General features: G+C 51.6%; 44 protein-coding genes and 2 pseudogenes (2 of these 46 cut by a window edge). 18 read left to right on the top strand and 28 right to left on the bottom strand.

What is annotated here, in order from left to right:
* The 7 genes in view from DAQ1742_RS08160 to DAQ1742_RS08130 are tightly spaced (at most 38 nt apart) and all read right to left on the bottom strand, a layout consistent with a single transcriptional unit that may run on beyond the window.
* A protein-coding gene (locus tag DAQ1742_RS08160) for an MATE family efflux transporter (protein WP_051124060.1) crosses the window boundary here: on the bottom strand, window positions 1–1,171 show its 5' portion. The gene continues 203 nt to the left of window position 1, outside the view; 1,171 of the gene's 1,374 nt are visible here — the first part of the coding sequence; its start codon is at window positions 1,169–1,171; its stop codon lies beyond the left edge, outside the window.
* A 38-nt stretch (window positions 1,172–1,209) separates the two neighbouring features.
* Complete coding sequence (locus DAQ1742_RS08155) at window positions 1,210–1,980, bottom strand: SDR family NAD(P)-dependent oxidoreductase (protein ID WP_035342588.1); 771 nt, start codon at window positions 1,978–1,980, stop codon at window positions 1,210–1,212.
* Window positions 1,981–1,985: 5 nt separating this feature from the next.
* On the bottom strand, window positions 1,986–2,666 hold the full coding sequence (locus DAQ1742_RS08150) for a cyclase family protein (RefSeq protein WP_035342589.1): 681 nt from the start codon (window positions 2,664–2,666) through the stop codon (window positions 1,986–1,988).
* Between the two features lie 11 nt (window positions 2,667–2,677).
* Complete coding sequence (locus DAQ1742_RS08145; RefSeq protein ID WP_067486490.1) at window positions 2,678–4,078, bottom strand: aldehyde dehydrogenase family protein; 1,401 nt, start codon at window positions 4,076–4,078, stop codon at window positions 2,678–2,680.
* Window positions 4,078–5,169, bottom strand: coding sequence for a hypothetical protein (locus DAQ1742_RS08140; RefSeq protein ID WP_035342593.1), 1,092 nt, complete (start codon window positions 5,167–5,169; stop codon window positions 4,078–4,080). Before DAQ1742_RS08140 ends, DAQ1742_RS08145 begins: the two co-directional genes overlap by 1 nt.
* Window positions 5,170–5,198: 29 nt before the next feature.
* Complete coding sequence (locus DAQ1742_RS08135) at window positions 5,199–6,443, bottom strand: ATP-grasp domain-containing protein (protein ID WP_035342595.1); 1,245 nt, start codon at window positions 6,441–6,443, stop codon at window positions 5,199–5,201.
* Window positions 6,444–6,479: 36 nt separating this feature from the next.
* On the bottom strand, window positions 6,480–7,898 hold the full coding sequence (locus DAQ1742_RS08130; RefSeq protein ID WP_035342597.1) for a chorismate-binding protein: 1,419 nt from the start codon (window positions 7,896–7,898) through the stop codon (window positions 6,480–6,482).
* 761 nt (window positions 7,899–8,659) lie between these two features.
* Here DAQ1742_RS08130 and DAQ1742_RS08125 point away from each other — a divergent pair.
* A pseudogene (locus tag DAQ1742_RS08125) lies at window positions 8,660–9,630 on the top strand (IS3 family transposase).
* Window positions 9,631–9,643: 13 nt separating this feature from the next.
* Here DAQ1742_RS08125 and DAQ1742_RS08120 read toward each other — a convergent pair.
* A protein-coding gene (locus DAQ1742_RS08120; protein WP_145916168.1) for an IS3 family transposase occupies window positions 9,644–10,794 on the bottom strand; the annotation gives its coding sequence in 2 pieces (ribosomal slippage) (window positions 9,644–10,536 and window positions 10,536–10,794; 1,152 coding nt in all).
* A 265-nt stretch (window positions 10,795–11,059) separates the two neighbouring features.
* Here DAQ1742_RS08120 and DAQ1742_RS08115 point away from each other — a divergent pair.
* Both DAQ1742_RS08115 and DAQ1742_RS08110 read left to right on the top strand, forming a co-directional pair.
* Window positions 11,060–12,088: pseudogene (locus DAQ1742_RS08115) on the top strand (IS630 family transposase); the annotation flags it as partial.
* 61 nt (window positions 12,089–12,149) lie between these two features.
* Window positions 12,150–12,994, top strand: a protein-coding gene (locus tag DAQ1742_RS08110) for an IS5 family transposase (protein WP_152482109.1) whose coding sequence is annotated in 2 segments (ribosomal slippage) — window positions 12,150–12,495 and window positions 12,495–12,994 — 846 coding nt in all. Because the reading frame shifts where the segments join, the coding sequence is not laid out codon by codon here.
* 36 nt (window positions 12,995–13,030) lie between these two features.
* On the opposite strand, the gene DAQ1742_RS20700 is transcribed toward DAQ1742_RS08110, so the two are convergent.
* Window positions 13,031–13,156: a hypothetical protein gene (locus tag DAQ1742_RS20700; RefSeq protein WP_255342514.1), complete on the bottom strand. Its 126-nt coding sequence runs from the start codon at window positions 13,154–13,156 to the stop codon at window positions 13,031–13,033.
* A 255-nt stretch (window positions 13,157–13,411) separates the two neighbouring features.
* On the opposite strand from DAQ1742_RS20700, the gene DAQ1742_RS08105 reads away from it, so the two are divergent.
* A protein-coding gene (locus DAQ1742_RS08105; RefSeq protein WP_145916167.1) for an IS3 family transposase occupies window positions 13,412–14,562 on the top strand; the annotation gives its coding sequence in 2 pieces (ribosomal slippage) (window positions 13,412–13,670 and window positions 13,670–14,562; 1,152 coding nt in all).
* Window positions 14,563–15,091: 529 nt separating this feature from the next.
* Window positions 15,092–15,694, top strand: a complete 603-nt coding sequence (locus DAQ1742_RS08100) for a helix-turn-helix transcriptional regulator (protein WP_158513808.1) — start codon at window positions 15,092–15,094, stop codon at window positions 15,692–15,694.
* Between the two features lie 27 nt (window positions 15,695–15,721).
* Here DAQ1742_RS08100 and DAQ1742_RS08095 read toward each other — a convergent pair whose 3' ends face one another.
* The 10 genes from DAQ1742_RS08095 to DAQ1742_RS08050 all read right to left on the bottom strand — a co-directional run bounded on the left by DAQ1742_RS08095 (window position 15,722) and on the right by DAQ1742_RS08050 (window position 25,406).
* The gene (locus DAQ1742_RS08095) at window positions 15,722–16,651 is read right to left on the bottom strand and encodes a transketolase family protein (protein ID WP_180706281.1); all 930 of its coding nucleotides are present in this window, start codon (window positions 16,649–16,651) and stop codon (window positions 15,722–15,724) included.
* A gap of 9 nt (window positions 16,652–16,660) precedes the next feature.
* Window positions 16,661–17,380, bottom strand: coding sequence for a thiamine pyrophosphate-dependent enzyme (locus tag DAQ1742_RS08090; RefSeq protein WP_051124027.1), 720 nt, complete (start codon window positions 17,378–17,380; stop codon window positions 16,661–16,663).
* Window positions 17,367–18,527 carry an MFS transporter gene (locus tag DAQ1742_RS08085; RefSeq protein ID WP_035341050.1) on the bottom strand — a complete coding sequence of 387 codons (1,161 nt, stop codon included), beginning with the start codon at window positions 18,525–18,527 and terminating at the stop codon, window positions 17,367–17,369. The genes DAQ1742_RS08090 and DAQ1742_RS08085 overlap by 14 nt, the downstream gene beginning before the upstream one ends.
* Window positions 18,528–18,540: 13 nt before the next feature.
* The gene (locus DAQ1742_RS08080) at window positions 18,541–19,236 is read right to left on the bottom strand and encodes an HAD family hydrolase (RefSeq protein ID WP_035341048.1); all 696 of its coding nucleotides are present in this window, start codon (window positions 19,234–19,236) and stop codon (window positions 18,541–18,543) included.
* A gap of 5 nt (window positions 19,237–19,241) precedes the next feature.
* Entirely contained in the window at window positions 19,242–20,471 is a 1,230-nt protein-coding gene (locus tag DAQ1742_RS08075; protein WP_035341046.1) for a beta-ketoacyl-[acyl-carrier-protein] synthase family protein, read from the bottom strand.
* Window positions 20,468–20,707, bottom strand: a complete 240-nt coding sequence (locus DAQ1742_RS08070; RefSeq protein WP_035341044.1) for a phosphopantetheine-binding protein — start codon at window positions 20,705–20,707, stop codon at window positions 20,468–20,470. The genes DAQ1742_RS08075 and DAQ1742_RS08070 overlap by 4 nt, the downstream gene beginning before the upstream one ends.
* 1 nt (window position 20,708) lies before the next feature.
* The gene (locus DAQ1742_RS08065) at window positions 20,709–21,593 is read right to left on the bottom strand and encodes an AfsA-related hotdog domain-containing protein (protein WP_035341042.1); all 885 of its coding nucleotides are present in this window, start codon (window positions 21,591–21,593) and stop codon (window positions 20,709–20,711) included.
* 650 nt (window positions 21,594–22,243) lie between these two features.
* Entirely contained in the window at window positions 22,244–23,266 is a 1,023-nt protein-coding gene (locus DAQ1742_RS08060; protein WP_035341040.1) for an NADP-dependent oxidoreductase, read from the bottom strand.
* Between the two features lie 174 nt (window positions 23,267–23,440).
* Window positions 23,441–24,223 carry an SDR family NAD(P)-dependent oxidoreductase gene (locus tag DAQ1742_RS08055; protein WP_035341038.1) on the bottom strand — a complete coding sequence of 261 codons (783 nt, stop codon included), beginning with the start codon at window positions 24,221–24,223 and terminating at the stop codon, window positions 23,441–23,443.
* 91 nt (window positions 24,224–24,314) lie between these two features.
* On the bottom strand, window positions 24,315–25,406 hold the full coding sequence (locus DAQ1742_RS08050) for an alkene reductase (protein ID WP_035341036.1): 1,092 nt from the start codon (window positions 25,404–25,406) through the stop codon (window positions 24,315–24,317).
* Window positions 25,407–25,544: 138 nt separating this feature from the next.
* Here DAQ1742_RS08050 and DAQ1742_RS08045 point away from each other — a divergent pair, with 138 nt between their 5' ends.
* The 3 genes from DAQ1742_RS08045 to DAQ1742_RS08040 all read left to right on the top strand — a co-directional run bounded on the left by DAQ1742_RS08045 (window position 25,545) and on the right by DAQ1742_RS08040 (window position 35,299).
* Window positions 25,545–26,105, top strand: coding sequence for a TetR/AcrR family transcriptional regulator (locus DAQ1742_RS08045; RefSeq protein ID WP_035341033.1), 561 nt, complete (start codon window positions 25,545–25,547; stop codon window positions 26,103–26,105).
* Between the two features lie 288 nt (window positions 26,106–26,393).
* Window positions 26,394–26,558 carry a YnfU family zinc-binding protein gene (locus tag DAQ1742_RS20530; protein WP_256388390.1) on the top strand — a complete coding sequence of 55 codons (165 nt, stop codon included), beginning with the start codon at window positions 26,394–26,396 and terminating at the stop codon, window positions 26,556–26,558.
* Between the two features lie 161 nt (window positions 26,559–26,719).
* The gene (locus tag DAQ1742_RS08040; RefSeq protein ID WP_051124025.1) at window positions 26,720–35,299 is read left to right on the top strand and encodes a glycoside hydrolase family 94 protein; all 8,580 of its coding nucleotides are present in this window, start codon (window positions 26,720–26,722) and stop codon (window positions 35,297–35,299) included.
* Window positions 35,300–35,394: 95 nt separating this feature from the next.
* On the opposite strand, the gene DAQ1742_RS08035 is transcribed toward DAQ1742_RS08040, so the two are convergent.
* On the bottom strand, window positions 35,395–35,889 hold the full coding sequence (locus DAQ1742_RS08035) for a DUF2501 domain-containing protein (RefSeq protein ID WP_035341031.1): 495 nt from the start codon (window positions 35,887–35,889) through the stop codon (window positions 35,395–35,397).
* 414 nt (window positions 35,890–36,303) lie between these two features.
* Between DAQ1742_RS08035 and katG the strand changes: the two genes are divergently transcribed.
* Complete coding sequence (gene katG, locus DAQ1742_RS08030; RefSeq protein WP_180706322.1) at window positions 36,304–38,493, top strand: catalase/peroxidase HPI; 2,190 nt, start codon at window positions 36,304–36,306, stop codon at window positions 38,491–38,493.
* An 83-nt stretch (window positions 38,494–38,576) separates the two neighbouring features.
* On the opposite strand, the gene DAQ1742_RS08025 is transcribed toward katG, so the two are convergent.
* Window positions 38,577–39,272, bottom strand: coding sequence for an MgtC family protein (locus DAQ1742_RS08025; RefSeq protein ID WP_035341027.1), 696 nt, complete (start codon window positions 39,270–39,272; stop codon window positions 38,577–38,579).
* A gap of 423 nt (window positions 39,273–39,695) precedes the next feature.
* Between DAQ1742_RS08025 and DAQ1742_RS08020 the strand changes: the two genes are divergently transcribed.
* The 6 genes from DAQ1742_RS08020 (at window position 39,696) to DAQ1742_RS07995 (ending at window position 45,791) form a co-directional block, all read left to right on the top strand.
* Window positions 39,696–41,450: an ABC transporter permease gene (locus DAQ1742_RS08020; RefSeq protein WP_083961006.1), complete on the top strand. Its 1,755-nt coding sequence runs from the start codon at window positions 39,696–39,698 to the stop codon at window positions 41,448–41,450.
* A 10-nt stretch (window positions 41,451–41,460) separates the two neighbouring features.
* On the top strand, window positions 41,461–42,789 hold the full coding sequence (locus tag DAQ1742_RS08015) for an ABC transporter ATP-binding protein (RefSeq protein WP_051124024.1): 1,329 nt from the start codon (window positions 41,461–41,463) through the stop codon (window positions 42,787–42,789).
* A gap of 52 nt (window positions 42,790–42,841) precedes the next feature.
* Window positions 42,842–43,924 (top strand): sensor histidine kinase, encoded by a 1,083-nt coding sequence (locus DAQ1742_RS08010; protein WP_035341019.1) that lies wholly within the window; start codon window positions 42,842–42,844, stop codon window positions 43,922–43,924.
* Window positions 43,925–43,948: 24 nt separating this feature from the next.
* Window positions 43,949–44,554 (top strand): response regulator transcription factor, encoded by a 606-nt coding sequence (locus DAQ1742_RS08005; protein ID WP_180706280.1) that lies wholly within the window; start codon window positions 43,949–43,951, stop codon window positions 44,552–44,554.
* Window positions 44,555–44,689: 135 nt separating this feature from the next.
* Window positions 44,690–45,106, top strand: a complete 417-nt coding sequence (locus tag DAQ1742_RS08000; protein ID WP_035341014.1) for a CidA/LrgA family protein — start codon at window positions 44,690–44,692, stop codon at window positions 45,104–45,106.
* Window positions 45,096–45,791, top strand: a complete 696-nt coding sequence (locus DAQ1742_RS07995; RefSeq protein ID WP_035341012.1) for a CidB/LrgB family autolysis modulator — start codon at window positions 45,096–45,098, stop codon at window positions 45,789–45,791. The genes DAQ1742_RS08000 and DAQ1742_RS07995 overlap by 11 nt, the downstream gene beginning before the upstream one ends.
* A 23-nt stretch (window positions 45,792–45,814) precedes the next feature.
* Here the strand turns inward: DAQ1742_RS07995 and DAQ1742_RS07990 are convergent, their stop codons facing one another.
* The 4 genes from DAQ1742_RS07990 to DAQ1742_RS07975 form a co-directional block, all read right to left on the bottom strand.
* Entirely contained in the window at window positions 45,815–46,612 is a 798-nt protein-coding gene (locus tag DAQ1742_RS07990; RefSeq protein WP_035341009.1) for a helix-turn-helix transcriptional regulator, read from the bottom strand.
* Window positions 46,613–46,766: 154 nt separating this feature from the next.
* Complete coding sequence (locus tag DAQ1742_RS07985) at window positions 46,767–48,503, bottom strand: ABC-F family ATP-binding cassette domain-containing protein (protein ID WP_035341007.1); 1,737 nt, start codon at window positions 48,501–48,503, stop codon at window positions 46,767–46,769.
* A gap of 283 nt (window positions 48,504–48,786) precedes the next feature.
* Window positions 48,787–49,524 carry a sulfite exporter TauE/SafE family protein gene (locus DAQ1742_RS07980; RefSeq protein ID WP_051124023.1) on the bottom strand — a complete coding sequence of 246 codons (738 nt, stop codon included), beginning with the start codon at window positions 49,522–49,524 and terminating at the stop codon, window positions 48,787–48,789.
* A gap of 85 nt (window positions 49,525–49,609) precedes the next feature.
* Window positions 49,610–50,002, bottom strand: a complete 393-nt coding sequence (locus tag DAQ1742_RS07975; protein WP_035341002.1) for a VOC family protein — start codon at window positions 50,000–50,002, stop codon at window positions 49,610–49,612.
* A 183-nt stretch (window positions 50,003–50,185) separates the two neighbouring features.
* On the opposite strand from DAQ1742_RS07975, the gene DAQ1742_RS07970 reads away from it, so the two are divergent.
* Window positions 50,186–51,091, top strand: a complete 906-nt coding sequence (locus DAQ1742_RS07970; protein WP_035341000.1) for a LysR substrate-binding domain-containing protein — start codon at window positions 50,186–50,188, stop codon at window positions 51,089–51,091.
* Between the two features lie 3 nt (window positions 51,092–51,094).
* Here DAQ1742_RS07970 and DAQ1742_RS07965 read toward each other — a convergent pair whose 3' ends face one another.
* The gene (locus DAQ1742_RS07965) at window positions 51,095–52,225 is read right to left on the bottom strand and encodes an ATP-binding protein (protein ID WP_051124022.1); all 1,131 of its coding nucleotides are present in this window, start codon (window positions 52,223–52,225) and stop codon (window positions 51,095–51,097) included.
* A complete protein-coding gene (locus DAQ1742_RS07960; RefSeq protein WP_035345857.1) occupies window positions 52,222–52,959 on the bottom strand; it encodes a response regulator in 738 nt (245 codons plus the stop codon). Before DAQ1742_RS07960 ends, DAQ1742_RS07965 begins: the two co-directional genes overlap by 4 nt.
* A gap of 136 nt (window positions 52,960–53,095) precedes the next feature.
* Here DAQ1742_RS07960 and DAQ1742_RS07955 point away from each other — a divergent pair, with 136 nt between their 5' ends.
* Both DAQ1742_RS07955 and DAQ1742_RS07950 read left to right on the top strand, forming a co-directional pair.
* Window positions 53,096–54,379: an efflux RND transporter periplasmic adaptor subunit gene (locus tag DAQ1742_RS07955; RefSeq protein ID WP_083961004.1), complete on the top strand. Its 1,284-nt coding sequence runs from the start codon at window positions 53,096–53,098 to the stop codon at window positions 54,377–54,379.
* An 18-nt stretch (window positions 54,380–54,397) separates the two neighbouring features.
* A complete protein-coding gene (locus tag DAQ1742_RS07950; protein WP_067486680.1) occupies window positions 54,398–57,532 on the top strand; it encodes a multidrug efflux RND transporter permease subunit in 3,135 nt (1,044 codons plus the stop codon).
* A gap of 74 nt (window positions 57,533–57,606) precedes the next feature.
* Here DAQ1742_RS07950 and DAQ1742_RS07945 read toward each other — a convergent pair whose 3' ends face one another.
* Window positions 57,607–57,671, bottom strand: partial view of an SRPBCC family protein gene (locus DAQ1742_RS07945; protein ID WP_035345855.1) — the end only. Its footprint extends 472 nt past the window's final position; the window shows 65 of its 537 coding nt (coding positions 473–537); its start codon lies off the right edge, out of view; its stop codon occupies window positions 57,607–57,609.

The following is a 57,671-nucleotide window of genomic DNA, read 5'->3' as shown; positions in this document are numbered from 1 at the left end:
CGTAACCAGAACCGACGAAAACACCACTACTGCCGACACAGAAAGATAACGGGAAAAGATAAACAGTCAAATAGAGTAGCAAGGTTGCCGCAGAACTGATAACCGCAGCATCATCAATGAACCAGCTGATAAGATGTGAAGGGTTTATAATGAGGATGATGGCAGCAATGAGAGTAATTAGTAGCCCAAGATAGCAAGCATCACGTGTAATTATTTTTGAATCTTCAGGAAAACCTTCGCCAATTCTTCTGGACAAAAGAATGCTACTAGCCTGACGGATGGCATAATATGCCATCGTGACAAAAATAATAATCTTGATTGCGATACCGAAAGCAGCGACGTATGACTCGCCAAAGTGAGACACCACATTTATCAATACCATCGTGCCTAACATTCTGGTTATAAAGTCCAGAGACAGGGGAAAACCCAGGAAAACAATATTTTTAATCCCGGTAATGGTAGGAATTGTTGGATTAACATGAGTAAGATTTCTTACATCCTGATAGTTAATTAATTTATAGCTCGACCATGATAAAGCAACCAGGCGCCCTAAAACCGTTGCCAACGCCGCGCCAAGTACACCAAGCGCAGGCGCGCCAAACCAGCCAAAAATGAGGATAGGATCTAATATTATAATAACGGCGTTTGCCAAAATAGCCGTTTTCATTGGCATCTTTGTGTTTTTATGCCCTTTAAATATAGCATCCACCATCATCTGCGCATAAAGTACAATCATACCAGGAAACATAATCATAAAGAACTGAGAAACAGATGCCTTTATCTCTTGCGATTTCTCCCCGATAAGTACATCCGTTATTTGATCACGAAAAACAAATGAGATAAGGGCTACAGACAAGCCAAAAACCAAAGCGCAAATAAAACCAGAACGGATATACGATTTCACTGCTTTTAAATCATCTGTGCCCAGACGATTAGAAATCAGTATCGTCGTGCCAACGCTAACAGCAAACATGATCCCCATGAGAACATTTTCAAAACTTGTTGCAACCGCAACGGCGGCAACGGCAATACCACCCAGTCTGGCGACCCAAATCATGTCAATAATGCCGCTGGCAACAGTTGAAATCAGCTCTAAATAAACAGCATAGGATAGCTTGAAAATAGCCCCTTTATAGGAGTTAATTTCTTGACTTTTTTCTTGTACATTCATTTCAATCCACCGATATTATCCATATAAATAATAATCTGTTAAGGACGATATATCCCGCCATTAACATCCATTATTGCTCCTGTCATGTACCTGTTGTTTTCCGACCCCAGGAAAAATATCGTTTCAGCAATATCTTCTGGCTCAGCAACACGATTCAGAGGTATGGTGTCAAGGATTGCGTTGTTCTCATCATCACTGCGATTATCCCAACGTGCTTTTATTCTTTCAGTCCCAACTATTCCTGGACAAACCGTGTTAACTAATACTGGATATCCAGCCAGTTCCATAGAAAGATGACGAGAAAATCCCAGTAGCGCCGACTTAGCACAACCATAATCAAGAGAAGTCAGCTTTAGAGGCATACGGCTGGTAATTGATCCAATATTGACAATGCGGCCTTCTCTACGCACTTTGAACAAAGGTAACAAAGCCTGTATTAAGGTAAAGGCTGGTTTTAAATTAAATGCGAAAGTGTCCACTACGTCCTGCCAGGTCAACTGGGATGTATCCTTATAACCATAACGAGAACCACCTATAAGATTCACGAGTGTTATAGATTGATATGCAGCAAGATTAGAAAATATACTTTCTAATTCATTATTATCATTGAGCAAATCCAGACAAAACCATTTAATTGCAGATCCGCTCAATTGGGTCGACGCCTCTTCGATTGCAGATTCATCGCGGTCAATGACAAAACAGTCATAGCCAGATTCTGTGAATTTTTTTACTGTTGAAAAACCAATACCTTTAGCCCCGCCAGCAATGATTGCCACGCGTTTTTTATCTAACTCATGTGTATGAGTCATTTTATTCACCCCTTAATTAATACTGCACGAACAGGACACGCTTCGGTATTAGTCACACTTATTGGCAATGCCATAAAAAGGGTGTTTTCATTCGCTTTATCAAGGTTGAATAAATACTCACAAAGCACTGCATGTCCTGACAGCAACGTTTTATGTACAACAAAGTTTTTCTCGCCCGGTTTTTCCGTCTGGAAATCAAGACCAAAAAAACCAGCACCTGTCGACACCAATAAATCGGCTGCCGCGGCATTCAGCCACGGGGAGTGATCCCAAAAGTTATCTGTGTCCCAATAATTATCATCATATCCAGTCCGAATTAAAATAATCGATTGCTTGGTAAATTTCACGTCCCTTACATAGGGCTCAATCATCTGTGGCGTAATCTCGGTGCCATTAGCGATGCCTGACAAGTCGATGATGACTGGATAACCGACAAAATGCTTCAACTCTATTTTATCGACTGTGTAACCATTTCTGAATGCGTGGTCACCAGATTCGATGTGAGTTCCATTATGAGCAAACAAATTTAAAGTAGTGAAACGCCTATGCCAGTTTGCCTCTGACATTTGCTCAGGTTTGATTTCATCATAACTAAATTTTGGAAACCAAGGCGCATCATACTTTGGCATATCTACGGAAAAAGGAATACTTAGATCGATGATCTCTTTTGGTAAAAACTTGCTCATAACCTTTCACCTTATAAATTGAACGAAAATGTAGATGTGGCTTTAAACCCTTTAACTGTCAATAATCTGTTTGACAGAAAACCATCGTGCGGAAGATCAAAATTCGAGGACACCTGGTGCCCTGCCATGACTATTTTTTTAATATTAACATTGGCTAATGCTTCAGTAAGTTTTACAGGACTATCGATGTAAAGACCCAAGGCTAATGTCGAGGTCAACGCTGAAAGTTTTCTCTCTTCTGGCCAGCCCGCTATCCAAACGCAGGGAAATGGTAGCTCAAGGTTAAAGCGGTCAAGCTCTTCAGGTAATTTGTCTGACAGGAGAATAATTGGCTCAATGCATGCAGTGCCATCGCCGAAATCTACCAGTGGGTCATGTTCAGAGACGGGAATGAATGCTATTGACTCCTCAGCACATATTTTTTTTATGTGATTATAATAGCTACTGGCTGTATTGAAGGTCATTACAGGTAGCACAGCATCTTTGCTGTACAATGGCGCAGCTTTAATGCCGGAAAGGCGCTGTTTGATTATTGATAAAACAGGCGTAATCGATCCCTGAACCAGTAAGCCACTGACATTTGTACACTTAACACCGCCGTCATCTAAGATGCTTTCGGTTACTTGTTTTTGCATTGAATCAGACAGACAAAACGTTTCACTCTCAAACAATATTTTGCTGTAACCAGGCCCGCGCAGAATAACGTTAGCATTGCTCTGATAACGTTCAACCATCGATTCCCCGCCATAAACCAATGACAGATCGCCTGCACTTATGATGTTATCAACCTGACGATGGTCGCAAGGAACATAAGCAGCCATACCTTCTGATAAACCGGCTTTTTTTAAAGCCAATATCAAGCGATATGCAGTCAAGGGATCCCTCTGACTAGGGCGTAACATAATCCTGTAGCCATAAGACAGCGCTTCGAGCCATCCCTGATTTGACAGCGGGTGATTACCGGGGGCTATCACAGATAGCAATTCACCATAAGGTGCCCAGATCCCTCCCTTATATTCTGGCGAAATCTGTTCGTAGTTAACTGCGCCCTGAGGCATTCCTTGATCAATACGTTTATTTGCAGTAGCTAGGAATGTGTATAACCCTTGCATAGCATTGTATATGCTATTTACCGGTAGCCCTGAAAGACGGTGCAAGGTATTAACATATTCACCTGGCGTTTGCCCATCCAGTTCACTGTAAAAAAAGTATTCGGCAGCCGCCTCCATAATATTCCTGACATCAGACGATTTCTGCTTGACGCTTTCCAACATTTCGTTTTTGACTTTATTTATAAGCAACCCGGGAGCTTGATTTAGCTGCAACAACGCTTCACCATCTATTGAAAAAATAATCAATGGCTTTGAGCATTGATAGGTTCCTGATGGCCTTAGCACCTTTATTTCACGCATCAATAAAGCCCCTCAATGATGGCTTTGCCAGATTTAGCCGGGGGAGTAATTTCTGCTAGACCATCGCCTTGTGTAGAAGAAATACTTTTTACTCTAATGGCTTCATCTCGTTCTATTCTGTTTGGCACGAAACATTCTGGCGTCAGTAGATTAATTCGAACTAATCCTCGTGAATCATATGGCACAATATTTTGATTATTATTTGGATCAACAACATCAACTATCGTGAATGGCTCGAATGGTTGAAACACGCAAGGGTATAGATCCCCTGCTGTAGCAGGTCGCTGCGGAGCTATTCCCATCAGCGTATTACCATACAGGCCTATGATTTTTTGCTCCGCAAAAAACTCCGATTTTAGTAATGCAAGCGAATCCGGATCTATTGATGTCCCCGCCCATATGATGGCAACTAACTGTTCTGCTAACGTGGAATAGATGCGTTGATCTTGACATAAAATTTCTAATAGCGGAGGTGTAACAAAAATTACGCTAACGTCCTGTGTTAATAATACATCTGCCGCCTGGTCAATGATATGCTTTGAATATGCCTTTACCTGCGCAATATCACCCTTTTGAATCAGCTTTTTTACCCAACGGGGATCAAAATCGATATAAAAACACTGTTGTTTGCGATGGTTTGCAAGAAGACCAATAGACCTACCTACAATATGAGGGCCTGCAGGCCCGATATGTAACCAATTGCCTTTCTGCTCCAAGCTTATACCGTGCTGAACCAACATATTATTTACATAATCTAGTCCAATACGGCGCGACTCGCGTTCAACAATACGTGTTGGATTTCCTGTGGTTCCACCACTTTCATAAATGTTAAATTCCCCGCGATACTTTATTAATCCACGAGGTATTAAATCTTCGATTTTGGCAGTCTTATATTTCTCAGTTACATCAGGAAAATTTCTTAAATCCGCTACGGTTTTGATATCCGTCAAAGGGTCGAAAGCGAAATTTTTTCTTTGCTCCAGCCAAAATGAACTTCCGGTATCATTAGAGAAATGCCATTTCATCGCAGCCTGGACCACTTCGTCTCTGGATACCGTTTTTGAAGATGTAAAGTTATATATATCCAACATATCCATTGCCTCTGTTGAGAATGATTAAATCAACAAACATCAAACAGACCTTCATGTTCCAGGTCGCGAATAAAGTAGTATTCTTTATTAATCACCTCTGATTCCTCATGAACCAAATTAGCTGCGCCGGGAATTGTGAACATGTCTTTGGTTACGTTTATATTAGAGCCAATTTCTTTGAATAAATGTAATTTGTAAAATGAATTCAAGGACTTTACTTTATCAATATTTTTAAATGAAGTTAATTTCCCGGAAACATGAGAAATAAAAGGAACAATCATTCCAATTTTATGGAGTGTATAAAGTTCATCTTTCGGCGCTACACCACTTTCCAGAAAATGACATAAAGAATCTATCCAACCAATTTGCCCTTTCCCTGTACAAGCCTGAGTGATATCTGGTATGTTTCCTCCAGCAGGTCTGGGATTCATCTCAATAAGAACAGGGCCCTTTTCAGTTAGCATGATTTCGTTATGGCAAGGGCCAAACGTTAGTCCTAATGCATCCAGAACCAATTTATGATAAGCAACTAACTTATCCTGAATATCACCCTGAGCTGGAAGCAAGGTGGTTTTTTCATAGACATAGTTACCATCTTTAACGTCCAGCTTGTCGCTACGCCAAATATCAGTGATGTAATGTTTTCCCGCAAAAGATACGCTATCTACGATGTATTCAACACCTTTCAATAGCTCTTGCGCCAAGACGCCATCGTTACTGATTCCAATTACACGCGACTGTGATTGTACTTTATGAAACGCTTCAACCAGTTGTGAGTGTGATTTGCACTCATAGACATTTATTCCGCCAGTACTTTTCGGAGGTTTTACTATTATTGACTGAGCATCTTGGCCATCAAACCAGCCGATTAAATCTTCCTCACTGGAAACTAATTTCCCACTAGCATGCGGTAGGTTATTTTCTTTTAACTTTAAATGACTATGGTATTTATCTAGCCGATCGCGTGATGTGGCAGGATTATTCTGTTTTAATGTTAATTTATCAGCTAATTGATCTGCAAGCGCCACGCCAGAATCGATGCCTGGCAACACCGCAATGATATCATAGGGTTTTAAAGCCACTACTACATTATCGATATCACCATTATATACTAACTCTACGTCATATTGCGTTGAGTCAATTTTATAAGAGGCAAAAGGCATATCGCCTTGCAGAGCTGTAATATGTATACAGTGATATCCCAATTCTATCAGTTTGGGAGCAATATATTGTCCAGAGCCGAAACCATCAACCACTACGCAGTACTTAGGCATATTGATATCCTTATTTTTAATTGCTACGAGTAGATTTTAATCTTCTAATACAGAAAGAATAGGCGTCATTTTAGTTTCGGTTTCACGCCATTCTTTCTCTGGATTCGATTGGTCAATGATTCCTGAACCGGCATAAACCTCTAACAGGCAATCATTAAGAGAGGCATTCCTGATCACAAGCGAGAAATTGCTGTTATCATTCAATGTGAAGTAGCCCAACCCTCCGGTAAAGTAGCCACGGTCAAATTTCTCAAAGTTTTTTATAATCGTACCACTCCAGTCTTCTGGTATTCCCCAGATAGTAGCTGGTGGGTATATTTTTGCCAGTATGTCAAAACTACTTACGTTATCTTCCACTTCACCGCTAATTACACTTCTCAGATGCACAGCATATCCGACGCCAAACGGGTCTTTCCCGCTCGTGCATTTGACTGTGCCTGGAATACAGACTTCCTGAAGCTCCTCCTCAAGTTTATTTGAAGCGAGCATATGTTCCTTAGACTCTTTTTTGTCATTTTTGAGAATATCTGAGGCAATATTTAGTTCTGACGACTGATCAAGCCGGATGGTTCCAGCGAGTGGTTTCGTTGATATATATGATTTTTCTTTTGTCAGCAAAATTTCAGGTGACACACCTACCCAATATTTTTCGTTTTTCCAGTGAAAAATATAGTCATAAACCTGACCATGCCGAGACGCCAACTTAGCAGCAAAGGCAAGAGGGTTGGGCGCTGTTTTAAACAAAATATCTTTCTTTTTGGATACGACGACTTTCGATACATTGAGGCTTTTTAAATCTAATACCACTTTACTTAGCTGTTCTTCATATTCTTGACGATTCGAAGCATACGATGCTGACAGGACGACTAAGGAATCTAATATGGGAATTTTTTCGTTTTCTTCTAACAAACGAGATATACTGATCTCCTCTGACCAGTTTTTTAAAAACTGTGTCAGTATCACATTATTATTCTGTTGTTTAACTGTAATTAAAGGCAACGTAAATTTAGCAAGTTCCACAATGCCATTTCGTCTGGTAACGGCTTTCCAGCCACCGAAAAATACCACATCGTTGTGGTTATCGGGCAGATCCATATGCTCGAGCAAATAATTCCGTACTTTCTTTGTAAAACCATTTAAATGGCTGAATACGAGTGAATAAGGCGTTGTGTCCGAATTAAACTCCTGCACATCAGTGATAATACTACGTTCATCTTTTTCGAAAGAGAAGATAATTTTATCCTGACTTAAATGTACAGTTATTTCAGCGAGTCTACCGTAAGCGCTAAAACGTTGCCGTACACCATCATCAATGAAGTTGAAAGCAGTATAGAAATCGTCTTTTAAATTACCATCATATGACATTAATTTCTGACAGATTTCGTATGCAGAAATTTGCTTTACTATTGTTAGTTTTGACTGCTTTACCTGATATCGAAGCAATGAATCATTCATATATCTTATCCTTCAAAGCATAGATAAATTTTCCATAAAAAAGCCTTGATATGGCTGATCTATACCACCAACTAAATAGCTAATTTTCAAATAAAAACTTGCGACACTTTAAAAATAAAAGCTAGTCGTCGCCATGCGGTGACGTTAACATGAACTCCCTTTAACCATTCTGTTCTTACAGACAGGGCTTTTCAATAAGCTAATTAACTTTATATAAAAACTTCGAGCTTTCTACTAAACCCCCATTTATCTACAGCTTTTTCTTTTACAAAAAGAGCCTGAACAGTATTTTTGTACTAGTAAATCTATTTTTCTGTGATGCAAGTTTCTTTTTGATTTGAATCTTTTCTTATTGAAAACTCTGCCATTCCATATTTATTGCATAATTAATATGTTTTTGTTATTTAATGTTTAAATAAAACAACCACACTATAAGTCACTTATAGTAATTATTTTTAACAGAATTGAAAGCCTTGTAATTATATCCATTAGCTGGAATTTTTTTAAACAAAAAACCAGAAAATAATCATTGCGATACAGTCTGGTTGGTGAATTTTCTTTGATTTGGCAATTTATTAGATCGCGCAACTCGGGCTGGGTTTCCTCCAAGTGATATGATGGACGTCCCTCCTCAACATAATCCTGCCACACTTATGTTGAGCCGTCCCATTTATAGAGGAACAACATCATTGACCTGCTCCCCATTGATTAACACACGACGATGTTAGTAATGTCTTCATCAGCAACATGAGGACAACCCCATGAAGAAGCGTTTTTCCGACGAACAGATCATCAATATTCTTCGCGAAGCCGAGGCGGGTGTTTCCGCCCGCGAACTTTGCCGTAAGTACGCCATCTCCGACGCCACGTTTTATACGTGGCGTAAGAAGTTTGGTGGCATGGACGTACCTGAAGTAAAAAGGCTTAAGTCACTTGAAGAAGAGAACGCCCGCCTCAAGAAGCTGCTCGCCGAAGCCATGCTGGATAAAGAGGCACTACAGGTGGCTTTGGGCCGAAAGTACTGACGACAGACCAGAAGCGGGAAGCCGTGACAGTGATGTGCAAAGCGACAGGTCTGTCGCAACGGCGTGCCTGCAGGCTGACAGGTTTGTCCCTGTCGACCTGCCGTTATGATGCGCACCGCCCGGCTACTGATGCGTATCTGTCTGCACGTATCACCGAACTGGCAATGGAACGCCGACGTTTCGGTTACCGGCGTATCTGGCAGCTTCTGCGTCGTGAAGGCCTTTGCGTTAACCACAAACGGGTCTACCGCATCTATCATCTCAATGGCCTGGGCGTAAAACGCAGACAGCGCCGTAAGGGTCTGGCGACTGAGCGGCTTCCGCTTCTTCGCCCGGATGCGCCGAACCTGACATGGTCGATGGATTTTGTCATGGATGCACTTGCCAGCGGCCGCCGGATTAAGTGCCTGACTTGTGTGGATGATTTCACGAAGGAGTGTCTGACGATCACTGCTGCTTTCGGTATTTCAGGCGTTCAGGTCACGCGTATTCTGGACAGCATCGCGCTCTTTCGTGGCTATCCGGCGACAATAAGAACCGATCAGGGCCCGGAATTTACCTGCCGTGCGCTCGATCAATGGGCCTTTGAGCATGGTGTGGAGTTGCGACTTATCCAGCCAGGTAAGCCAACGCAGAACGGATTTATTGAGAGTTTCAACGGTCGCTTTCGGGATGAATGCCTGAATGAACTGATCCTACCCACGTAATGTGGACACAGCCCTAAGCGAGATTTTCGTTTTCAAATTGTTCCGGGCTGAGACCGCCACAGGCACTGTGACGTCTCCATCGATTGTAATCACACTCGATATAATTAAATACCGTCGTCCGCATTATTTCCCGACTGATAAAGCGTTCACCGTGGATGCATTCGACTTTCAGCGAGTGGAAGAAGCTTTCCGCACAAGCGTTATCGTAACAGCAGCCCTTTGCACTCATGCTACCGCGCAGGTTATACCGCTTCACTAGCGCCTGATAATCTGCTGAGCAATACTGCCCGCCACGATCCGTGTGGACGATGACATTTTCCGGACATTTACGCCGCCAGAGCGCCATCTGTAACGCATCGCAGGCCAGTTTCGCCGTCATTCGTGACGACATCGACCAGCCAATAACAGCACGGGACCACAGATCAATCACCACCGCCAGATACAGCCAGCCTTCATCCGTGCGAAGGTACGTGATGTCTCCGGACCACTTCTGGTTCGGACTACTGGCATAAAAATCCTGTTTCAGCAGGTTCTCTGACACCGGCAGGCCGTGCTCACGGTAACTGACCGGGCTGAACTTCCGGCTGGCTTTCGCCCGCAGTCCCTGACGGCGCAGGCTGGCGGCGATGGTTTTGATATTGTATTCAGGCAGTTCTTCGGCGAGACGAGGCGCACCATAACGCCGCTTTGCTTCCGTGAATGCCTGGCTGACAGCAGTATCACAGATGAGCTGCAACTGCTGGCGTGTGCCGGTTTGATGGCGACGTTTGAGCGAGGCATACCAGCCGCTTCGGGCAACCCGCAGCACCCGGCACATGGCTTTGACGCTGAACTCCGCCTGATGTTTTTCAATAAAGACAACCTTCATTTCAGGCGCTTCGCGAAGTATGTCGCGGCCTTTTGGAGAATGGCCAGTTCTTCATCCCGTTCAGCCAGTTGTCGCTTAAGGCGGGCAATTTCGACGGACATTTCCTGTTCACGTTCGGAAGATGAATGTGCATTTTTCAGCTTACTGCGCCAGTTGTAGAGCTGGGATTCATACAGACTGAGCTCACGGGCGGCGGCAGCGACACCAATACGCTCAGCCAGTTTCAGGGCTTCATCACGGAATTCGGGGGTGTACTGTTTACGGGCCGTTTTGCTGTTTGATGCTGGTTTTGTCATGAGTAATCACCTCTGGTTGAGAGTTTACTCACTTAGTCGCGTGTCCACTAATGATGGGTAGGATCAAACTCCCATTGTGAGAATTTCTTTTGAAGTTCATTACTCATATAAATTTCGTTCCAGTTAACATCATATACAGGGAAACACATAACCCTGTATACGCTAAATAGCTTCGCAAAATAGTAGATCACTTGAAGGGAACTCAGTCCGAGTTGAGCGATCTGATCAATCGCCAAACATCACAAATCACCAACCGGACTGAGCGATGCCGATCATAGCAGCAATCCCTGATGAAGAACGACAACTGATGTGCAAAGAAGCCCAACAAACACGCGATAAAAATTATGCCAGACGACTCATTGCCATGTTGATGTTGCATCGGGGAATGACCGTCACCGACGTCGCCAGACTGCTCTGTGCTGCGCGTTCATCCGTCGGAAGATGGATAAACTGGTTTACTTTACAGGGTGTTGAAGGACTCAAGAGCCTCAGGCCCGGTCGTGCGCCTTGCTGGCCCGTCGCCGATATCCAGCGTGTGCTTCCCTTGCTGGTTCAACGTTCACCGAAGGATTTCGGCTGGCTGCGCTCCCGCTGGAGCACGGAGTTACTGACCCGTATCGTCAACCGGCTTTTTGACGTGACGCTTCACCGCTCCACCCTGCACCGATACCTCAAACAGGCCGGTATGGTCTGGCGCAGGGCCGCACCGACGCTGAAAATCAGGGACCCGCATTATGATGAAAAGCGGCTTGCCATCGAGCAGGCGCTGGCTCAGGGCTCAGCGGCTAATCCCGTGTTTTATCAGGATGAAGTCGATATCGACCTGAACCCGAAAATCGGTGCCGACTGGATGCCCAAAGGGCAGCAGAAACGTATCGCCACGCCGGGACAGAACCAGAAACATTATCTGGCTGGCGCACTGCATTCGGGGACGGGCCGAGTCTCCTACGTTAGTGGCAACAGCAAGAGCTCTGATTTATTTATCCAACTGTTAGAGGCATTACGACGCATATACCGGCGGGCGAAAACCATTACGTTGGTGGTTGATAACGACATCATCCATAAAAGCCACAAAGTGGAGCGCTGGCTGGCGGAGAACAGCAAGTTCCGGCTGCTGTTTCTGCCGACCTATTCGCCGTGGCTGAATCCGATAGAGCGGTTGTGGCTATCGTTACACGAGACAATAACGCGAAACCATCAGTGCCAGTACCTGTGGCAGTTACTGAAACAGGTAACGCAATTTATGAATGCAGCTTCACCATTTGCCGGCAACCAACCTGGCCTGACTAGGGTGTGTCCCGTAACTGTTTTTTGTACAATCAGGGACATGATTTTGCCACAAAAAGTACTTCAATTTGGCTCGTTACGATTTTCCCGATGATGCATGGGCGCTGATTTCTCCCATGCTGCCGCCTGAAAGAGGCTCTTCCAGAGGCGGCCGTCCTTACTTTGCTCACCGGCATGTCATGAATGGCATATTTTGGGTGCTTTGCTCCGGCGCGCCATGGCGGGATTTACCTGAGCGTTATGGTCAATGGAAAACGATTTACAACCGCTTTAACCGGTGGTCTAAAGCCGGAGTAATAAACAGTATTTTCAATAAATTACTCCAGATTCTGGATGAGGGCGCACTGATTGACTGGGATGTTATCGCGCTGGATGGCAGTAACGTTCGCGCCCTGAAAGCGGCCGCTGGTGCGAAAAAAAACATCCCGATGAACACGAGGACCATGGGCTGGGTCGCTCACGCGGCGGCTTTGGCACCAAAATCCATCTGGCGACAGATGGCACAGGATTACCGCTAAGTTTTTGCCTGAGCGGTGGACAGGCCCACGAAAGCCGGTATGCGGAAACGTTGCTTAACCGCGTCGGGATTATCCGAAGAAGTGGGCATCTGAAATCGCGTCCGAAAGCGGTACTGGCGGATAAGGGTTACTCAAGTAACAGCCTCCGCATTCATTTGAAAATAAAGGGAATAAAAGTGGTAATTCCGTTTAAATCGAATGAAAAAGCCAGTCAGGACAGACGTCGGCCCCTCGACAGAGGCCTGTACAAAAAACGCAATGTCGTGGAGCGCTGCTTTGCGATACTCAAAGAAAATCGTCGTATCGCTACACGCTCGGAAAAAACAGCCAGAAACTACCTGAGTATGCTAAAGCTGGGGGCGATCAGGTTATTTTTGAAGCGGTTGTTAAGTTAAGGGACACAGCCTAAAGTGGAGCGGTAATATGAGAAGCTATTTAGCATTCCATTCCTGCTCAGGGATTTTTCCTGCATAGAAAAGATCGCCATGATCCTTTTCTATTTTAATGATCTCTTTATATACCTGAATAGCCTCTTTTAGCGTTTTTATTTCTTTCATTATTAATTTTCTCCGATGTGTCATATTTATATAATTAACACATTAATTATATATATCAACAGATGAGATGGGTTTATTTTCTGAGTATTGTTATTTTATACTGGTTATCAGCAGTGTTTATATTCAAATGAAAAAGACAAAATAAATTCCCACATACTATTTTTATCAATTGATTAAAGGTTGAAAAAGTGATCCTACCCATCATTAGTGGACACGCAACTAAGTGAGTAAACTCTCAACCAGAGGTGATTACTCATGACAAAACCAGCATCAACCAGCAAAACAGCCCGTAAACAGTACACACCTGAATTCCGCGATGAGGCCCTGAAACTGGCAGAGCGTATTGGCGTCGCTGCTGCTGCTCGTGAACTCAGCCTGTATGAATCACAGCTCTATGCCTGGCGCAGCAAGCTAAAGAATGCCCATTCTTCTTCCGAACGTGAGCAGGAAATGTCTGTTGAAATCGCCCGCCTTAAGCGGCAACTGGCTGAACGGGATGAAGAACTGGCCATTCTCCAAAAGGCCGCGACAGACTTCGCGAAGCGCCTGAAATGAAGGTTGTCTTCATCGAAAAGCATCAGGCTGAGTTCAGCATCAAAGCCATGTGCCGGGTGCTGCGGGTTGCCCGAAGCGGCTGGTATGCCTGGCTCAAACGTCGCCATCAACCCGGCCCACGCCAGCAGTTCCGGCTCATCTGCGATACTACCGTCAGTCAGGCATTCACTGAGGCAAAGCAGCGGTATGGTGCGCCGCGCCTTGCTGATGAGTTGCCGGAGTACAACATCAAAACCATCGCTGCCAGCCTGCGTCGTCAGGGATTACGGGCGAAAGCCAGCTGTAAATTCAGCCCGGTCAGCTACCGTGAGCACGGCCTGCCGGTATCGGAAAACCTGCTGAAGCAGGACTTTATCGCCAGCGGCCCAAATCAGAAATGGGCGGGTGACATCACTTACTTACGTACAGATGAAGGCTGGTTGTATCTGGCGGTGGTGCTCGACCTGTGGTCTCGTGCCGTTATTGGCTGGTCGATGTCCTCACGAATGACAGCAAAACTGGCCTGCGATGCGTTACAGATGGCACTCTGGCGGCGTAAACGCCCGAAGAACGTTATCGTTCACACGGATCGCGGCGGACAGTACTGTTCAGCGGATTATCAGGCATTGCTGAAGCGGCACAGCCTGCGCGGCAGCATGAGCGCAAAAGGTTGTTGCTACGATAATGCGTGTGCGGAAAGCGTCTTCCACTCACTGAAAGTGGAATGTATCCACGGGGAACGCTTTATCAGCCGGGAAATAATGCGGACAACGGTGTTTAATTATATTGAGCGTGATTACAATCGCTGGCGTCGTCACAGTGCCTGTGGCGGTCTCAGCCCGGAACAATTTGAAAACCAGAACCTCGCTTAGGGCGGTGTCCATATTATGTGGGTAGGATTATTCTGTATATTATCGGAACAATTGAGAGAAAATAAATCTCATGTCATCAACGCTGGTTTTTATCTGGTAATGAGCTGTTAGGGAATAGGCCAATGGCAATAGTAAATTTCAGTTGATAATATACAAGAATGATCTCATACATATGAATAACATACTATTAAATGATCATGCTATTCAGGTCTAAACCGGCCTTTTTCTTTGAAGTGGATATTTACAAAGGAACGCAGTGATAAAGAATTGTTTTTAAAATACAAAAAATATCATGAGTGATATTTTTGACTTTGTTAGTAGACAAACGTTATTTAGTTTGTTTTTGTGGTAATATCGGTCGGATAAGATTATTTAACTGATGATGCCATTTTATTTATCATTTGTGATTGATAAAAAACGATTTTTTAGATATTAAAATGAAATATTGCATTGTGCGTGAAATTTAATAGAAGTAATGACTCAGGGAGTGAAATCTAACATATGAGGCATCATGATGATGAAAATATTCGTGGAAGAGTACATTAATGAAATACACATAAAAAGATACTCGATTATTACGATCAATCCTCTCGATGAAGTTTCAATTGTATCAAACCTGCCAGATTGTTGGGAGCGAGATTTCATTAAAAGAAAACTACATATTCGAAGCAATATAGTGTTAAAGGCTAAAAATAAAACCACCCCCTTTAAATGGTCTACTGTAAATACGGATAACAAGGATATAAAAATATTATCCGAAAAGTATGGAATTCACAACGGAGTGACTTTTGTTATAAAAATAAAATATGAAATAGTGATTTTTACTGTATATTTTAATGACGATAATGATGATTTTGTTAAATTATACGCCAGTGAAAAGCATAAGATTTTGTTTAATGTCTTGAGCCTTTTTGAGGAACACTATGAGCAAAAGACCATCTATGCATTTACGGGACGGGAAAAGGAAGTCATGAATTTATTGAAAATTGGGAAGACTTATATAGAGGTAGCAATGATTCTCGGTGTGAGTGAGAGGACTGTAAGATTTCATATTAATAATGTTCTCAGTAAGCTGGATGTGACATCTGTACGTTATGCAATATTTAAAGCGACATCCCAAGGTATGATCTGACAAGGTGTTTCCTTGTCAGATCATATATTAGTGATGGTAGAACCCGGCAAGACGTTCTCTTAATCCATGTATATCAAGCCCATGAGCCTTGATGTGTTCTTCCGGTGTGCCAAATTGCCTTAATTCTTTTCGCTTTACGCCAATCGATAATACTCGATGAGAGACATCCGACAATGCCTCAGAAATTGCATGGGACGTGGTACCTTCCAGATACGGCTCAACAATTGCGATATCCGGAACTGAAAGAGTGTTCCGTAATGTTGCGCTGTCAAAAGGAGATATAACCGGCGCGTACAGCACCGTTATATCAAGATCCTCTGTAGCCTCTAATACTCTGTCAGCAACAGGACCGACTGCAATTATGGTCCCCTGATGACCAGTCCTCAGTACCGTAAAGCTATTTTCACCTGACCAATATGTTTGCTTATTTGTTTCTGTTGATAACCGAATGTAGTACAGGCCGGTATCGTTTGCTGCGATTCTAAGTGCGTACTCTGCTTCCACTGCATTTCCAGGAACGATTATTTTCCAATCTGCTAGTGTATTAAGCATTGCAACATCAGCGGGTGATTGATGCGTCCGTCCATCAACTGACAAATCATAAGAGGCACCGGCACTGACCAGCACAGCACCGACATTCTGATGATTCAGTGAAATTTTAATTTGCTCAAAAGGGCGTTCGATTAGAAAACTGGCAAAGGTATGCGCAAACGGACGCATACCGGATAATGCCAGGCCACCAATCATATCGATCATCAGTTGTTCTCTGATCCCGACATTGACAACCCGGTCAGGAAAATCGCTTAAAACCTCACTGAATCTTTCTGCGGTAATATCTGCAAGAACCAGTGCGACATTATCTTTTTCCCGAATCAAGTCTGACATGACGACTGCAAATCGTTGTCTCATTGCGTTTATTTCAGCAAATCGTTGATCCCAAGTTAAAACTTTATTCATTTTATTCTCCTAAATTTGTCTGCGGGCTTTACCTGATTTAGTTTCTACTGTTGCGATAATAGCGTGAGGTTTATGAGGATGCTCTTTGGAAAACACCTGGTACAGTTCTTCTTGATCTCTGCCGTTAACACGGCTGACCTCCCAGCCTTCAATTGAAAACCGGTGTGATATTCCACCCGGCCAACCAAGAGTTGATGAGTCATTGTCTATGACCACGACATTTAACTCTGATAGTCCGCGCCTGCCTGCAAAAGGAATAGCTTCAAAATTAGAGCCTTCATCAAGTTCTGCATCCCCAATAAGGACCCAGTGTTTTGGTCCTGTAATTCCTCTGGCGCGTAGTGCAAGAGCGGAGCCAATAGCCAAAGGTAACCCATGTCCTAACGAACCACTGGATATTTCCACGCAGTCCAGTTTTGTTCTGTCCGGGTGGTATCCTAGTATGCTGTCATATTCACCATAGGTTTTCAGAAGTTCAGGTTTAATAAAATCCGTTAATGCCAGTACGGCGTAGAATGCCATTGGACCATGCCCTTTTGACAAAAAGAAACGATCCCGGTATTCATCTCGTACTTTTTCTGGCGAGCAATTCAGGACTTTATCATATAATACCTGGATGACATCGAGTGTGGAAATAGAGGAATCTGCGTGCTTTTCATCACCCGTCATCAGTGACAAATAATGATTCAGAAGCTCTCTTTTATTCTGTGATATCTCAATATTTTTCATTAACGTTTTCTCGCAGTTTCATAAACATTGGAATTAAGGTAATGATTGCGCAGCTAATCAGCACCACACTCCATCCAGATACGGAATAGAGATAAGAAGATATAAACCCACCAATTGCGCCACCAGTAACAAAACTTGTCATATAGCAACTTGCGGCTCGTGCTTCATTTCCTTTGCAGGAAAGAAAAAGCCCACGCTGATTATTGACATGTATTAACTGAATAAATGCATCAATTAGTAGTGCACCTGTGATGGTAATAATCAAATTATTCCCGTAAATCCCCATCATCAGTAGACTTATAACAATCAAAAAGTACAGAGGATTGTTTTTGTGGTTTATGATTTTCAGTATCCAGGATGAAAAAAGAACGGATAAAGCCCCAGTAGCACCTGTCAACGAAAAAAGACCAACCTGTGACTGACTGAAATGGAAAGTCGTTGTCAGAAACATAGAAACATTGCTCCAGAATGCGGAGAACAGGAACATAATGGAAAAGGCATTAAAACAATAATGCCTAATTGCAACATCCTGCCTAATTCCATTAATGTTCAGATATAAAATACGGATGTAGGAGCTTTTATCTTGATTATTCTTATCATATGATGTTGGATAAAAGATAAATAGCAATATACAGGATAGAAACATCAGTATTGATGCTATAGCATATATCGACTTCCATCCCCAGAGCTCACTGAGCATACTCGACATAAAACGGGAAAAAAGAATGCCTGTTAATACACCGGCCATTATTCGGTCTATATGTTTAGTTCCATTTTTTTGTCTGCTAAGACCAGCGGTAATTAATGGAATGGCAGATGTTCCCGTTCCAATTAAAAATGCCGTAGCAGACAATGCGTAATAACTTTTTGTAAAAAAAAACATCAATAACGATACAGTGGAAACCAAATACAATAGTGTGATTAATTTTCTTTTACTGTAAAAATCCCCTAGAGGAATTATAAAAAATAAAGATAGTGCGTTGCCAGCCAGAGAAAATGAATACAGCATGGATGCTTTTTCATAAGAAACCATCAGTTCACTGCTGATCACAGGAGCCAACGGCTGAACGTAGTACATATTGGCTGCGGTAAACCCGCATATTATAGGTATAAGAAAAATCAGAATTGTATTGCTGAACTTTTCCATGCTGTACCTTAGTTTATTTCCACAGAGCCGCAGAAACCAGGCGCTCGTCAACTTCATATATGAGGTCTTCTGTAATGTCCGTAAACCTGTTCACCATATATTTAACACCAGTATTGACCATCTCTTCCCGCTGGAAGTTATGCGGCATGGAAGCAGGAATACCTATAAATCCAGCGCCCAGGGCCTTACACACTTCTGCAACACGATTGATGTCATCAATAAAAACAACCTCATCAAAATTCAGGTTGAATTTTTCTTTTACAATTTCATACATCCCCGGACGAAAGGCATTGATATCAATATATGGCATCTCTTTATCAAAATAATTTTCAAATGGTTTTAAAAACTTGTCGAAGCTATATTCTTTATTTCTTCCTCCATAGCAGGTCATACGTGCCCCGGTACTTTGTAACAACGCCAGCGTTGATTCGATATCGGGCATAACTTCAACCGGATGTTCTTTAAGGTAATGATCTCTGGTTCTGAAAAAATCATTAATAACTTTTTCACCTGAATAAGGAAGTTTACAGGCTAATGCGAGATTATGGCCTGCGGTAATTTGTGGAGACCCCCAGACACTTCGTTCGATCAATGGTGAGTAATCCACGCCGAGAGATTCAACAAAAGTTTTAATTGCTGGGCTGTATGTGTCATTCAGAACAACACCATCACTGTCGATCGCAAATAACTTTATTTTCTTGATGTTCATGTTTATTAACCTTTTTTGTATTGAGAAAATATCAGAGCAGCATTTTGCCCACCAAACCCCAGAGATGTACTGAGCACATTTTTAATACCCGTCCCTTGTATGACTTCTGTTGCAATATTGATTTTTATTTCATCATCAATATGTCTTAAACCAGCAACAGGAGGAATTTCATCATGTATGATTTTTAATACAGAAAAAACAGCTTCCATTGCTCCCGCTGCGGCAAGGCTGTGTCCGGTAACGCCCTTTGTTGATGTTACCCATGGACGGTTACCGAATATGCGGAACAAAACACTTCCCTCAATATGATCATTCAGAGGTGTTGATGTACCGTGTGCGTTGATACACTGAATATCAATCGGAGATAACGAAGCATCCTCCAGCGCCTCATAAACTGATTGAGATAATCCAGAACCATCAGGTGCAGGTGACGTAATATGATGCGCATCATTTGCTGAACCATATCCGGACAACGTCGCATAAATTTTGGCTCCACGAGCCAACGCCGTTTTTTCATTTTCTAATACCATGACCGCAGCGCCTTCGGAGATGACAAAACCGTCTCTTTCTTTATCAAATGGCCGTGACGCGTGCAAAAGATCGCTATTTTTTGAAAGTGCGCCGATCTTTGTAAAAGAGGAAAGAACAAGTGGTGTGATTGGAGCCTCACTGCCACCGGCAAGAACAATATCGCATTCCCCGCTTTGGATAAGACGTTTGGCAGTTCCTATCGCATCTGCACCGGATGAGCATGCCGTACCTGTAAGATAGGTCGGCCCGTGGATACCGAGTTCAATAGCTAAATTACCCGTTGCTATGCTTCCCATCGTGGACAAGATATATAGTGATCCAATTGTTCCTACTCCTTCCTGAACGGCTCTTTTGTTCAGTGTTTCCAGAGAGGTTATACCTGCGAGGGAATTACCCAGCACAATACCTGTTTTTACTCCTCTATTATGTTTGTCTAAACCTGCATCGTTGATTGCATGCTGAGCCGCGTATATAGCATACTGAATAAAGGGGTCGCATCGCCAAATCAATGATTTATTTATATGCTGTTCAGGTACAAAATCCTGAATGGGGCAAGACCATGAGACATCAAGATGGCTCAATCGGGGATCGGGTTTTGCCATTCCTTTCCCTTCAAGCAGAGTCATACGACACTTTTCTGGTGTATGACCGGCTGAGGATATGATCCCCATGCCTGTAACCACAACTTTGTTTTTTATATTCATACGTCTTTTAATTCTACAGGCTGTAGTCCTCTGACTCTTTCCATGATTGTTTGCAAAGTATCGCTACTAATTAAAGCCAGTTGGCCTTCATCAATATTAAACGTCCTTTCAATTTCGATCTGAAACTCGATTATGCATATAGAGTCAAGATCCATATTCTCAAGAGTTTTGTTATCCTGAGCATCACTTTCAGAAACACCAAATACATTTTTGAGTAAATATTTTAATTTATCCATTCTAACCTCTCAGTTTTAAATTAATGGTGGCCAGCGTGTTTTCATCCTGAATTACATCGACTTCAAAGGAATAAGTTTTATCCTGTAATTCTACTTTCTTTATTGCAACGAATGCTGGGATGTGCTTTTCAACAAATTTAAAGAAAAATGCTTTTAAGTTTACAGGAATAAATCTATCACTTTTTTCATTCATATATAGTGACAGGTAGCTATAACATATTTGTTTAGCTGCTTCGGTAAGATTCATACCCGTGATATGATCCTGTTCATGATCATTAAGTGATATGTTATTTAAATTAACATGAATTATTGCCTTAACATACGGTCCATTATCATTCAAATCTGCCAGAATGACATTTTCATGAGATGTATAACAAACACTGGCAGGAGAAAGCGGCGCTATGACTTCAGACGTATTGATTCCATAAGGAACTCGGCGTATGCGCTTATAACAATGACTGCTTATATATCTTACATCTATTATAACTGTACAGATGACTGTTGTGTTTGTTTTGAAAATAATATTGAATTCATTTTTATTCGTTTTATCAACAGCCGGGTATGTTGAGTAAATATCAGCTTTCAGATTTTCTGCATCTCCTGTCCTTGTCGGACAGTATTTCACTGACCAACTGTCGAGTAGAAAATTACTGTCCAGTGTTACACCAAATTCAGTATGTGACAAATAAGTTTCAACCTGTCTTGCGCATTCTAACAAAAAAATTGGGTTTATTCTGTTCGTACAAGCGAGAAAATCACAGTAAAAATCATGTTCGGTAATTAGTCTAAAATCACACTGAAAATGGTTGTCAGAGATCTTCGATATATCAGTGATGAATATATCGTTTTCATTTCTCTTGTGAGTGTATAATTTAGTATCTTTCATTTTTCACAGTACCCTCTAATTTCTTAACTCAGTAAACGCTTTTTAGAAATTAAAGAAAACTGTCAATTCTGACAGGGGCACCGTACATAGGGCCATAAATCACTTGCAACCGGGATGTATAACTCTGTCTCACCAAGCCGCTATTGATATTTCCCGTTTCTGATGTTCGTCAGTAGTTTCAAACCCATTATGTGAATCACCACGGGTTTAACACACGCCTCAGCGTCATTTAATATAGCTTAAAGCGAAGTGCTCATGAGCGGTAAGCGTTATCACAAAGCACGAAGAGTTTAAAATTGAAGCGGTCATCGCGGTCATTCTGTTGCCAGCGTGGCAACACATAACGCTGGTTTAGTCAGGTTGTTAAGCGACTCCGGGGAAAAAGGCGCACTCACCGGTGCCATCACTACCCAGGCTTTGATGCGCAAGTCCGGTTCGGAGAAAGAGCCGGACGGTCATTTTTGATCTGCCCCTTTGCCAAGCACATTGCCTCTGCCTGATGAGGCTTGCAGTAGCTGACATAACGTGAAGCATCAATCTTACCTCCTGCCAGAAGCAACCCTGTTTCCCCACCCGCAGAGAAACCAATAAATGCGACACTGTGAGCAGCACATCTTTGTTCACGACACGAAAATCCGCCGTCTCACGCGTTATTCTTCCTGCATTTTGATGACAATTTTTCCCTTTGCATGTCCTTGGGCAAGGTAGTCAAGTGCGTCTTTTGTCGCTGAAAAAGGGAACACTTTGTCGATAACCGGCTTGATTTGTTCCGTTTCCAGCAGGTTACCGATGTGGGTGAGTTGCTCACCATCAGGCCGCACGAAAAGAAATGAATAAGTCAGCGCTCGCCTTTTCGCAAGACGCATCATTCTGCGGCTCATCAGCCCGAAGATAAAAGTCAGCAAGACGTTTAACCGCCGGGTTCGTGCGAAGGCGCTATCTAACGGCCCGATAAGAGAAACAATCTGCCCTCCCGTTTTAAGGATGTGGGTCGATTTCTCGATTGCATTCCCCCTTATGGTGCCGAGTACAACATCATAATCCGTCAATACATTTTCGAATTCTTCTTTTTTATAATCAATGACTTCATCAGCACCCAGACGCTGCACCCATTCGATATTGCCCGTACTCGTTGTCGTTCCCACCGTTGCACCAAGGTGCTTCGCCAACTGGATTGCCACGGTGCCAATCCCCCCGGAGCCTGCCGGGATAAAAACTTTCTGACCGGGCCGGAGCCTCGCACGCTCGACCAGTGCCTGCCAGGACGTGAGGCTCACCATTGGGAGCGCAGCCGCCTGCACGAAATCCAGGTTTGTCGGCTTCATGGCCGCCGCGCTTTCAGGCACCACGGCACATTCAGCGAGTGCGCCTGTTCCCAGATCGAAAATGCTGGCAAAGATTTCGTCACCGGGTTTGAATCGGGTCACCGCACTGCCCACCGCAATGACCACACCGGACAAATCACTGCCCAATGTTGCGGGGAGCTTAAAATGCAGAATCGGTTTAAATTTCCCGGACGGGATCATTGTGTCGATAGGATTCAGACCGACAGCATACACCTTAACCAGCAGGTCATTTGCGCCGAGTGAAGGGTAGTCTACGTCATCAAATCCCCAGTCAGGGTTTTTACCGTAGCGCTTAAAGGTGAAGGCTTTCATGGTGTTATTATTCATTTGTTATTTATCCTGTCATGTTCGCATCAATAATGCGTTTAGCCTGTTTTATTGCGCTCTCTTGCGAAGCCGCCGGAGCAATATCCCCACGCCTGATCCACCAGAAAATCAGTCTGGCCCCTGTCACACTCCCGAATGGTCGTCATCGGGGTGCAACAGAGCGCCATATATTGACTAAAGGGTTTTATAGCGCTCTGCGGCTTCGTCTTGTTTGATGTCCGAAAGCAGAGCCTGTCGCGCGGCATCGAGGTCATCCCAGCGGGCAGCGTTGTGCAGTGGTGGGATGGTGACAAGCTCACGGCGATCAAAGCCAACCAGCGCCGCATCCACCAATTCACCCACTTCCATCATTTTGGCCATGGTATTGACGTCTATCCCGGCACGTTGCCAAATTTCCGTGTAGGTTCCGGCAGGCAGCACCGCCTGGACGTAAACCCCTTTGGGTGATAGCTCCTGATGCATTCCCTGAGACAAGAAAAGGACAAAGGCTTTGGTGGCACCATAAACCGACATCATGAATTCCGGGGCCAGGCCCACGATAGAGCTGATGTTAACTATCGTGCCTTCACCGGCTTGTACAAACCGAGGCGCTACCGCGCTGGCAAGGCGCGTCAAAGCGGTGGTGTTAAGCGCGATGAGCCGCTCAATCGAATCCGGCGTCTGCTCGATGAAGCTGCCCGACTGTGCAATACCGGCATTGTTGATAAGCGTCCCTATCCGCGAATCATCACGCAGACGGGCCTCGACTGCCGCCAGTTCCGCCGACTGCGTGAGATCGGCGGGCAGAACATCGACGTCAACGCCATGCTCTTGCCGCAGACGCGCGGCAAGGGTATCCAGTCTTGCCTTGTCGCGCGCGACCAGCACAAGATCGTGGCCGCGGCGGGCGAACCGGTCAGCGTAAACCGCACCAATACCTGTAGAAGCGCCTGTAATCAGAACTGAAGAGTGAGTCATGGGGTATTCCTCTATTAATGGTTAAACAACATTTAATGGTTAAACACCATTCGGGATAGGCGATGGATGTGGCACCGCGGTGCCTGAGATATCATGGCGTTACCCCGGAAAGCGTCGGGTAATCGGTGTACCCTTGCGCCCCACCGCCATAAAGCGTTTCAGGGTTGAATGTCGCCAGTGGCGCACCTGTTTTCAGCCGTTCAACCAGATCCGGGTTGGCGATAAACGGGCGGCCGAAAGCAAACAAGTCAGCTTTACCTTGCGCAAGTTGCGAGGACGCCAGCGTCAGGTCATAGCCGTTGTTGCCAATCCAGGTATGTTTAAAACGCCGGCGCAGGGAGTCGTAATCAAATGGCGAGGCATCACGGGGCCCGCCCGTCACACCCTCAACGACATGAAGGTACACAATGCCTAATGCATCGAGTTGCTCAACGAGGTAGTCATATTGTGGCTGAAGGTCACTGCCTGAAATCGCATTAACGGTTGAAACCGGGGAAAGGCGAACACCGGTGCGTTCAGCGCCAATCTCCTCTTTAACTGCCGCCGTGACCTCTAACAGCAGTCGTGCCCGATTCTCAATCGAACCACCGTATTCGTCAGTTCGCTGATTCGCGCCATCTTTAAGGAACTGCTCCAGCAGATAACCATTAGCGCCATGAATCTCAACACCATCAAAACCGGCGGCGATGGCGTTTGCTGATGCCTTTCTGAAATCGTCAATGATGCCTTTTATTTCTGCCGTTTCGAGCGCACGAGGTACAGAAACGTCAAAGAAGCCATTGTTCACAAAGGTTTTCGTCTCAGCACGGATAGCGGATGGGGCCACCGGTGCAGCACCACCGGGTTGCAGATCGACATGGGAAATTCGTCCTACATGCCATAGCTGTACAAAGATACGCCCGCCTTTGGCATGCACAGCGTCAGTCACTTTGCGCCAGCCGTCTATCTGAGCTTGCGTGTAGATCCCCGGCGTATCCTGATAGCCCTGAGCCTGTGCCGAAATCTGTGTGGCTTCGGTAATCAGCAACCCCGCGGTTGCACGCTGTGCGTAATACGTTGCTGCCAGCTCGCCTGGCACCAGACCGGCTCCGGCACGGTTGCGTGTTAACGGTGCCATCACAATGTGGTTGGCAAGCGTCATCGCGCCAAGAGCATAAGGCTGAAAGAGTGGTTGCTGCGTCATGTTAGTTCCCTTGTTAAGTGAGGGTTAAAAGCCTGAACGCAATGATGGTGATCATAATCTAAAAAGTCAACACGTTTGATTATGGTCATCATCAATGTATACTGCCGACAGGCATGTTTACGCGAGGATTTGAAAACCATGAAAGTGTCAAAAGAGCAGGTGCGTGAAAACCGGCTGCGGATCGTTGAAACGGCCTCGGAGCTGTTTCGTGAGCGCGGCTATGACGGCGTGGGGGTCGCGGAACTGATGTCAGCCGCAGGTTTAACTCACGGCGGTTTCTATAAACACTTTGGCTCCAAGGCTGATTTGCTGTCAGAGGCCATGCATTGCGGTTTTTCCCATTCGGCACAACGTTCTGTGGGGGTGGCGCGAAAAGACTTTATTGAATATTACCTCTCGCGGCAGCATCGTGATGTGATGGCAAAGGGGTGCGTCATGTCAGCGCTGGGGAGCGATGCAGCCCGCCAGTCTGAAGCCATCAAGGCCACATTCGCCGCTGGCATTGAAAATCAACTGGCTATTTTGGCAAATGAACCGGGGGCGCAAAACTGCACGCGTGCCGAGCTCATCAATACCATTGCACACCTTGTCGGAGCTCTGGTGCTGTCTCGCGCCTGCCCTGACGATTCCAGCCTGGCCGATGAAATTCTGGACGTGTGCCGCGCCCGTCTTCTCAGTCAGGAAATCAATGAGAATTGAATTTTCGGGGAAGATGAAGATGCCATAAACTGTCGCGTCTATTTTCTGGTGGCATCGTCATGGTGTGGCTGGAATCTTGCCCCGCAACAGCACGAAGGTTGCGTTCTCGCCATGACCCTACGACGATGACACCTTGAAATCCTGACCTGACGGGGCGACAGCCCGCCATCGCTTTTCACTCGCATCCGTCACTCATCCGCTCAGGGTGGTGAAAACATCGATATAATCTGCACACAATTTGACCAGCTCGTGATAGAATGAAGTTCATTCATTGAAAGGTTAATCATCATGTCATTCTTCGATTACGCAATGAAACTGATTGGCGGTGCCGCCACCACCACCGTCACTTGCCCGGTTTGTGGTTCCAAATCTTCGCAACCCGTTTCCAAAATTCGTCAGGAACAGGCAATGCTCTGCCCTGAATGCAAAGCCTTATTTGTTGTGCCTCGATGATGCTGGCGTCGGTTTTAGTTGCAGTGCAAAAACCACACTCTTGCTAAAGAAACCCCACGCAGCTGTAAAATCCCTGATGCCTTACACCCATCCTGAGAGAACGTTTCTGACATTGATTTCACAACTGCTCCCGTGCGTTCACGTCGCATCAGAGCAATCTTATGAACATGAATATCAAGACATGGTTTCGTACTTCCAATGCCGGGCCGCCAGTACACAAGCTAACACCGCGTCAGGGCAATGACGCGATAAGTGAACATCGTCTTCAGGCCGAGCTGTTCTCAACCCCTCAACTGGAGCGCTACGGCAAAAAACTGGCCCGCTCACATAAATTATCGCCCGCAAGACCGCCCTACTCCCTTCTCAAACGCCTGAATGACAATGAGGCGATCATTACGCAAAACTGCTACCTGCTTAATACAGGCAAAAAAGCGAGCATGATGCCGGCCGGAGAGTGGCTGCTGGATAATTACTACCTGATTGAGGAGCAAATTCGCATCGTTCGGCAGCACTTACCGAAAAATGTCGGTAAAGGCCTTCCTGCACTGGCTTCGCCACACCACTGCCCGCGAATTTATGATATTGCCGCAGAGGCCATTGCCCACGGCGACGGGCGCTGGGACACCGCCAGCCTGAGCGGCTATATCAGCGCCTATCAGCAGGTCACACCGCTGACATTAGGGGAAATCTGGGCACTACCCGGCATGTTGCGCCTGGCGCTGATTGAAAATCTCCGCCGCGTCAGTGTCGATGTGGTCAACGCCCAGCAAGAGCGCACGCTGGCGAATCACTGGGTCACACGAATTTTTGCATGTGCCGAAAACACCCCGGCTGACCTTATCATGGTGATAGCCGATCTGGCGCGCTCCCGTCCCGTGCTCAGTAGCGCATTTGTCGCTGAACTGGTACGCCGTCTGCAAGGGCGCGGCAATATGCTGGCGGTACCGCTAAGCTGGATTGAACAGCGCCTTGCAGAACAGGGCGTCACCACCGATGCGCTGATTTACCGTTTTAATCAACAGCTCGCTGCCAGCAAAATGTCGGTGAGCAACAGTATCGCCGGTTTGCGTTTACTGGGTGAAACGAATTGGGCAGATTTTGCCGAAGCCACCAGCGTGGTGGAACAGCAATTGCGCCTTGATCCTGACGGCACTTACCCATTAATGCACTTTGATACCCGAGACCATTACCGCCATCTCATTGAAACACTGGCCAGAGACAGCCACGTCAGCGAGCAGGACGTGGCCTGCCGTGTTCTGGCGCTCGCCCAGGCAACCGCGCCCAATACACCGGGCCGCCATATCGGTTATTACCTGATGGGCGAGGGCCGCCCGCAACTGGACGCACTGTTTTCCGCGCGTGTTTCGCTGCGTAGCCGCCTGCGACAGCGCTGCGGGCAACGCCCGTTGCTGTTATGGCTTGGCAGCCTGTGTGTCGTGACCACGGCGCTAACCGCCGGGACAGGGTATGAAGCCTTACAGCAGGGGGCAGGCGGGCTGCTGATACTCATCATTTTGCCACTTATCGTGGTCAGCAGTCAGTTAGCGATAGGTTTGTTAAGCGAAGCCGTTACCCGGTTGAGTACCCCACGGCCATTACCACGCATGGACTTCTCTGCCGTAATAGCACCAGATGCCGCCACCATGGTGGTGATCCCCTGTTTACTCAACGGCCGGGAAAGCGTCAGCGACCTTATCACCCGTCTTGAGGTGTGCTGGCTTGGCAACCCAAGCGATCACCTCTGTTTTGCCCTGTTAACCGATTTCACCGATTCAGCCGCGGAGGCTTCGCCGGAAAATAACGCGCTGCTCGAACAGGCACTTGCACAGATGCGGGATCTTAACCGGCGCTATCCCGCCAGCCGCCCGCGCTTTTATCTGCTTCACCGCACCCCTGAATGGAACGCGCCGCAGGGGGTCTGGATGGGCTATGAGCGCAAGCGGGGCAAGCTGGCGTTGCTCAATCACTGGTTACGCCAGCCTGACGCGCAGTTCTCAAGCGTCGCAGGTCTGCCACCGGGCCAGTTACCGGCACGGATCAAATACGTCATCACTCTGGATGCAGACACCGTTCTGCCACGCGACACGGCACACAAACTGATTGCCACCCTGGCCCATCCGCTCAACCTGCCGGTCTATGATCCCGTGCGTCAACGGGTAGTCAAAGGCTATGGCATATTACAGCCGGGGCTGGCCGAAGAGATCCCGCGTCACGGGCAGGGGCGCTACGCGGCACTGCGCAGTCGCGTGCCGGGTAACAACCCTTACTCGATGATGTCTTCAGATATCTATCAGGATCTGTTTGGCGAAGGCTCGTTTGTCGGCAAAGGCATTTATGATGTCGATATTTTTGTTCAGGCCACGAAAGATAGCTGCCCCGACAATCTGGTACTCAGCCATGATTTGCTCGAAGGGTGTTATGCCCGCTCGGGGCTGCTGAGCGAGGTTTTGCTCTACGAGCAGCACCCCAATAATTACCTGTCGGACGTTGCGCGCCGCACACGCTGGATTCGCGGGGACTGGCAACTGCTTAACTGGCTCAAACCGCGCGTCAGAAAAGCAGACAACCGCGAGGATAAAAACCCGCTGTCTGCGCTTTCATGCTGGAAGATCTTTGATAATTTGCGGCGCAGCCTGGTGGCCCCCTCGCTACTGGTGCTGCTGTTTTACGCCCTGCTGTGGCAAGCTTACCCGCTTTACTGGTTGAGCGTGCTGGCGCTGGCCTGGCTGCTGCCAACGGTGCTGGCCATCACCTGCGACCTGCTCAATAAGCCTCACCGTCGCCCTGTTGGGCAGCATGTGTTGCTGGTTGCCGCGGGAGCACTGAAGCGGCTTTCACATATCGGGCTCAATGTTGCCACCCTGCCCCATGAAGCCGGATACTCGCTGTATGCCATCGCCGTCACGCTATGGCGTCTGGGCATCAGCCAGCGCAACCTCAGCCAGTGGGCCAGTTACCGTGACGACGGCGAGCAGACAACAACGACGCCCGCCCGGTTTTACCGGGCGATGTGGCTGAATGTCGCCTGCGCCACCGCGCTCACGGTGCCCGGCATGTTTTTGGCTCCCTCCTTGCTGGTCATCATGGTGCCCGTCAGTCTGTTGTGGTGTCTGGCCCCACTGCTGCTCAGTTGGTTAAGCCGCCCGCCGGTGCGCACCCCGTTTTTGCCCACAAGCCAGCAAGCCGCCCTGTTACGGCAGACAAGCCGTGAAATCTGGGCCTTTTTTGACACCTTTTCCAGCGCAAAAGAGAACTGGCTAGTACCTGATAACTATCAGGAAATACCGCAGACAACGCTGGCACATCGCACCTCCCCGACGAACATTGGCCTGTCGTTGCTGGCGAACCTGACCGCATGGGATTTTGGCTACCTGCCTGGCGGTGAGGTGTTACAGCGCGTGACGCGTACCCTTGACTCACTGGATAAAATGGAGCATTGGCGTGGTCATCTGTTTAACTGGTATGACACCCGCACCCTTGCGCCTCTCAGCCCGCGTTATGTTTCCAGCGTCGATAGCGGCAATATGGCGGGGCATTTACTGACGCTGCGCGAGGGCCTGTCCGCCATGCGTAATCAGCCGGTACTGGACAGTACACGGGTGCTGGCCGGGCTGGACGATACGCTGGGGATTCTGGAAAAACACTGGGGTCAGAACGCCCCTGATGCACTGCGGCAACTGCGCCTGCACGGTGTTCACACCGCCACGCTTCCCGCAGCACAACGGTTTGCCGCACTCAAACAGATGCACACCGAAAGCCAGCGTCTGATGGCGTCTTACTCGCAAGACGACCGCCGCGTGCTGCGCTGGATTAGCCATTTACAGCAGCAACTGGAGCAGTGGTGCCATGAAGCGTCACACCTGCTTGGCTGGTTAACGCCAGCCTATGACGCGCAGGCGCTGCCATCTCTGAGCTGGCTTGCCAGTGCAACCGATACCGGCGAGGGTTCGCCCCCGGTATCCGCAATAGCGCTGGCACGCCAGCGCCTGAATATCATCACCGAACTTGAGTTGCGGTTGAGTGAACATGCGCGCATGGATTTCACGTTTCTTTATAACAACGTGACTCACTTGCTCAGTATCGGCTACAACAGCGACACCAATACGCTGGATAACAGCCACTACGACCTGCTGCCATCGGAAATTCGCCTGACCCATTTTCTCGCTATCGCGACGAACCAGTTGCCGCTCAAAAGCTGGTACGCGCTGGGCCGGCTGTTCACCACGATTGATAACGACACCGCACTGATGTCATGGAGCGGCTCGATGTTTGAATATCTGATGCCTAATCTGGTGATGCCCACCTGGCCTGGCAGCCTGCTTGACGAGATGAGTCAATCGGCGGTGGCACGCCAGATTGACTGGGGAAAAGAGCGCGGCGTGCCCTGGGGGGTGTCAGAATCCGGCTATTACGCTTTTGATGTGCAACAAAATTATCAATATCAGGCGTTTGGCGTACCGGGTCTTGGCCTGCGCCGAGGTCTGGCCGACGATATGGTGGTCGCGCCCTATGCCACGCTGCTGGCATTAGTGGTCGCGCCACAAAAAGCCTGTGACAACCTGTTGCGGCTGGAAAAAAACGGTGCACACGGCGAATACGGTTTTTATGAAGCGCTGGATTATACGCCGTCACGTCTCGCCAGCGGGCAGTTGTATGCGGTGGTGCAATCATGGATGGCCCATCATCAGGGCATGGCCTTTCAGGCACTGGCGCATGTGCTGCTTGATGCCCCGATGGCAGACCGGTTTATGTCAAATACCGCTTTCCAGTCAGCCCGCCTGCTGTTACAAGAGCGAGTACCGGATGCGGTCGAACTCTACAGCCCACGCCGTCATTTTGAGTCTCATGAAGGACGGGTCAAGCCGGTTCGCTATGAGCCGCGAATTTTCACCTCGCCAGATAGCCCGTCTCCCGAGGTACAACTGCTCTCCAATGGTCATTACCACCTGATGATGACGCATACCGGCGGCAGTTACAGCCGCTGGAACAGTCTTGCCCTGACACGCTGGCGCAGCGATGCCACCTGTGATAACTGGGGAGCCTTCTGCTACATCACCGATCCGCATACGGGCGAGGTGTGGAGCAACACCTGGCATCCGACAGGGAATGCCAACAGCCACGACACCGTGGTATTTACCGATGCGGGAGCTGAATTTAAACGCACCTGCGGCACGCTCAATGTCAGAACACAGGTGGTGGTGTCCTCGGAAGACAACATTGAACTGCGCCGGATAACGCTGCGCCACCACGGCCGCCAGCCCCGTACCCTTGAGCTGACAACCTATGCCGAGGTGGTGCTGGCACCTGCCGCCAGCGATCTGGCCCATCCGGCGTTCAGTAATCTGTTTATCCAGACCGAGCTGATTCCCGCGCAGGATGCCCTGCTGTGTCACCGGCGCGAGCGCGCCCCGCATGAACAGAACCCGTGGTTATTTCACATGATGGTGGTGCATGGCGATAACCACTCGCGGGCCTCGTTTGAAACCGATCGGGCGACATTCCTGGGGCGCGGCAGAACCCCAACGGATGCGCTCGCCATCCGACACCGCGGGCCCCTCGGCAACAGCGCGGGTTCCGTGCTCGATCCTATCATGGCCATACGTCACCGCATTACGCTACAGCCTGGGCTGCCGGTCATTGTTGATGTCGTTTATGGTATCAGCCCCGATCGCAGGCAGAGTCTGGCGCTGGTGGAAAAATACCGCGATCATCCCATTGCCGACCGCGTTTTTGAACTGGCCTGGTCGCACAGCCTGGTGGTCTTGCGGCAAATTAACGCCAACGAAGATGATGCGGCGCTGTTCAACCGCCTCGCCAGCGCCGTGCTTTACCCGTGCACGCCACTGCGTGCCGACAGCCAGATAATCAGCCGCAACCGGCGCGGCCAGTCCAGCCTGTGGGGATGGTCGATTTCTGGCGACCTGCCGATTGTGCTGTTCAGTATCACCAGCGAGGAGAGTATCCCCTCGATTTCCACGCTCATTCAGGCGCACCGCTACTGGCGACTAAAAGGGCTGGCGGTAGACTTAGTGATCCTCAATGACAGCCCCGGCGGCTACCAGCAGGTGTTGCAACAGCGCATCATGAATCTGGTTTATGCCGGGGCTGAGGCCAGCCTGCTGGACAAATCCGGCGGGATTTTTGTGCGCAATGGCGAACACCTGAGCGCGGAAGACAAACTGCTGTTAATGAGCGTGGCGCACCTGTGTCTTGATGACCGTGCCGGTGGGTTAAATGAACAGCTTAACCAGCGTATTCATACCCCCAAAACCGTGCCGCCTCCCCTGATACCGCTCGCCGGGCTGGAAATCAATCAACACACGCCCTGGACCGTGGATACCCGCCCGCTGCTCCATTTCAACGGCCTCGGCGGGTTTTCACCCGATGGGCGCGAGTACCAGATTGTGCTCAGGGAGCATCAGCCAACACCGGCACCCTGGTCAAACGTGCTGGCAAACCCCGGTTTTGGCAGCGTGTTGTCCGAAGCCGGTCAGGCCTATAGCTGGTATGAGAATGCCCATGAATATCGGTTAACACCGTGGGAAAACGATCCGGTCAGTGACCGCAGCGGTGAAGCCTTTTATCTGCGCGATGAAGAGAGCGGCGCGTACTGGTCACCCACCACGCTGCCGGTACGCGGCCAGGGCGAGTATCTGTCGCGTCATGGTTTCGGCTACAGCGTATTCGCCCATCGTGAATGCGGTATCGACAGCGAGCTGACGGTACTGGTGGCCGAACACGACCCGGTTAAGCTCGCCATCCTCACGCTCACGAACAACTCCGGTCGCACGCGTAAATTATCCGCCACGGGGTATGTGGAATGGACGCTCGGTGCATCACGCACACAATCCGCTTTTCATGTCGTCACCCAGGCCGCCAGCGTCGTCGGTGGTTGCGGTGTACTGGCGAATAACTTTTATGGCGGTAACGGAACACCACGCACCGCATTTTTTGCCGTCAGCGGCGTCCACTGCTCGCTGACGGGCGACCGCCGCGAGTTTCTCGGCCGCAACGGTTCCCGGCAACACCCCGCCGCCATGCAGGTGCACCGCCTGTCGGATAAAACCGGAGCCGGTCTTGACCCTTGTGCTGCGCTCCAGTCGGCGGCCACCCTTATCGATGGCGACCAGAAAACGTTTATCTTCATCCTTGGCGTGGGCGAAAATACGGCTCAGGTTCAGGCACTATTGGCCCACTATCTGAATGAGGATGCCGCCCGCGAGGCGCTGAACACTGTTCACCGTTACTGGCATTCCCTGCTTGATAACATCGTGGTCAGTACCCCGGATACCACGGTGAATGTGCTGGTGAACGGCTGGCTGCTATACCAGACGCTAGCCTGCCGCCTGATGGCCCGCAGCGGTTACTACCAATCGGGCGGTGCATTTGGTTTTCGCGATCAGTTGCAGGATGCGCTGGCTGTCAGCCATGCCGCGCCCACGCAACTGCGCGACCAGATAGTGCTGTGCGCCTCACGCCAGTTTATCGAAGGCGACGTGCAACACTGGTGGCACCCGCCTGCCGGTAATGGCGTGCGCACACGCTGTGCCGATGATTATCTCTGGCTCCCGCTGGCCGTCTGCCACTATGTGGAAACGACGGGAGACACCGGCATACTGGAACAGAACATACCGTATCTGGAAGGGCGAGCGCTTCAGCCCGGCGAAGAGTCTGTCTACGATAGTCCCGTGACCAGCGCCATTGAAGAAACGCTTTGGCTGCACTGCGTAAAAGCGCTGCAACGCGGGATGCATTTCGGCCAGCATGGCTTGCCGCTCATGGGCGCAGGCGACTGGAACGACGGCATGAACCGCGTCGGCATTGAAGGGAAAGGGGAGAGTGTCTGGCTCGGCTTTTTCCTGTACGACATTTTGCAGCGTTTCGCCAGTCTTGCCGGGCAACGACAGGATGACCGTATGACAGCGCTGTGCCGCACAACGGCGCTGCGTTTACAAAAAGACCTCGAATCCTGCGCCTGGGACGGCGAATGGTATCGGCGTGGCTATTTTGACAGTGGCGAAGCGCTGGGTTCAAAAGCCTCGCAAGACTGCCAGATAGATGCGATTGCGCAAAGCTGGTCCGTACTCTGCGCCGCCGCCCATCCGGCACGCTGCCTCGCGGCCATGCGGGCGCTGGATGAACGGCTGGTGGATACACACGCCGGGCTCATCCGGCTATTAACACCGCCGTTCGATGGCCACGGGCCAAATCCCGGTTATATCCAAGGTTATCTGCCTGGCGTGCGGGAAAACGGTGGGCAATATACTCATGGTGCTATCTGGGCAGTCATGGCTTTTGCCCGCATGGGCAATACCGAACGCGCCTGGCAACTGTGGGCGATGATAAACCCGATAAATCACACGCTCACCGCCCAGGCTGTGGCGCAATACAAAGTCGAGCCCTACGTCATGAGTGCAGATGTCTACAGCGTCGCCCCCCATCAAGGGCGAGGTGGCTGGAGCTGGTATACCGGCTCCGCGGGCTGGGCATATCGCCTGCTGACGGAGGAGTTACTGGGGATTAGGCGCTATGGCCCGGTCTTCACGGTGCATGCCCGGCTGCCTCACGACTGGCCGTTTATCAGCATGATCTATCAACATGGCAACACCCGGTATCAGATTACCGTTTCGCGTGGCAGCAATGCCTATAGCGTTGCGCTGGATGGCGTGATGTTAGCCGATGACAGCATTCCACTGCATGATGATGGAAAAACGCATCATGTTGATATTATTCAGCATTAACGCCACACAGAGCGGATTTCATGGGGAACATCATGCAGGTCGGCACGGCAGGTACCCAGGAGGCAGAGCGCGCTCCTGGGTGCGATGGGTCATCTTCAGGAAATAAATTTGATGCCTTGCTTTAACACGAGATCACAGGCTTTGGCTTTGACTTTTTCAGCCAGTGCCGAGTTGCCGATGGTGTTTAAATTCAGCAGCTTGCCATCACCGGTGGTCAGTAAACCTGCCAGCCCTTGTTGATAGCCGGTTTGCTGCTGTTGCTGCGGCGTAGTCAGGCCGAGTTTGGTCAATAGCTGGTTTTTAATCGTATCGGCATTGCTGGCCGCCGCCAGTTTCTGTTTGACGCAATAGCCCAAAATCCCTGCGGCATTATTCATGCTCCCCGAGCTCAGTGACTGCGTGTTGCCATTGAGTAACGCACTCAACCCTGCCAGGTCGGGGGTATCGGAAGTGCCTTTACCCGCACTGCCTGCACTGAGTTGACTGGCAGCACTCGAGAGTGACTCCTGCCAGCCTGCCGCCTGCGTCCCCAGGCTCATCATCAGCGCCAATGCCCCGGTGGCCCGTATCATCTGTTTCATTAATGCCATCTCATTCCCTCTGTTTTGGTCGAAACGGGGGGCAGTATACCGCCATCGTCAGCAAGCACCATCCGATAAGGCTGAAATCACCGCGCATGTGGCGAAAACACCGGCGCGTGATGCGCAAGCGATGGCGTTTAGGTAAAAATAAATTAATCAATCATCAATAGTTAAATAGTTATGGGCTATCACAATATTCATGTAATTCGATTTCATCTCTCAGCGGGAGGTGTCTAAGATTAACAGTGAATTTTGACCATGCTGCTGGTACACCCGACCCATCCCGACAGGGGGGACACGATGCGTCATCCCTGCGAGCAGGGATGTTGCTGCCAGTTGCATGACCCCTCGTCTGTCCATCTCACACCGCCTGACCGTATCGCCCGTCAGGCAGACAGGCACACGCGAAAAGAGGTAATAAGCATGACAACGGAAAGCAAATGTCCCTTTCATCACACAAAAGCCGCCAGTGCCGCTGAAGGCCGCGGCACATCCAACCGCGACTGGTGGCCCAATCAGCTCAACCTGAAAATCCTGCATCAACACACCTCAGCCTCAGACCCGCTGGACAGCCATTTTAACTATGCCGATGCGTTCAACAGCCTGGATTTAACCGCCCTCAAAAAAGACCTGCACGCGCTGATGACGGACTCACAGCCGTGGTGGCCCGCGGATTTCGGCCATTATGGCCCGCTGTTTGTGCGCATGGCCTGGCACAGTGCCGGTACCTATCGTACCGGTGATGGCCGTGGGGGGGCTGGCGCGGGTCAACAACGTTTTGCCCCGCTCAATAGCTGGCCGGATAACGTCAACCTCGATAAGGCCCGCCGCTTACTGTGGCCGATTAAACAAAAATACGGCCAGAAAATTTCCTGGGCCGATTTAATGATCCTGACCGGCAACGTGGCGCTGGAATCGATGGGCTTTAAAACCTTTGGTTTTGCCGGTGGCCGGGCCGATGTGTGGGAGCCGGAAGAAGACGTTTACTGGGGCACAGAAAGCACCTGGCTTGCCGGTGACAAACGTTACGCTGGCGAGCGCGATCTGGAAAACCCGCTGGCCGCGGTTCAGATGGGGCTGATTTACGTCAACCCGGAAGGCCCGAACGGTAATCCAGACCCGCTGGCTGCCGCCAAAGACATTCGTGAAACCTTCAGTCGCATGGCGATGAACGATGAAGAAACCGTGGCCTTAATTGCAGGCGGTCATACGTTTGGTAAAACCCACGGCGCGGGCGATGCCGCACTGGTCGGCCCGGAACCGGAAGCTGCCGGTATCGAAGCGCAAGGGCTTGGCTGGGCCAGCGCGTATGGCAGCGGGAAAGGCGCTGACACTATCTCCAGCGGCCTAGAAGTCACCTGGACACAAACCCCCACCCAATGGAGCAACTATTTCTTCCAGAACCTGTTCGGTTATGAGTGGGAACTGACCAAAAGCCCGGCCGGTGCACATCAGTGGCGGCCTAAAAACGGCGCTGGGGCCGGTGAAATTCCCGATGCACACGACCCGGCAGCACGCCATGTACCCACCATGCTGACCACCGATTTGTCACTGCGCGTTGACCCGGATTACGAAAAAATCTCGCGCCGTTTTTATGCGCACCCGGAGCAGTTTGCCGATGCTTTCGCCCGCGCCTGGTTTAAGCTGACCCACCGTGACATGGGCCCACGCGCACGTTATCTCGGCCCGGATGTGCCAGCCGAAGAGCTGATTTGGCAAGATCCTATCCCAGCGGTTAACCACCCGCTGATAACCGAGCAGGATATCGCGGCGCTGAAAGCCGACGTGCTGGCATCGGGTCTGAGTACCGCCGAGCTGGTCACGACCGCCTGGGCCTCGGCCTCAACCTTCCGCGGCTCGGATAAACGCGGTGGCGCGAACGGCGCACGTATTCGTCTCGCGCCGCAAAACGCGTGGGAGGTGAATCAGCCTGCGCAACTGGGTCGGGTATTGCAGACGCTGGAGGGCATTCAGCAAGCGTTTAATCAGGCACAATCGGGCGATAAACGGCTTTCGCTGGCTGACCTGATTGTGCTGGCCGGGGGACGGCTAATCGAGCAGGCAGCGCTGGCGGCCGGTCATCCTGTCAGCGTGCCCTTCACTCCGGGCCGCATGGATGCCACCCAGGCACAGACCGATGTGGAATCCTTTGCCGTGCTGGAACCCATCGCCGATGGCTTTCGTAACTATCAGAAAGGTCGCTACAGCGTCAGTGCCGAAGCACTGCTGGTGGATAAATCACAACTGCTGACCTTGAGCGCACCGGAAATGACGGTGCTGGTCGGCGGCTTGCGGGTGCTGGGAGCCAATGTGGGTCAGAGCCAGCATGGCGTCTTCACCCATCAGCCTGGCGTGCTGAGTAACGATTTCTTCGTTAACCTGCTGGATATGGGCACCCGCTGGCAGGCTGCTGGCGAAGACGGCGTGTTTGAAGGGCGGGATAGTCAAACCGGTGCCCTGAAATGGACCGGCACCCGCGTTGACCTTATCTTCGGCTCGCACTCGCAGTTGCGTGCACTGGCCGAAGTGTATGCCAGCGAAGATGCCGGGGCAAAATTCGTTAACGATTTCACCGCCGCCTGGGTGAAAGTGATGGAGCTTGACCGCTTCTGATGCCTGGGCCATATAACCGGTAAGCGGGTAAACCAGGAGGAGAGGCTTTCGGGCCTCTCCTTTTTCCTGATAACAGGTACGGCTTACTCGGCCAGCGCCGGTATCACACGCCAGGTTACCGAACTGATACTTTTCTCAAGACTGATGCGACACACCATCGCCTCCACCTCTTTTTGCGCCGCGCCATGCGCCAGCATCTCTGCGCTCACTTCCATCGTACTTTCCGTCATATCAGCACTGCGTAATGAATATAAATGCAGTGAAGTCATATTAATTGACTGTAGCATCAGCGTGCGTACCGTAATTTCATCCGGCGAATGGCAATGGGCTTCAACCCGATACCGTGTCATTTCTCCTTGTGCAGAAAATACGGCAGGCTGATTCACACGCTGCACCAACTCACGCAATACAATATTGGCACATAAAATAATAATAACCGCCACCACCGCTTCCCAATATAAACTCATGCCACACAATAAACCGATAGCGGCTGAACACCATAATGTCGCCGCGGTGTTTAATCCACGAATATTCATGCCATCACGCATAATCACTCCTGCGCCCAGAAAGCCGATACCCGAGACGACCTGTGCGGCAATACGCCCGGCACTTAACGGCTCAAAGGCGCGGGCACAAAGGATAAAGATGGCGGCTGCCGTGGCGACTAACGCATTGGTACGCAAGCCCGCCATCCGCTGACGCCACTGGCGCTCTGCGCCAATGACGGCTCCGAGGATCATCGCCAGTAAAAGATTAAAGACAAATAGGGTCAGATTCATTTTATTTCCTCTTGTTATTTCCTTCTTTATTTTCACCACCGCTATGGCGGCTCATTGTTTTTTCGATACCTTTTTTTATTCATTGCACGTCCTTTTTATTTTTCTTTTTTAAAAAATAGAAATCCCGCCAAGGATAAATAACCAGCGGCGTCATTTCAATGCTGCGTTAGTTTCACTGGAATATACTTTGGTATACCCCATCGATACCATGTAATTATGGACGTTATGGCACGATTATTTTATTTTCCCCCACCATAACACTGCCCGGCATACTTCACCGTCATGTATTTATTCTGGCCGATAGCCTGACCATCAGACGGCAACGTGCGGTATGCAGGCAATATAACCGGCGGTCAGGTAGTGAGACGTCACCACCGGCCAGACACTTTTCTGGCGAAGGCCTTTGACACTGAGAGGAAAACCATGCGCCATCCCCTTCAATCGATACTCACGGACCGCACCGCGGCTGGTCGCCAGCATTCTGTCACCCTCTCTTACCGGGCGGATATGCTGTTTTTTGCCCTGTTACTGATGGTTGCCGTGTTGCTCATCTATGGTATTGAGCAAATGAGCCTGCCCCTGTCCGTGCTGGACGTCAGCCCGGTGACGCTCGACACCCGTTTACTGCCCGGGTATGCCCTGCGCACGACGTTGCGCATGTTTGTGGCATTAGGGGTTTCGTTGCTGTTCACCCTGGTTATCGCCACGCTGGCCGCCAAGAGCCGCAAAGCAGAACAGGTGATAATCCCGGCGCTGGATATTCTGCAATCCGTACCGGTACTAGGGTTTCTCACCTTCACGGTGACGTTTTTTATGGGACTATTCCCCGGCAGCCAGCTTGGGGTGGAGTGTGCGGCGATTTTCGCCATTTTTACCAGCCAAGCCTGGAACATGACCTTCAGTTTCTTCCAGTCATTGCGCACCGTGCCGCACGATTTGCATGAAGTCAGCCAGCAGTTTGGCTTCTCGCCGTGGCGGCGCTTTGTGCGTCTGGAATTGCCTTTTGCCATCCCCGGTCTGGTGTGGAATATGATGATGTCGATGTCCGGCGGCTGGTTTTTTGTGGTGGCTTGTGAAGCGATTACCGTTGGGCATACCACCGTGAGCCTGCCCGGTATCGGCTCCTGGCTGGCGCTGGCTATCGAGCAAGAGGATCTGCACGCCATCTTTTGGGCGGTCGTGGCGATGACCGTGGTGATTGTGCTCTACGATCAGTTACTGTTTCGCCCGGTCGTCGCCTGGGCTGACAAGTTCCGCTTCGAGCAAACGGCATCACAAAAAAGGCCGCGCTCATGGGTCTACGACCTGATGCGCCGGACGCACTTATCCACGCTGATTATCACCGCTGTCTGTTGGCCTTTTCATCTGCTGGCATCGCTGCGCCTGCCTTCACTACCGCGCGGCTGGCGTTTCCCGGTGAGCGCACGCTATTACCCGCTCACTGACCGGCTCTGGCAGGCTGTGGTGGTGATGGGCGTGCTGGCGGGAGTGGTGCTGCTGGTGCAGTTTATCGGCACCTCTCTTGGGATGGCGGATGTGCTCAGTGCCGTCGGCATGGGGTTTATCACCATGGGCCGCGTGGTGGTGCTGATTATCATCGCCAGCCTTATCTGGCTGCCTGTCGGCGTGTGGATTGGCTTGCACCCAACAGCGGCAGAGCGCCTGCAACCGCTGGCCCAGTTTTTGGCGGCTTTCCCGGCCAATGTGCTGTTTCCCTTCGCGGTGTTTCTGATTGCCGGTTATCACCTCAACCCTGATGTGTGGCTGTCTCCGCTGATGGTGCTGGGCACACAGTGGTACATCCTGTTTAACGTAATAGCCGGTGCCAGTACCCTGCCGACGGACCTGCTGGAAGCCGCACGCATTTATGGCATCAAGCGCTGGCAGTGGTGGCGACAAGTGGCGTTACCCGGCATTTTCCCTTACTACGTTACTGGCGCACTGACTGCCGCCGGTGGCTCATGGAACGCCAGCATCGTGTCCGAGTCCATTTCCTGGGGCCAGCAACATCTGCAAGCGACCGGGCTGGGTGCCTATATCGCCAATGCCACAACGGCCGCAGACTTTCCGCGCGTCACGCTGGGTATTGCCGTGATGTCGGTCTTTGTTATTGCGTTTAACCGCCTGCTGTGGCGTCCCCTGTATCAATTCGCCGAACGCCGTCTGCGCCTCGGTTAAGGAGAACATCATGATTCATCAATCCCCTCTTCACCCCCTTGTACAGCATCCGCAACAAAGCCTGGTCGAGGTGCGGCATCTGCGCCATGTTTATGGTAAGCAAGGTGCAGAACGGCTGGTGCTCGATGATGTCAACCTGCGGCTTGGCGAGAACGAAATTGTCGGCCTGCTCGGGCGCTCCGGCTCCGGCAAATCGACGCTGTTGCGCTCGATTGCCGGGCTGATTACCCCGACGGCGGGCGATGTTGATTTCCCGGCTGATGCCCAGGGTAAACCGTCTACGGTGAGCATGGTGTTTCAGAGCTTTGCACTCTTTCCGTGGTTGACCGTTCAACAAAACGTCGAGGTCGGACTGGAAGCACAGCGTGTGCCGCTTGAACAACGGCGCAAACGGGCGCTGGCGGCCATCGACCTTATCGGGCTGGACGGTTTTGAAAACGCCTACCCCAAAGAGCTGTCTGGCGGGATGCGCCAGCGGGTTGGGCTGGCGCGCGCGCTGGTGGTTGACCCGGATATTCTGCTGATGGATGAACCTTTCTCCGCCCTGGATGTGCTGACGGCTGAAACGCTGCGCACTGACCTGCTGGAGCTATGGGCGGAACGCCGCATGCCGATAAAATCAATCCTGATGGTGACACACAACATTGAAGAAGCGGTGTTAATGTGCGATCGCATCGTGCTGTTTTCTATCAATCCCGGCCGGGTTGCCAGTGAAATTCGGGTGGAACTGCCGCAACCGCGTAACCGCCAGGACCCGGCGTTTCGTGCACTGGTTGAAGACATTTACGTTAAAATGACTACTGACACCGGCAGCGATACCCAGCGCCAGAGCACCATTCCCGGCTCCGGGCTTGGCATGGTGTTGCCTCGCGTCTCCACCAACTCGCTGTCAGGGTTGATAGAAGCGCTACAGGCCGCACCCTACGCCGGAAAAGCCGACTTGCCGGAACTGGCTAACGAGCTGCATTATACCGCCGACGAACTGTTCCCCGTGGCGGAAACGCTGCAACTGCTGCGTTTTGCCGAACTCAAAGGCGGTGACATTCGGCTATTACCTGCCGCAGGGCGCTATGCCAGCGCGGGCGTTGATGAGCGTAAACAACTGTTCGCCCAGCACCTATTAAGCTATGTCCCGCTGGTGGCGCACATTCGCCGGGTGCTGGATGAACGCTCATCACGCACCGCACCGGCCCGGCGCTTTCGTGATGAGCTGGAGGATTTTATGTCTGAAATCGATGCCTTGCAGGCGTTGAATTGCGCGATACAGTGGGGGCGCTACGCTGAACTGTTCGCCTATGACGAAACCCATGACCTGTTCAGCCTGGAAAATCCATCGTGAGTCGGGCCGCCACGGCGGCCAACATGGCACGCAGACACAAAGGTCAGTGACAATGAGTGATAAAACACACACCGGCACCATGGCACACGCCCTGCGGGTTATTCCGCTGGTGTTGATGTCGGTAGGGATAGCCGTGGTCGATACTCTGACTGACCTTGATATTGCCGTCGGGGTATTTCAGATAGCGGTGGTACTGCTGGCGGTGCGCTGCTTTAACCCGCGTGGCGTCACGATGATGGCGTTGTGGTGCATCATGCTGACGTTGCTCAGTTACCGGCTCAGTAAACCCAACGGCGGCGAGGCCAGCCTGATTAACTGCCTGATAAGCCTGGTGGCAATCAGCCTGTCAACCTATCTGGCGTTGAAAATGTCTGCGGCGATCAACGCCTACCATGAGGCCCGCGCCCAGCTGGCACAAATTTCCCGTGTGAACCTGATGGGCGAGCTGACGGCCTCCATCGCCCATGAAGTGAATCAGCCACTGGCGTCTATCGTCACCAGCGGGCACGCCTGCCTGCGCTGGCTGAATGCCACACCGGCAAACCAGGCGCGTGCCGAGCTGGCGGTGCAACGCATCATCAATGACGCCAACCGGGCCAGTGAAATCATTACCCGCATCCGCGGCTTTGCCAGCCGCACCCCGGCACGCAAGGCCTGGTTAAATATCGCCGATACGCTTGATGAAATGCTGTTGCTTATCCGCAACGAGCTGATGCAACAACGCATTCAATTTACCGTGACGCTAGCCGAAGGATTACCGCCGGTACTGGCCGATAAAATTCAACTCCAGCAGGTGGTGATGAACCTTATCCTGAATGCAATTGACGCGATAGCCGCCGCCGACGGTGACGTGCGCACCCTGACGTTACAGGTCACGCCTGATGCGCGTGGAGACATCTGCTTTGCCGTGTGCGACAGCGGGATCGGGCTTTCGCCGCCAGCCAGCCAGCGCCTGTTTGAAACCTTTTTTACCACCAAATCCACCGGCATGGGAATTGGCCTGACCATTTGCCGCTCAATCGTGGAAGCCCACGGCGGCCAGATATGGGCGAGCGCCAACCCGGACGGTGGCGCAACCTTCTGTTTCACCCTGCCGGGAACACCCGCGAAAACCGAGAGTGCAACGCATGAATGACACCCCCAACATGCCCCCTCCCCGATGGTTTATATCGTCGATGATGATGCGTCCGTTCGCGCATCACTGGAAGATTTACTCGCCTCCGTTGGCCTGGAGACGCAGGCGTTCGCTTCACCACGGCAATTTCTTGACGCTACGCGCCCTGACAGGCCAGCCTGCCTGATTCTTGATGTGCGCATGCCGGGAATAAGCGGGCTTGATTTTCACGACGAGATGACCCGCCTTGGCCTCTGTTTACCGGTGATTTTTATTACCGCCCACGGCGATATTCCAATGTCGGTACGGGCGATGAAAGCCGGAGCACTGGAGTTTTTAACCAAACCGTTTCGTGAGCAAGACTTGCTCGATGCCATTCAGAAAGGATTAGCGCAAGACAGTGCCCAGCGCCACCTTGCCGAGGTGCATGAAAAGCTGCGCGCCTGTTATGACAGCCTGAGCAGCGGTGAGCAGCTCGTGTTGCAAGGGGTGGTTGCCGGGCTGTTGAACAAACAGATTGCCGCCCGGTTGGGAATAAGCGAAGTGACGGTCAAAGTACGGCGCGCCGCCGTGATGCGAAAAATGCGGGCCGATTCACTGGCCGAGCTGGTGCGGTTGTATGATGCGCTGAACATCACCCGCCAGGAATAAGCCTGCGGGCATCCGCGCCGCTGAATTGTCTTTTATTCGATAAATATCGTCCTGATTTCATAATAAGCGCCACCGCAAACCGCGCGATAATCCACCCGGTTATCCCTTCACTCCATTGCCGTGGCAGACGCGTTTATGAATACATTGATGATGCACTTCTGGCAGCAGTTCAGAGCATTTTTACTGATTTATGGCTGTTTATCTCTCGGTATCAGTTTATCTGCTCGATTACCGGTTGCCTTGCCTGGCAGCATTATCGGCATGCTTATCCTGTTCATCCTGTTATCCGTGCACATTATCCCGGCGCAGTGGGTCAGGCCGGGCTGCCATTTGCTGATGCGCTATATGGCGTTGCTGTTTGTGCCCGTCGGCGTTGGCGTAATGCAGTACACCGACCTGCTTCGCAGCCAGTTCGGGCCCGTGGTTGTCTCTTGTGTGGTCAGTACCGTTATCGTGCTGATCACCGTCAGCGGCTGCTCGCACCTGCTGCATCGTCCAAAACCGTCGCACCAGCCGCACGCCCCAGAAAGGGAGTCGAATCATGCTGCCTGATATTCTGTGGTCATTGCCGTTGACGCTGGGGGTGTTTTTTGGCGCTCGCCATCTCTCCCGGCGATTTAATAGCCCGTTGCTGAATCCGTTGCTGGTCGCCATGGCGGTGTTAATCCCTTTTCTGTGGATAAGCCACATCCCTTACGCGCGCTATTTTAGCGGCAGTCGCGTGCTCAATAGCCTGCTGCAACCGGCGGTGGTGGCGCTGGCATTCCCGCTCTATGAACAGTTGCATCAGATTCGGGCACGCTGGAAATCGATTATCAGCGTGTGCGTGCTAGGCAGTGTAGTCGCCATGATAAGCGGCACCTGGATTGCGCTGCGATTAGGGGCCACGCCCGCTATCGCCGCCTCTATCTTGCCGAAATCCGTCACCACACCGATTGCTATGGCCGTTGGCGGCAGTCTCGGCGGCATCCCCGCCATCAGCGCGGTGTGTGTGATCTTTGTCGGTATTCTCGGTGCGGTATTCGGGCATCTGCTGCTTAACGCCATGCGTATTCACACCAAAGCCTCGCGCGGGCTGGCAATGGGGACAGCGGCACATGCGCTTGGCACCGCGCGCTGCGCGGAACTCGACTATGAGGAAGGGGCTTTCAGCTCGCTGGCGCTGGTGCTGTGCGGCATCATCACTTCGCTGCTGGCTCCACTGCTGTTCCCGCTATTGCTGATGCTGTCGCGCTAGCAGTACAACGCAAGACGGTGCCGTCAATAACGCGTAGGCGGCACCCCAAACATCTGGCGGAAGGCAAACGTAAACGACGCGGTGCTGGCATAGCCCAGCTCCAGCGCCACTTGCGTCACACTGTGGTTATTCTTCAGCCGTACCACCGCTTCCAGCAGGCGCTGACGCTTTTTCCATTCGCTAAAGGCAAGCCCGGTTTCTTTTTTAAAGCGGCGAGAAAAGGTGCGCACCGACATGCCGGTTTGACTGGCCCAGGCCTCAATCGTATGCGGTTGTTCTGGTGCCCGTTGAATGGCGCGGCAGACACGCATCAGCGGTGCTGAATAGGGCCAGACGAGGGAGAAACCGGCATCGGGCAACTGCGTTAGCAGGGTGGTTAATACGCTGACCAGTTTGGCATCCTCGCCATCGCTATCATATTGCTCCGGTACATTCAGCGTCGCGTAGTGGATGAACTCGCGAATAAAGTCGCTGACCAGCACCACGTTGCTGCCGCGGTGCCCTAATTGCACATAATCCGGCGCGATATACAGGCTTTCCAGCAGCACATCGCTGGTGGCGACAATGCAATGCGGCACCTGCGCGGGTATCCAGACGCCATAGAGCACCGGCACAATCAGCGTTTGACCTTCTATCTCCACCCGCATACCGCCCTCGCGCGCATAGAGAAACTCGACAAACGGGTGCTGATGCACGGCCACCTGCGTCTCTTTTTGCAGCGGGTAACTGCGAAAATAAACCGGGCGCGGTAGCGCATGCAGTATCGGCGCAGGTTGTCCGGCAATGGGCTGATGCGGGGGAGCCACAAGCGAACGGGGCATGGTAATACGACCTCTATTCGATGACGTGTGTTTTGACAGGGTAACGCAGGCAGACCGGGCTTACCCGATAATTCGCGCATGGCGTTAAGCCGGTGGCCGCCGTCAAAACGTGGCCAACCCGAGTGGTTAGCCCCCTTAAACGGGGGCCTGAGGGTTATTCCAGCTCCAGCAACGCGCTCAGGCGGGCTATTTCTGCCCGCCAGGCGGCCTGCAATGCCGGTTTTTGATGTTTCGGTTTACGCGCCATGTCTTGTGCCAACTGTTGTTCCAGCGCCACCAGTTGGCCAAGCTGTTCTTCCTGCTGCGGGTCAACACCCACGCTTGCGGCCTCATCGGCAGCAGGCGTGACTGGTCGCGCGGGCAGCACGCCTGTACCCGGCTCGCTCAGGTGCTGATATAACGCCTCCAGATCGTGCCATTCGCTCAGTTGCCCCGCCTCAACCAGCCAGAAACGGTTGCAGCTCTGGGTTATCAGCGTGCGATCGTGTGTCACCAGCAACACGCCGCCGGAGAAGGTTTGCAAGGTGTGCGCCAGTGCCTCTTTACCTTCCAAATCAAGATGGTTGGTGGGCTCATCGAGCATCAACATGCCATAGCGCGCCAGCGACAGCCCGACAAACAACAGCCGGGCACGCTCGCCACCGCTTAATGTCGCCACCTTCTGTTGATGGCGCGACCAGGCAAACCCCGCGCTGATTAGCGCCATTTTGCGCACCTGCTGTTGTGGCTCAAACGGCGTCAGCGCATCCAGCAAGCTGTCATCATCACGTAGCTGCTGTAAGGTCTGGTCGTAATAGCCTAACGTGAGCCGGGGATGAAAGCGTATCGCCTCCCCGCCCTGCCCCAGACAAAACTGCTGCCATAACAGGCGCAATAGCGAGGATTTACCGCAGCCGTTACGCCCGATAACCGCCACTCTGTCGCCGCTTTTCAGCCGCTGAAGTGCGACGTGAAACAGCATCGGGCTTTCGGCCGCCGGGCGCACCGCAAGCGCATGGATTTCCAGTAACCGGTCGGCATCAATCGCCTCGCCGCTCAGGGTAAGACGCCACTGATAACCGCGACTGAGCTCGGTTTGCGCCTCTTTTAGCCGCACGATGTGTTTTTCCATCTGCTTGGCTTTGCGCGCCAGATCTTCGTTATCGTAGACCCGGCCCCAGGTCGCCAGCCGTTTGGCACTGGCGCTGACACGATCTATCTCTTTCTGCTCCGCCTGATGGCGCTGCGCATCGCTGCTGTCGCGCGCCGCCAGCGCTTCACGCGCGGCACTGCACGGCAGCGCGAAATAATGCAACTGGCCGTCGCGCAAAATATAACTGCCGTTCGTCACGCTATCCAGTAACTGGCGGTCATGCGAAACCAGCATGAAGCTGCCGCTCCAGCTTTGTAAAAACCGCTCAAGCCACAGCAGCGTCGGCAGGTCAAGGTGGTTACTCGGCTCATCAAGCAGCAGTAAATCCGGCGACGTGACAAGCGCTCTGGCGAGCAACAGCCGGGTATGCTGGCCGCCGCTGAGTGTACCGGCGCTCAGTTGCCAGTCTTGTGGCGCAAAGCCCATCTGCGCCAGCAGCGTTTGCGCGCGCCAGCGCTCGCTGGGGCGCTCGGCAACCGGCACGCAGTCAAGCACGGCGTCTAGCATTGTCAGCGGGTGTAAACGGGCGGGCAGATGTTGTTCAACGCGGGCCAGCAGGCAGTGATGGGCGCGGGTGACGCTGCCGCTTTGCGGCATCAGCGATCCGTCAAGCACATGCAACAGCGTGCTTTTGCCACAACCATTATGGCCAATCAGGCCCAGGCGGTCGCCTTTTTTCAGGGTAAATGAAACGTTATCCAGCAGAGTGCCGAATGGGGTGGTCACGCTCAGGGCGTGTGCGGTCAGTAATGTGCTCATTGCTTACTCAAGAGTTATAGGCGTAATGACGCCTCGTCAACACAACGCTGACGAACCCGGTAAGCCCGAGAGAAGGGAAAGAAGGTTGCTTCGCTCAAGCCACCGTTATCGCAGCACGATATCGATAACGCTTGAGCAGCGGCAATCACCAAGAGGGTGTGAAGTGTTAAACAATTCACGGCGCAGCATAGTGTTTCCTCCTTATTGATTTTCTGTAAGTTAATCGGTAGCGCGATTGTAACGGCAACGATAGCAACATGCCAGCCTACAATCGCGCCGTGGCTTATTTACCCAACAACATCACCAGCGCCACGCCAACCAGCACCAGACAGAACGCCAAACGCAGCGCGACCACCGGCAATTTATGCGCCAGCGCCACACCCCATGACACGCTGAGAATACCGCCGATAGCCAGCGGCACGCCGGTTGCCCAATCCACATGACCGGCCTGCGCGTAAGAAGCCAGCGCGGCCAGCGCACCGGGTACCACCAGCGCCAGCGCCATCCCTTGCGCCTGCGTCTGGGTAAAACCAAACAGCGTCACCAGCGCAGGCACCACCACCAGTCCGCCGCCGACGGTAAAAATCCCCGACATAAAACCACTGATAACCCCCAGCACCGGCAGATAACGTGGCGAGAGTACCACCGCCGGTTTGTGGCTACGCTGGCTGTTGATCCACTGCCAGATGTAGTAGGCCGCCAGCGCCAGCAGGAACAGGGCAAACGCGGTTTGCAGATGATTAACCTGAATGGCCGAGGCAACATGGGCTGCCAGATAGGCAGACACCGAGGCAAAGGCACAGAGTTTCAGCATCATGCGGGTATCAATACGGTTACGTTGCCGATAACGCCAAAAGCCTATCAAGACGTTCGGCGTTATCATCACCAGCGCCGTGCCCTGTGCCATATGCTGATTCATGCCAAACAATAACCCCATCGCCGGAATAGCAATCAACCCGCCACCTATCCCTAACATTCCACCGCAAATGCCAAGCGCCATCCCCAGCACCAAACACATCATCACATCGCCTGGCAACATATCGCCCTCAGTTTCCACATCATCGTCAATTGCAAAATCATTTCACCCTGCGCCGATACACGCACACTCAGTCGTCTGCGCCATTCAGGTATTGCGCAATCTCAATCAGGTTTAAATCGGGGTCGCGCAGGTAAATCGAACGAATCGCCCCCATCGCACCGGTACGTGTTACCGGCCCTTCAACAATCGGCCAGTGGCAGCGTTGTACATGTGCCATCACCTGTTCCAGCGGTTCGCTCGCAATAAAACAGAGATCGAGTGCGCCGGGTGCTGGCAGATGAGCATGGGGGGAAAACTCTGCCCCGCGCTGATGCAGATTGATTTTTTGCTGACCAAAGTGAAACGCAACGCGCCCGTTGCCGAAGGTTTCTTCACGCAGTTGTAATACCTGAGTATAGAAATGCCGGGTGGCGGCAATATCCACGCAGGTCAGTACGATATGGTCAATATGACTAATCATCAGCAGGTTCCTTTAATGCATCATGGTGTCAGGCAGGCGGATGCCGCCTCAACAAATTGATAACATCCTAGGCCCGATGAGCCGTTTTGATAATCCTTCAATACTCCATCACCCTTTCCTGCCAGGAAAGGGTCGCGGCTATGGTAGGCTGGTGGCGTCTGTTTTTAAAGGGCGTCGCCTGCCATGATCAATCCCAGCCATTTTGACTTGCACTCACTGCGCCTGTTTTTACAGGTCGCTCGTCTCGGCAGCCTGACCAAAACCGCCGCCACCCACCACATGACCTTATCAGCCCTGAGTAAACGCATGGCCGAGCTGGAGCGCACGGTGGATTGTGCGCTGTTTATCCGCCTGCCGCGCGGGCTGGCACTCACCGCTGCGGGCAAAGAACTGGTACAGCACGCCCGTCAGGTGTTAAGCCGCGTCGAGCGCATGGCTGCCGACATGCAAGATTACGCCACCGGCGTGCGCGGGCAGGTGCATATATGGGCGAACACCTCAGCCATCATCGAATTTCTGCCACAGGAACTGGCCGTTTTTTTACAGCTTCACCCGTTGGTACGCATTCATCTGGAAGAAAAGCTCAGTGAAACGGTGGTCAGCGCGCTGTTAACCGGCCAGGCTGATTTGGGTATTTTCGCTGATAATGTGCCCTCGCCGGGGGTGGAGAAAATCCCCTATCGGGAAGATCAACTGGTGGTGCTGGTTTCTTCGCAACACCCGCTGGCCGGGCGACAGGAGGTCGCGTTTGCCGATACCCTGCCCTACGATTTTGTCGGCCTGAATAATGGCAGCTCGTTGCTTAAACTGCTGCAAGATGCCGCTGAAGATAACGGCAACATACTGCGCCTGCGCATTCAGGTCAGCAGTTTTGACGGCATCTGCCGGATGACGGAGGCCGGGCTTGGCATCAGTATTTTGCCCGAAGGCGCAGTGCGCCCGGAAATTCTGGGCACCGGGCTGCACGCCATTCGACTGAGCGACAGCTGGGCACAGCGTCGGCTGTGGCTCGGCATCAAAGACGGGGCCACGCTACAGCCAGAGGCCGCTAACCTGCTGGCCCACCTGCGTCAGTCTGCCAGCCGGTAGTTGCTACGAGGGCGGTACGGCAACAGGGGGGATACCGCCCGGCGGAGGTAATGGCAACGGCGATACCGGCCAGTGCAGCGCAAACCGTGCGCCCCCCGTTGCGGAGGGGCTGCAACGCGCCTGCCCACCGTGCGCCAGTGCGATCGCCTGCACCACGGCCAGCCCCAGCCCGCTGCCTTTATGGTGGCGACGGTACGGATCGCTGTGTGGCGTGTTGCCGCGTTGAAAGGCATTAAAAATTCTATCGGCAAAGGCCGGGTCGATGCCGGGGCCACTGTCCGACACGCTCAGGCAGACCAGGCCCTTATCCACACTGGCGCAGATAGCAAGCGAGCCTGGGTGGGCGTACTTTTGCGCATTTTCCAGCAATGCCAGCAGTGCCTGACGAATACGCACCGGGTCACAGCACACCGGTGGCGCATCAAGCATCAGCGCCAGGCTGAACCCTTCGCGCTCAAGCGTCGGCCCGAATGCATTCACCACAGCCATCACTTCAACATCAAGCTGGGTTTGCTGCCAGCGTAGCTCCAGATGCCCGCTTTCAGCCAAGCCAACCACCCGTAAATCCTCGATCAATCGCCCCAGCCCCTCGACCTGAGTCAATAAATTGCGGAACAAGACGGTATCCGGCTCGAACACCCCTTCCGCCAAACCTTGCAACCGCCCACGCAAAATCGTCACCGGGGTGCGTAACTCATGGGCGATGGCCGCATTCCAGAAGGCCCGCTCTTGTGCCATGCGCTCCAGCCGCTCGGCCATCACATTAAAATCCCGTACCAGTATCGCCGCTTCGCCCAGTGAGTAATCGTCAGTTTGCGCGCGGGCGTTCAACTCCCCCCCGGCTATCTGGCGCAGGCTGTGTGCCACCGAATTGAGCGGCACCAGAATACGGCGCGCCAGCCTGATGGCCTGAACCACGGCAATCATCAGCGCCAGCAAGGTGGTGCCAGCCATCCAGAACCACTCCATGGTCGTCGGCATCCACTGGTCACTCGGCGACAGGCTTTCTGGCGAGATATGCAGCATGAAGGCATAAAAAAGATACGATCCCACCACCATCAGCAACGTGATCGACAGTGCCAGCAGCGTCATCGAACGCACCAGTTGTCGGCTCAGGCTCCCCAGTGGTTTCATGACGATTCACCCAGGCGGTAGCCTACGCCACGCACACACGACGGCACGCCATCCAGCCCCAGTTGGGTGAGTTTTTTGCGCAATTTACTGATATGGCTATCTACCGTTCTGGACAGCGCATCGCCTTCCGGCAGGCACGAAACCAGCAGCTCTTCACGGGTAAATACCCGGCGAGGAGCCCGCGCCATATGCGCCAGCAAGCGGAATTCCGTCAGCGTCAGCTCCAGTATCTGGCTGGTATTGCCAAGCTCAACCCTCACCTCATGATTCTCCAGATCGACCTGAAAAACCCCACAGCGCAGAAAACGGGAGGCCGATGACCGCGCCCGCAAGCCGGTACGCCGCAGTACCGCCTGCACCCGGGCTACCACTTCTGCGGGGTTAAACGGTTTCACCACATAGTCATCCGCACCGATGCGCAGCCCCGTCAGTTTATCGATGTCCTGATCCAGCGCAGTCAACATGATGACCGGCGTGTCACCACGATGGCGTATGCCTGATAACACCTGCCAGCCATCGAGCTGTGGCATTTGCACGTCCAGCAACACCAAATCAGGTTTCATACCGAGATGCAGCTCAAGCGCTTTACGCCCATCGGCGGCATGCAGCGTGCGCAAACCGCTGCGCGTCAGGTACGCGCGCAGAATATCGGCAATTTCTGGCTCATCCTCGGCAATCAGCACCAATCCATTGCATTCATCGGCTATCGGTAGAGAGGACGTGGACTCAGTCATGGGTGGCCCGTTAGTAAAAAAATGGAAGTCCTCCATCATATCTCCATATTTCACCAACGAAAACCGCACACAACCCACGCACACTGGCACAAACGGGCCAAACAGGCGGCCCGCAAACCGACATGGCGACATGAACATGAATATCCGACTCCCTTTATCCCAACCTGATATCGCCGCATTAACCCGCAACCGCCCCCATGCGGGCGGCCCGTTACCGCGCTTGTCGGGTAGCGTTATCTCCGGTCACGCGGTATCCGGTGGTAAGTTACACCGTACCGGAAAATGGCTGAACGCTTGTGTCCTCGGGCTTTGCGGCCTGCTGCTGAGCGGTTGTGATAAGCCTGAGGTCGCGCCTATCTCGCTGCCGCCAGCGGTAACTGTCAAGGCGGTTACACCGGCTACCGTTACGCTAAAAGAGGAGTTACCAGGGCGCGTCACCGCATTACGCACAGCGGAAATTCGCCCGCAGGTCAGCGGCATCATCCAGCGGCGGCTCTTTGAGCAAGGGGCCGAAATTCAGGCCGGACAACCGCTTTTTCAGATTAATCCCGCCCCTTTCAAGGCCGATGTCGATAGCGCCAGCGCCGCCCTACAGCGCGCCCGCTCAGTGCTAAACCGCGCACAAATTCAGGTCAACCGGCTCAAACCGTTGTTGAGTAGCGGAGCCATCAGCCAGCAAAGCTATGACGATGCCATCGCACAGCGCGATCAGGCCGCCGCGGATGTCGCACAAGCCAACGCAACGCTGGCGCGCCGTCAGCTCGATTTAACCTTTGCCACCATCGAGTCACCCATTTCCGGTCGTATCGATCAGGCCCTGATAACCGAAGGTGCGCTGGTCAGCAGCACGGACAGCACCGCGCTGGCACGGGTACAGCAGATTGATAACGTCTACGTGGATGTGCGCCAGCCCGCCACATCACTGGAGCGCCTCAGAGAAATGCTGGCCAGCCGCGATGGTTCCCACGAGGCAATGGCGGTGGAAATTCTGCGCAGTGATGGCCAGCCTTATCCGGTACAGGCCAGCATGTTGTTCTCCGGCATTAATGTTGATACCAGTACCGGTGATGTACTGGTGCGCATTCTGGTCGATAACCCGCAGCGGCAGTTGTTGCCGGGCATGTTTGTGCGCGCCCGGCTGCCTCGCAGCCATTACGATGACGCCATGCTGGTGCCCCAGCAGGCGGTGACACACAACGGCAGTACAGCCAACGTCTGGGTAGTGGATGGTCAGAAAAAGGCCCACACCGCAGAGGTCAAGCTCGGGGAGCTGATTAATCAGCAATACCGTATTCAGGCCGGGCTACAGCCGGGCCAACTGGTGGTGGTGGAAGGCGGCGACAAGCTCAGTGAAGGCGTCACCGTGTCCACCCAATACTGGGGGCGGATGGCTTCTGCAACCCCGGACGCCTCACGTTAAATCAGGAAACGACACACCATGCCGCAATTTTTTATCCAGCGCCCTATCTTTGCCGTCGTGATTGCGCTGTTTATTGTGCTATTCGGCCTGCTTGCCCTGCCACAGCTACCGATAGCCCGTTATCCTTCGGTTGCGCCACCGTCGGTGACAATTATCGCCACTTACCCCGGCGCAAGCCCACAAACTCTGAATGACTCAGTCGTCAGCCTGCTTGAGCGCGAGCTGTCGGGTGTGAAAAACCTGCTGTATTTCGAATCCACAACCGATACCAGCGGCCTGGCGCAAATCAGCGTCACCTTTCAGCCCGGCACCGACCCGGAACTGGCGCAGATTGATGTGCAAAACCGGATCAAGACCATCGAGCCGCGCCTGCCTCAGGTGGTCAGGCAAAATGGGCTACAAGTCGAATCGGCCTCATCCGGGTTTCTGATGCTGGTCAGCCTGACCGACAGCAGCGGGCGTTACGATCCGCTGGCGTTGAACCACTATCTGGCGCGCAATATTGCTACCGAACTGCGCCGCATTGATGGCGTAGGCCGGGTTCAGTTGTTTGGTACGGAACAGGCCATGCGCGTCTGGGTTGATCCGAACAAACTGCTGGCCTATGGCCTGACGCTTGGCGATGTGTCTGACGCCATCAGCCAGCAAAACGTGCTGGTCGCACCTGGCCGACTCGGTGATACGCCGACCCTGCCCGGCCAGCAAGTGACGCTGCCTCTGACGGTACAAGGGCAATTATCCACCCCATCACAATTCGCAGATATCGTGCTGCGGGCCCGGGAAAATGGTGCGCAGGTGCGGCTGGGTGATGTCGCACGCGTTGAACTGGGTGCCCAGTCTTACGGCTTCTCGGTGCGCGAGAAGGGAAAGAGCGCGACCGCCGCCGCCATTCAACTCTCTCCCGGAGCCAACGCCGTGCGCACGGCCGATGCCATCAACGAGCGCATGCGCGAGCTAAAATTCTCCATGCCCGCCGGGATGGCGTATTCACTGCCATTTAATACCGCGCCCTTTGTCAAACTCTCCATCGAGAAGGTGATCACCACGCTGGCAGAAGCCATGATATTGGTGTTTTTGGTGATGTACCTGTTTTTACAAAATGTGCGTTATACCCTTATCCCGGCAATTGTCGCCCCTATTGCACTGCTGGGAACCTTGAGCGTTATGCTCATCGCCGGTTTCTCGATTAACGTGCTGACCATGTTCGGCATGGTGCTGGCGATTGGCATTATTGTCGATGATGCCATCGTGGTGGTGGAAAACGTCGAGCGGCTGATGTCAAAAGAGAGGCTATCGCCCAGGGAGGCGACCGCCAAAGCGATGCGTGAAATCACCGGAGCCATCATCGGGATAACGCTGGTGTTGTCGGCCGTGTTTATTCCAATGGCCTTTGCCAGCGGCTCGGTGGGCGTCATTTATCAGCAATTCACGCTCTCGATGGCGACGGCTATCCTGTTTTCGGCGTTTCTTGCCCTGACGTTAACGCCTGCGCTATGCGCCACATTACTCAAGCCGGTAGACGGCGCATCACACGGCAAACGGGGCTTTTTCACTGCCTTTAACCGAGGGTTTGACCGCCTGACTCAGCGTTATGAAGCGACAACCCGCGCCCTGCTCAAGCGAACGGGTAGCGTGCTGTTGCTGTTTGTTGCGCTGGTGGTGGCCGTGATGGGGATTTTTCGCGCGCTGCCGTCGGACTTTCTGCCGCAAGACGATCAGGGGTACTTTATGACCTCATTCCAGTTACCGTCAGAGGCAACAGAGGCGCGGACTCTGGCCGTCGTTCAATCGTTCGAAGAGTATGTCGCCTCACGCCCTGCGGTTGCCACCAGTATCTCTATTATCGGATTCGGTTTCTCTGGTTCGGGTGCCAACACCGCGCTGGCCTTTACCATGCTAAAAGACGGGCGTTCCCGTGCCGACACCACCCTTGCCGAGGAAACCGCGCGGGCACAGCAGGCGATGTCGCACGCCCGAGAAGGCACCATCATGTCACTGATGCCGCCTGCTATTGAAGATCTCGGCACATCTGCCGGGTTCAGTCTGCGCTTGCTTGACCGCGCCAATCGCGGTCAGGAAGCGTTGCTGGCCGCACAAACGCACCTGCTGTCACTGGCGGCCAACAGCCCGGTCGTGGCAGACGTCTACCCGGACGGCCTGCCACCCGGCAACTCGATTCATCTGGATATTGACCGCCAAAAAGCACAGGCGCTCGGTGTTTCATTTAACACCATCAGCGATGCGCTATCCGGGGCTATCGGGTCGCTGTATGTCAACGACTTCCCCTATTCCGGTGGGATGCAGCAAGTGATTATTCAGGCAGATGCCCCGGCGCGGATGCAGCTTGATGACGTGCTTAACATGTATGTGCGTAACACCGCAGGCGGTATGGTGTCACTGCGCGAAGTGGTCACGCCAGTCTGGCGTGAAACGCCGCAACAACTGACCCGCTATCAAGGCTTTCCGGCGCTGCGTATCTCCGGGCGCGCCGCGGCAGGTTACTCCAGTGGCGAAGCGATGGCAGAAATGGAACAGTTAGCCGCGCAACTCCCTCCCGGCTTTGGTATCGAATGGACCGGACAATCGCTGCAAGATAGCCAATCCGCCGCCCAAACGCCGCTGTTGTTACTGTTATCGATGGTGGTGGTGTTTCTGGTGCTGGCCGCATTATACGAAAGCTGGCTTATTCCTCTGGCAGTGATACTGGTGGTGCCGTTGGGCCTGCTGGGTGCGCTGGTGGCGGTCATGATGCGCGACATGCCCAATGATGTGTTCTTTCGCGTCGGGCTGATTATTGTTATCGGTCTGTCGGCTAAAAACGCCATTCTGGTGGTCGAGTTTGCCAAACAGTTGCATCAGCAAGGGCTCAGCCTGAAAGAGGCCGCCGCCCGCGCCGCCCGCCTGCGATTACGGCCTATCCTGATGACGTCGCTGGCGTTCATCCTTGGGGTGATCCCACTGGCCTTTGCCTCCGGGACCAGTGCAGAAACCCTGCGCGCGATTGGCACCGGTGTGCTGGGTGGCATGATCAGCGCCACGGTGCTGGCAATACTGTTCGTCCCGGTGTTGTTTGTCAGCGTTATGGGGATACATCAGCGCCTGACGCGCAAACCGGCCCCACGGCTGCCTGCCCCACCGCATAACGACAACTAGCCCACACCCGTCCGGTTGCACCGCTGCGCAACCGGGCGACACCCGCGACATGCCGCGCCAATCAGGTAACGCGATTAACCGGGAAATGACGCCTCTGTGCGAAAGGCCGTCGCCAGCAGGCCATCAAGCCATTGCTGGT

Origin of the sequence: Dickeya aquatica, from assembly GCF_900095885.1 — a bacterium.
GTDB lineage: Bacteria > Pseudomonadota > Gammaproteobacteria > Enterobacterales > Enterobacteriaceae > Dickeya > Dickeya aquatica.
This window is presented reverse-complemented; position numbering and strand designations above follow the sequence as displayed.

What these genes read in the sequence shown, in the direction of transcription:
- DAQ1742_RS08155 (WP_035342588.1), bottom strand. Translation starts at nt 1,980, where the DNA reads ATGACTCATACACATGAGTTAGATAAAAAACGCGTGGCAATCATTGCT.
- DAQ1742_RS08150 (WP_035342589.1), bottom strand. Translation starts at nt 2,666, where the DNA reads ATGAGCAAGTTTTTACCAAAAGAGATCATCGATCTAAGTATTCCTTTT.
- DAQ1742_RS08145 (WP_067486490.1), bottom strand. Translation starts at nt 4,078, where the DNA reads ATGCGTGAAATAAAGGTGCTAAGGCCATCAGGAACCTATCAATGCTCA.
- DAQ1742_RS08140 (WP_035342593.1), bottom strand. Translation starts at nt 5,169, where the DNA reads ATGTTGGATATATATAACTTTACATCTTCAAAAACGGTATCCAGAGAC.
- DAQ1742_RS08135 (WP_035342595.1), bottom strand. Translation starts at nt 6,443, where the DNA reads ATGCCTAAGTACTGCGTAGTGGTTGATGGTTTCGGCTCTGGACAATAT.
- DAQ1742_RS08130 (WP_035342597.1), bottom strand. Translation starts at nt 7,898, where the DNA reads ATGAATGATTCATTGCTTCGATATCAGGTAAAGCAGTCAAAACTAACA.
- DAQ1742_RS20700 (WP_255342514.1), bottom strand. Translation starts at nt 13,156, where the DNA reads ATGAAAGAAATAAAAACGCTAAAAGAGGCTATTCAGGTATATAAAGAG.
- DAQ1742_RS08095 (WP_180706281.1), bottom strand. Translation starts at nt 16,651, where the DNA reads ATGAATAAAGTTTTAACTTGGGATCAACGATTTGCTGAAATAAACGCA.
- DAQ1742_RS08090 (WP_051124027.1), bottom strand. Translation starts at nt 17,380, where the DNA reads ATGAAAAATATTGAGATATCACAGAATAAAAGAGAGCTTCTGAATCAT.
- DAQ1742_RS08085 (WP_035341050.1), bottom strand. Translation starts at nt 18,527, where the DNA reads ATGGAAAAGTTCAGCAATACAATTCTGATTTTTCTTATACCTATAATA.
- DAQ1742_RS08080 (WP_035341048.1), bottom strand. Translation starts at nt 19,236, where the DNA reads ATGAACATCAAGAAAATAAAGTTATTTGCGATCGACAGTGATGGTGTT.
- DAQ1742_RS08075 (WP_035341046.1), bottom strand. Translation starts at nt 20,471, where the DNA reads ATGAATATAAAAAACAAAGTTGTGGTTACAGGCATGGGGATCATATCC.
- DAQ1742_RS08070 (WP_035341044.1), bottom strand. Translation starts at nt 20,707, where the DNA reads ATGGATAAATTAAAATATTTACTCAAAAATGTATTTGGTGTTTCTGAA.
- DAQ1742_RS08065 (WP_035341042.1), bottom strand. Translation starts at nt 21,593, where the DNA reads ATGAAAGATACTAAATTATACACTCACAAGAGAAATGAAAACGATATA.
- DAQ1742_RS08060 (WP_035341040.1), bottom strand. Translation starts at nt 23,266, where the DNA reads ATGAATAATAACACCATGAAAGCCTTCACCTTTAAGCGCTACGGTAAA.
- DAQ1742_RS08055 (WP_035341038.1), bottom strand. Translation starts at nt 24,223, where the DNA reads ATGACTCACTCTTCAGTTCTGATTACAGGCGCTTCTACAGGTATTGGT.
- DAQ1742_RS08050 (WP_035341036.1), bottom strand. Translation starts at nt 25,406, where the DNA reads ATGACGCAGCAACCACTCTTTCAGCCTTATGCTCTTGGCGCGATGACG.
- DAQ1742_RS08045 (WP_035341033.1), top strand. Translation starts at nt 25,545, where the DNA reads ATGAAAGTGTCAAAAGAGCAGGTGCGTGAAAACCGGCTGCGGATCGTT.
- DAQ1742_RS20530 (WP_256388390.1), top strand. Translation starts at nt 26,394, where the DNA reads ATGTCATTCTTCGATTACGCAATGAAACTGATTGGCGGTGCCGCCACC.
- DAQ1742_RS08040 (WP_051124025.1), top strand. Translation starts at nt 26,720, where the DNA reads ATGAACATGAATATCAAGACATGGTTTCGTACTTCCAATGCCGGGCCG.
- DAQ1742_RS08035 (WP_035341031.1), bottom strand. Translation starts at nt 35,889, where the DNA reads ATGGCATTAATGAAACAGATGATACGGGCCACCGGGGCATTGGCGCTG.
- katG (WP_180706322.1), top strand. Translation starts at nt 36,304, where the DNA reads ATGACAACGGAAAGCAAATGTCCCTTTCATCACACAAAAGCCGCCAGT.
- DAQ1742_RS08025 (WP_035341027.1), bottom strand. Translation starts at nt 39,272, where the DNA reads ATGAATCTGACCCTATTTGTCTTTAATCTTTTACTGGCGATGATCCTC.
- DAQ1742_RS08020 (WP_083961006.1), top strand. Translation starts at nt 39,696, where the DNA reads ATGCGCCATCCCCTTCAATCGATACTCACGGACCGCACCGCGGCTGGT.
- DAQ1742_RS08015 (WP_051124024.1), top strand. Translation starts at nt 41,461, where the DNA reads ATGATTCATCAATCCCCTCTTCACCCCCTTGTACAGCATCCGCAACAA.
- DAQ1742_RS08010 (WP_035341019.1), top strand. Translation starts at nt 42,842, where the DNA reads ATGAGTGATAAAACACACACCGGCACCATGGCACACGCCCTGCGGGTT.
- DAQ1742_RS08005 (WP_180706280.1), top strand. Translation starts at nt 43,949, where the DNA reads ATGGTTTATATCGTCGATGATGATGCGTCCGTTCGCGCATCACTGGAA.
- DAQ1742_RS08000 (WP_035341014.1), top strand. Translation starts at nt 44,690, where the DNA reads ATGAATACATTGATGATGCACTTCTGGCAGCAGTTCAGAGCATTTTTA.
- DAQ1742_RS07995 (WP_035341012.1), top strand. Translation starts at nt 45,096, where the DNA reads ATGCTGCCTGATATTCTGTGGTCATTGCCGTTGACGCTGGGGGTGTTT.
- DAQ1742_RS07990 (WP_035341009.1), bottom strand. Translation starts at nt 46,612, where the DNA reads ATGCCCCGTTCGCTTGTGGCTCCCCCGCATCAGCCCATTGCCGGACAA.
- DAQ1742_RS07985 (WP_035341007.1), bottom strand. Translation starts at nt 48,503, where the DNA reads ATGAGCACATTACTGACCGCACACGCCCTGAGCGTGACCACCCCATTC.
- DAQ1742_RS07980 (WP_051124023.1), bottom strand. Translation starts at nt 49,524, where the DNA reads ATGATGTGTTTGGTGCTGGGGATGGCGCTTGGCATTTGCGGTGGAATG.
- DAQ1742_RS07975 (WP_035341002.1), bottom strand. Translation starts at nt 50,002, where the DNA reads ATGATTAGTCATATTGACCATATCGTACTGACCTGCGTGGATATTGCC.
- DAQ1742_RS07970 (WP_035341000.1), top strand. Translation starts at nt 50,186, where the DNA reads ATGATCAATCCCAGCCATTTTGACTTGCACTCACTGCGCCTGTTTTTA.
- DAQ1742_RS07965 (WP_051124022.1), bottom strand. Translation starts at nt 52,225, where the DNA reads ATGAAACCACTGGGGAGCCTGAGCCGACAACTGGTGCGTTCGATGACG.
- DAQ1742_RS07960 (WP_035345857.1), bottom strand. Translation starts at nt 52,959, where the DNA reads ATGACTGAGTCCACGTCCTCTCTACCGATAGCCGATGAATGCAATGGA.
- DAQ1742_RS07955 (WP_083961004.1), top strand. Translation starts at nt 53,096, where the DNA reads ATGAATATCCGACTCCCTTTATCCCAACCTGATATCGCCGCATTAACC.
- DAQ1742_RS07950 (WP_067486680.1), top strand. Translation starts at nt 54,398, where the DNA reads ATGCCGCAATTTTTTATCCAGCGCCCTATCTTTGCCGTCGTGATTGCG.